General features: G+C 45.8%; 41 protein-coding genes, 1 tRNA gene and 1 pseudogene (1 of these 43 running past the window's edge). 27 read left to right on the top strand and 16 right to left on the bottom strand.

From position 1 onward, the window contains the following. The 9 genes and pseudogenes from ACR64J_RS09575 to ACR64J_RS09535 all read left to right on the top strand — a co-directional run. Nucleotides 1-1,569: the 3' portion of a hypothetical protein gene (locus ACR64J_RS09575; RefSeq protein ID WP_435949466.1), read on the top strand. It extends 255 nt beyond the left edge of the window; the window shows 1,569 of its 1,824 coding nt (coding positions 256-1,824); its start codon lies beyond the left edge, outside the window; its stop codon occupies nt 1,567-1,569. A 161-nt stretch (nt 1,570-1,730) separates the two neighbouring features. After that, nucleotides 1,731-3,827 carry an EAL domain-containing protein gene (locus ACR64J_RS09570; RefSeq protein WP_435949465.1) on the top strand — a complete coding sequence of 699 codons (2,097 nt, stop codon included), beginning with the start codon at nt 1,731-1,733 and terminating at the stop codon, nt 3,825-3,827. 171 nt (nt 3,828-3,998) lie between these two features. Continuing rightward, nucleotides 3,999-4,559 carry a c-type cytochrome gene (locus ACR64J_RS09565; RefSeq protein ID WP_435949463.1) on the top strand — a complete coding sequence of 187 codons (561 nt, stop codon included), beginning with the start codon at nt 3,999-4,001 and terminating at the stop codon, nt 4,557-4,559. 127 nt (nt 4,560-4,686) lie between these two features. Next, complete coding sequence (locus tag ACR64J_RS09560; RefSeq protein WP_435949462.1) at nt 4,687-5,718, top strand: AAA family ATPase; 1,032 nt, start codon at nt 4,687-4,689, stop codon at nt 5,716-5,718. 27 nt (nt 5,719-5,745) lie between these two features. Beyond that, complete coding sequence (locus ACR64J_RS09555) at nt 5,746-6,768, top strand: hypothetical protein (protein WP_435949460.1); 1,023 nt, start codon at nt 5,746-5,748, stop codon at nt 6,766-6,768. Further along, nucleotides 6,765-8,978, top strand: a complete 2,214-nt coding sequence (locus tag ACR64J_RS09550; RefSeq protein WP_435949459.1) for a transglutaminaseTgpA domain-containing protein — start codon at nt 6,765-6,767, stop codon at nt 8,976-8,978. The genes ACR64J_RS09555 and ACR64J_RS09550 overlap by 4 nt, the downstream gene beginning before the upstream one ends. A gap of 799 nt (nt 8,979-9,777) precedes the next feature. Next, nucleotides 9,778-18,285: pseudogene (locus tag ACR64J_RS09545) on the top strand (YadA-like family protein); the annotation flags it as partial. A 148-nt stretch (nt 18,286-18,433) separates the two neighbouring features. After that, complete coding sequence (locus tag ACR64J_RS09540; RefSeq protein WP_435949458.1) at nt 18,434-19,246, top strand: OmpA family protein; 813 nt, start codon at nt 18,434-18,436, stop codon at nt 19,244-19,246. A gap of 88 nt (nt 19,247-19,334) precedes the next feature. Beyond that, nucleotides 19,335-19,823, top strand: a complete 489-nt coding sequence (locus ACR64J_RS09535) for a M48 metallopeptidase family protein (protein ID WP_435949457.1) — start codon at nt 19,335-19,337, stop codon at nt 19,821-19,823. Between the two features lie 101 nt (nt 19,824-19,924). Here ACR64J_RS09535 and ACR64J_RS09530 read toward each other — a convergent pair whose 3' ends face one another. Next, nucleotides 19,925-21,553 (bottom strand): long-chain fatty acid--CoA ligase, encoded by a 1,629-nt coding sequence (locus ACR64J_RS09530; protein ID WP_435949456.1) that lies wholly within the window; start codon nt 21,551-21,553, stop codon nt 19,925-19,927. Nucleotides 21,554-21,809: 256 nt separating this feature from the next. Between ACR64J_RS09530 and ACR64J_RS09525 the strand changes: the two genes are divergently transcribed. After that, a complete protein-coding gene (locus tag ACR64J_RS09525; RefSeq protein ID WP_435949455.1) occupies nt 21,810-23,114 on the top strand; it encodes a Y-family DNA polymerase in 1,305 nt (434 codons plus the stop codon). 43 nt (nt 23,115-23,157) lie between these two features. Next, complete coding sequence (gene umuD / locus ACR64J_RS09520) at nt 23,158-23,583, top strand: translesion error-prone DNA polymerase V autoproteolytic subunit (RefSeq protein ID WP_435949454.1); 426 nt, start codon at nt 23,158-23,160, stop codon at nt 23,581-23,583. A 32-nt stretch (nt 23,584-23,615) separates the two neighbouring features. Here the strand turns inward: umuD and ACR64J_RS09515 are convergent, their stop codons facing one another. From ACR64J_RS09515 to ACR64J_RS09480, 8 genes are all read right to left on the bottom strand, one after another. Beyond that, entirely contained in the window at nt 23,616-24,356 is a 741-nt protein-coding gene (locus tag ACR64J_RS09515; protein ID WP_435949453.1) for a MauE/DoxX family redox-associated membrane protein, read from the bottom strand. A gap of 70 nt (nt 24,357-24,426) precedes the next feature. Then, entirely contained in the window at nt 24,427-24,894 is a 468-nt protein-coding gene (locus ACR64J_RS09510; protein ID WP_435949451.1) for a DUF305 domain-containing protein, read from the bottom strand. Between the two features lie 26 nt (nt 24,895-24,920). Beyond that, entirely contained in the window at nt 24,921-26,054 is a 1,134-nt protein-coding gene (locus tag ACR64J_RS09505; protein ID WP_435949449.1) for a copper resistance protein B, read from the bottom strand. A 25-nt stretch (nt 26,055-26,079) separates the two neighbouring features. Continuing rightward, nucleotides 26,080-27,777, bottom strand: a complete 1,698-nt coding sequence (locus tag ACR64J_RS09500; RefSeq protein ID WP_435949448.1) for a copper resistance system multicopper oxidase — start codon at nt 27,775-27,777, stop codon at nt 26,080-26,082. A gap of 127 nt (nt 27,778-27,904) precedes the next feature. Further along, complete coding sequence (locus tag ACR64J_RS09495; protein WP_435951063.1) at nt 27,905-28,537, bottom strand: DUF411 domain-containing protein; 633 nt, start codon at nt 28,535-28,537, stop codon at nt 27,905-27,907. A 23-nt stretch (nt 28,538-28,560) separates the two neighbouring features. Further along, the gene (locus ACR64J_RS09490) at nt 28,561-29,178 is read right to left on the bottom strand and encodes a c-type cytochrome (protein ID WP_435949446.1); all 618 of its coding nucleotides are present in this window, start codon (nt 29,176-29,178) and stop codon (nt 28,561-28,563) included. Nucleotides 29,179-29,364: 186 nt separating this feature from the next. After that, nucleotides 29,365-29,637: a hypothetical protein gene (locus ACR64J_RS09485; RefSeq protein ID WP_435949444.1), complete on the bottom strand. Its 273-nt coding sequence runs from the start codon at nt 29,635-29,637 to the stop codon at nt 29,365-29,367. Between the two features lie 180 nt (nt 29,638-29,817). Then, entirely contained in the window at nt 29,818-30,144 is a 327-nt protein-coding gene (locus tag ACR64J_RS09480; protein WP_435949443.1) for a hypothetical protein, read from the bottom strand. A gap of 226 nt (nt 30,145-30,370) precedes the next feature. On the opposite strand from ACR64J_RS09480, the gene ACR64J_RS09475 reads away from it, so the two are divergent. Both ACR64J_RS09475 and ACR64J_RS09470 read left to right on the top strand, forming a co-directional pair. Next, a complete protein-coding gene (locus ACR64J_RS09475) occupies nt 30,371-31,069 on the top strand; it encodes a heavy metal response regulator transcription factor (RefSeq protein WP_435949442.1) in 699 nt (232 codons plus the stop codon). A gap of 1 nt (nt 31,070) precedes the next feature. After that, nucleotides 31,071-32,534 carry an ATP-binding protein gene (locus ACR64J_RS09470; RefSeq protein ID WP_435949441.1) on the top strand — a complete coding sequence of 488 codons (1,464 nt, stop codon included), beginning with the start codon at nt 31,071-31,073 and terminating at the stop codon, nt 32,532-32,534. A gap of 50 nt (nt 32,535-32,584) precedes the next feature. Here the strand turns inward: ACR64J_RS09470 and ACR64J_RS09465 are convergent, their stop codons facing one another. From ACR64J_RS09465 to ACR64J_RS09450, 4 genes are all read right to left on the bottom strand, one after another. Then, nucleotides 32,585-33,253 carry a c-type cytochrome gene (locus ACR64J_RS09465; RefSeq protein ID WP_435949440.1) on the bottom strand — a complete coding sequence of 223 codons (669 nt, stop codon included), beginning with the start codon at nt 33,251-33,253 and terminating at the stop codon, nt 32,585-32,587. Nucleotides 33,254-33,308: 55 nt separating this feature from the next. After that, nucleotides 33,309-34,910 (bottom strand): NAD(P)/FAD-dependent oxidoreductase, encoded by a 1,602-nt coding sequence (locus ACR64J_RS09460; protein ID WP_317198742.1) that lies wholly within the window; start codon nt 34,908-34,910, stop codon nt 33,309-33,311. 80 nt (nt 34,911-34,990) lie between these two features. Further along, the gene (locus ACR64J_RS09455) at nt 34,991-36,349 is read right to left on the bottom strand and encodes a c-type cytochrome (protein ID WP_435949439.1); all 1,359 of its coding nucleotides are present in this window, start codon (nt 36,347-36,349) and stop codon (nt 34,991-34,993) included. Between the two features lie 57 nt (nt 36,350-36,406). Beyond that, the gene (locus tag ACR64J_RS09450) at nt 36,407-37,009 is read right to left on the bottom strand and encodes a YceI family protein (RefSeq protein WP_435949438.1); all 603 of its coding nucleotides are present in this window, start codon (nt 37,007-37,009) and stop codon (nt 36,407-36,409) included. 370 nt (nt 37,010-37,379) lie between these two features. Between ACR64J_RS09450 and ACR64J_RS09445 the strand changes: the two genes are divergently transcribed. The 3 genes from ACR64J_RS09445 to ACR64J_RS09435 all read left to right on the top strand — a co-directional run bounded on the left by ACR64J_RS09445 (nt 37,380) and on the right by ACR64J_RS09435 (nt 40,102). Then, nucleotides 37,380-38,153 (top strand): class II aldolase/adducin family protein, encoded by a 774-nt coding sequence (locus tag ACR64J_RS09445; RefSeq protein WP_317198738.1) that lies wholly within the window; start codon nt 37,380-37,382, stop codon nt 38,151-38,153. Nucleotides 38,154-38,157: 4 nt separating this feature from the next. After that, a complete protein-coding gene (locus ACR64J_RS09440) occupies nt 38,158-39,033 on the top strand; it encodes an alpha/beta fold hydrolase (protein ID WP_435949437.1) in 876 nt (291 codons plus the stop codon). A gap of 217 nt (nt 39,034-39,250) precedes the next feature. Then, entirely contained in the window at nt 39,251-40,102 is an 852-nt protein-coding gene (locus ACR64J_RS09435; RefSeq protein ID WP_435949436.1) for a sterol desaturase family protein, read from the top strand. A gap of 197 nt (nt 40,103-40,299) precedes the next feature. Here ACR64J_RS09435 and ACR64J_RS09430 read toward each other — a convergent pair whose 3' ends face one another. The 3 genes from ACR64J_RS09430 to ACR64J_RS09420 all read right to left on the bottom strand — a co-directional run bounded on the left by ACR64J_RS09430 (nt 40,300) and on the right by ACR64J_RS09420 (nt 42,997). Further along, entirely contained in the window at nt 40,300-41,196 is an 897-nt protein-coding gene (locus ACR64J_RS09430) for a 3-hydroxyacyl-CoA dehydrogenase (protein WP_317198735.1), read from the bottom strand. Nucleotides 41,197-41,582: 386 nt separating this feature from the next. Then, nucleotides 41,583-42,362 carry a transglutaminase-like domain-containing protein gene (locus ACR64J_RS09425; RefSeq protein WP_435949435.1) on the bottom strand — a complete coding sequence of 260 codons (780 nt, stop codon included), beginning with the start codon at nt 42,360-42,362 and terminating at the stop codon, nt 41,583-41,585. Between the two features lie 558 nt (nt 42,363-42,920). Further along, a tRNA-Val gene (locus ACR64J_RS09420) sits at nt 42,921-42,997 on the bottom strand. 178 nt (nt 42,998-43,175) lie between these two features. Here ACR64J_RS09420 and ACR64J_RS09415 point away from each other — a divergent pair. The 11 genes from ACR64J_RS09415 to moaA all read left to right on the top strand — a co-directional run bounded on the left by ACR64J_RS09415 (nt 43,176) and on the right by moaA (nt 57,628). Continuing rightward, a complete protein-coding gene (locus tag ACR64J_RS09415; protein WP_435951062.1) occupies nt 43,176-44,018 on the top strand; it encodes a HesA/MoeB/ThiF family protein in 843 nt (280 codons plus the stop codon). A gap of 244 nt (nt 44,019-44,262) precedes the next feature. Then, entirely contained in the window at nt 44,263-46,632 is a 2,370-nt protein-coding gene (locus tag ACR64J_RS09410; RefSeq protein ID WP_435949434.1) for an FdhF/YdeP family oxidoreductase, read from the top strand. Between the two features lie 60 nt (nt 46,633-46,692). After that, nucleotides 46,693-47,679: a formate dehydrogenase accessory sulfurtransferase FdhD gene (gene fdhD, locus ACR64J_RS09405; protein ID WP_435949433.1), complete on the top strand. Its 987-nt coding sequence runs from the start codon at nt 46,693-46,695 to the stop codon at nt 47,677-47,679. A gap of 22 nt (nt 47,680-47,701) precedes the next feature. Beyond that, the gene (gene nfsB / locus ACR64J_RS09400; RefSeq protein ID WP_435949432.1) at nt 47,702-48,370 is read left to right on the top strand and encodes an oxygen-insensitive NAD(P)H nitroreductase; all 669 of its coding nucleotides are present in this window, start codon (nt 47,702-47,704) and stop codon (nt 48,368-48,370) included. 221 nt (nt 48,371-48,591) lie between these two features. Next, a complete protein-coding gene (locus tag ACR64J_RS09395; protein WP_317198729.1) occupies nt 48,592-49,230 on the top strand; it encodes a 2Fe-2S iron-sulfur cluster-binding protein in 639 nt (212 codons plus the stop codon). Then, nucleotides 49,227-50,219, top strand: coding sequence for an FAD binding domain-containing protein (locus ACR64J_RS09390; RefSeq protein ID WP_435949431.1), 993 nt, complete (start codon nt 49,227-49,229; stop codon nt 50,217-50,219). The genes ACR64J_RS09395 and ACR64J_RS09390 overlap by 4 nt, the downstream gene beginning before the upstream one ends. Before the next feature lie 2 nt (nt 50,220-50,221). Then, the gene (locus tag ACR64J_RS09385; RefSeq protein WP_435949430.1) at nt 50,222-52,735 is read left to right on the top strand and encodes a molybdopterin cofactor-binding domain-containing protein; all 2,514 of its coding nucleotides are present in this window, start codon (nt 50,222-50,224) and stop codon (nt 52,733-52,735) included. 102 nt (nt 52,736-52,837) lie between these two features. Beyond that, nucleotides 52,838-54,157 (top strand): XdhC family protein, encoded by a 1,320-nt coding sequence (locus ACR64J_RS09380; RefSeq protein ID WP_435949429.1) that lies wholly within the window; start codon nt 52,838-52,840, stop codon nt 54,155-54,157. Continuing rightward, the gene (locus tag ACR64J_RS09375; protein WP_435949428.1) at nt 54,154-54,864 is read left to right on the top strand and encodes a nucleotidyltransferase family protein; all 711 of its coding nucleotides are present in this window, start codon (nt 54,154-54,156) and stop codon (nt 54,862-54,864) included. Before ACR64J_RS09380 ends, ACR64J_RS09375 begins: the two co-directional genes overlap by 4 nt. A 225-nt stretch (nt 54,865-55,089) precedes the next feature. Next, complete coding sequence (locus ACR64J_RS09370) at nt 55,090-56,385, top strand: molybdopterin molybdotransferase MoeA (protein ID WP_435949427.1); 1,296 nt, start codon at nt 55,090-55,092, stop codon at nt 56,383-56,385. 142 nt (nt 56,386-56,527) lie between these two features. Further along, nucleotides 56,528-57,628: a GTP 3',8-cyclase MoaA gene (gene moaA / locus ACR64J_RS09365; protein WP_435949426.1), complete on the top strand. Its 1,101-nt coding sequence runs from the start codon at nt 56,528-56,530 to the stop codon at nt 57,626-57,628. Nucleotides 57,629-57,671: the final 43 nt, after the last annotated feature.

The raw sequence follows: 57,671 nt of genomic DNA, 5'->3' as shown, positions 1-57,671 counted from the left end.
CTGCGCAAATATTATATCTATGAAACAGGGGCTCTCAAAGCGCACCAAATGAGATATGTCTCTCAAGTTGAGTCGCTGTATTATGCAGCCATACTAGTATATGACGGTATCATACAGCGCTACCTAGAGCGTGATAGTCAGGCGATTATCAGACCTAAGAATGGCTGGATACGCTATTTCACACATACTAAAGCCCCTACAATCTCGCCTCTATCTATAGCGATCTATGAATCACTGAGCCTTTATCAAAAACTATTGGCACAAAAGGCGATTTGCTATCAGTACCTGCCTTCTAACATTTGGCTGGGTATCAATCAGCTGTATTATATTGCTGATCAGTACAATCTAGCTCATGTTGATCTAAGCAGCGAGGTTGTTATCCGTCATGCTGATACCATTCATAAACTATATGTACAGATATGTTTGCACAGCTTATTAAATGTACGCTCTTTGGCGCGCGCTGATATTTTATTGCTACAACGCTTATTACCTGAGTGGGCCAGTCACATCGATGCGACGACTAATCCTGAGACCAACACTCGAGTATTTGTCGATTTGCACAGCGATTATCCACCAACTTATTTTACGGGGCACTCTAGGATTAATCCTTATAAAAAAGAGTACGATTGCGTGTTTATTGAGCTTGCGCCGCTGGCAAGTTATCTACAGGCGCGTCGTCCTGCTTTAGCCGCTGACGGAAGTGATATGGCTATTCAGTTTTTGATGGGCAAAATATGGTCGATGCTCTCATATCGCTCGTATCGCTATATTCAGCAGCAGCAGAGCTCTATTAGTAAACCCAATACCAAGCAGCGCGCTACTATTATTACAGGTTTTAATAACATTCATTACCAAGCGGCTGGCGAAAAAAGCTTGATGAGCTTGATTGCGCTACAAAAGATTCCACTTGAGTGGCGACCTCGTTATGATACGCAGCCGGTAGAAGCGAGCTATAAGCGCAGCATAGCTGCTGACGTTTTTTCTACTACCGATTCGGCCTCACCCTTTAGAACCTTGCACTTACTACCAGATCTAGCTGATTTTTCCAGTCAGCCCTCAGATGAGTCTTGGCTCAACATAGAAGACGCCATCAAACCTGAGGCTACGAGTTTTTCTAATGCGATTTATGGCGGCGTTAATAGTACAGCGCCGCCATCTCTCAAGCTTATGAATCTCTTTTTGGTCTGCTCATCCGACAAAAAAGGCGATCATACCGATCGCGCTATAGGCGTGGTACGCTGGGTGAACATCGAGCAGCAAAACCAACAAGGTGGTAGTCTATCTGGCACAAACGAAGAGATAGAGTGGCAGATACTCGGCCACAAGTTTAGTGCTTGTGCGTTACGCTTAATCGATAGAGGCGCGCGTAACCAGCACCTTATCCCAGCGATAATCATCGGTAGTGACGCCAAGCTTCAGACTAAATTTAGCTTGCTTATGCCAACGCACAATTGGAGGGTCAATGATAGAGTTATGATCTGTATTAATGACAAGCAGCAATCTTTGCGTCTGCAACGCAAACTATTAACCACTGAAGAGTTTAGTCAGTTTGAGGCCGTTTATATCTAAATGGTATGGCCCCCTTAATAGTTAGTCTTAGTAGAGTGTTAGAGGTGTCAGTCAAATTTTATTATGATGTCAAGTCATGTGGTCGCTGACTAAATTATTGCTTAAATCTACAGATGCTTGTACTCTAGTTTTATGTTTTAAGACATCATAAAAGGCTATTTATGCGTACCCCATCTGTTTTGAACCTATTATTTATCGATGATGATCAACTATATGCTGAGCATGTAGTGCAGCGTTTGAGCGCCTATTACGATGAGATCAATTTAGGGTTTTTGGACGATAAAGAAGAGCTGCTAAAGTCCTTGCGTCAGCAGTGGGATGTCTTGGTATTTGGCAAAGCTTATGACATGAGCTTCACTGATGTTGTCGGTATTACTCAAGAGCGTAGTATCGATCTACCCACAATAGCATTACTCGGTAAAAGTGACTCTACTGCTCCTACCAAAGATAGCCAAGAGCTACCGACAGTTATTAATAGTACGATGGTAAAATCCTTGTACACGGATAATGATAGCTGCATCGTAATGGCAATATGTTTGCAGCACGATAGTTTGCGCAGTCGCCGTCAACTCAAAACCCTGCGCCATGTCCTATCAGAGGCCGAGCAGCGCGCCAATATCTTGATCAAAAATTCCAAAAGCGCTGTCGCTTATTTAGATCAAGGCATACATATTTTTGCCAATGAGCCTTATCTAAAGTTGTTTGGCTTTAATGCTATGGACGATATCATTGGTGTTCCGGTCATCGATCTTATTGCAGGCACTGATAACGTCAAAGGCTTTAAGCAGTTTTTAAAACAGTTTGATAAAGGTAATCGCTCGCAAGTTGAGTTTAACTTTGACAGCTTACGTGTCGATGGCACAACCTTTAAAGCAAAATTGCAACTGGCAACTGCAACATTAGACGGCGAACCTGTCACTCAAATTATCATTCAACAAAACAGTCACAATAGCGCTGAGATAGCCAAACGTTTGGCTATGGCAGAACGTAAAGATAGCTTGACGGGGCTGAATAATCGCCGCGGTTTTGAAGAGCAGCTCGACTCGGTACGTAAGCTGGCCATACAGAACAAGTCAACAGCAGGACTGCTGTATATTCAACTCGATAATATAGGTAAAATCAGAAGCAGTTTAGGGCTACAAGGCGTCGATGTAACCGTCCAGCAGGTGGCAGGTGCTTTGAGTAAACTTGCGCCGCAAGACTATATTAGCCGCTTTAGTGACACCTCATTTGCCCTATTAACAACTGATACCTCCACTCAAAAGCTAAGTGCCCTTGCTGAGCGTATTGGGGCACATATTAGTGAGATGCTAATCGAGGTGGACAACCATACGACGCATACTACCGTGAGCATAGGGGCTGTCAAGATTGAGCAAGGGGCTGCCCAGCCGCAAGTACTGCTAGAGCGCGCGATAGATGCGATCACGCACATTATGATAAAAACCACCAATCAAGGTAATACCTATCATCTGTACGATCCAAGTGAGCATGCCAACAGCGATGATAGTGCGCTAGCTGAAGCACTCGTTGACGCTATCGCTAACAACCGCTTTGAGCTCCTGTTTCAGCCAATCTATGATATCAATTATGATCGCAGTGACTTTTTTGAGGTGTATCTGCGCTTGCCGTTACTCGATGCTGACAATACGATATTGAGCCCCGATCAGTTTATGAGTGTTGCCAAAACTCATGGACTACGTGAAAAAATAGATCGCTGGGTACTGATCAATGCCTGTAAAAAAATCAGCACCGTGCGCAAAACGCATCCCCAAGCACGTCTGCTTGTGCAGCTCACTAGCGCCTCACTGATTGACAAAAAGCTGCCTAATGTCGCAAGTCAATTGATCAATGCAGTCGGTGGCAAAGCTGGCGTATTAACTCTGCAATTTAATGAAAAAGACGTTGTTGACCACCTTATTATTGCCAAGTCACAATTTGCAGCGCTGAGTCAGGCCAGCTGTGATGTCGGTATGCATAACTTTGGCTCCTCCGCTAAGTCTCTGGAGGTGCTCAAGATGGTTGAGCCTGACATGATACGTCTGGCACATAACTATGTACAAGATATCGATAAGACGGAAAATTTTGAGACTCTCAAAGCTTTGGTAAACAATACCAATCAGCTCAATGTAGAGGTGTTAATGCCTTATATCGAGGACGCAGCAACGATGTCAGTGGCTTGGAGTGTGGGCGCGCGCTATCTACAAGGCTATTATCTACAAGAACCCAAAGAAACTATCGAGATGACGAGTTCGTCATAATAATATGTTTTGCTCGCTCTTTTGTGACCATATTCTAAAAGCGTTTACCATTTGCATCGGTGGACGCTTATTGTTTTAAGTATAACTCGTAGTTTTAGGTATAATATATCAGACCCGTAAATCTGCTGGGTCAATCCCCTTTATTTTGTTTGCCAATCAAAGACGATAAAAATGCCTTTTGTTATACGCGCAATGAGCGCGGCTACGCTTGCCCTATTATTCCTCATCGGTTGTCAGCCTGCGCCGCCTGCAGATTCGCGCGCGCCTGTGACTTTGCCACTGTATACTCAAGGGGACGCGGTTGCAGGCGCACTGATATATAAAGAGGCTTGTGCCCAGTGTCATCAGCTCACGCCAGGTCTTAACAAAAAAGGCCCGCAGCTTATGAATGTTTATGGCGCAAAAGCGGCAATGCTAGCGGATTATGACTATAGCGAAGCTTTGAGAAAATCAGATTGGGTATGGGATGCGGATACTTTAGATCCTTATATCGCTGATGCTGAAAAAGCAATGCCTGGCTCCAAAATGCTAGCCGATCCAATGCCAGATAGCAAAGAGCGCGCGGATGTGATCGCTTATGTGTCGACGCTGCGTGCCAGTGCGACTAGTAGCAATGCGACTGATGCCGATGCAACTGAATCGGTAGATACTGATAACGTTGAGCAGTCAGCTGATGACGGAGTCGACGTGCTAGAGGGCGCGCAGCATAAACCTGCCGCAGATTTTGGATAGCTTGTATACATGGCCCAGTTATTGCTACAAAATTGAATAAGTGTATGATAAAAATATAGGACACTTGTTTTATTATGATAGCTAAAGTGCTATAAAAATATCCTTATAACAAAGCTGATTACCTCTTATGTCTCAAAGCCATGCTCGTCACCTGTCTGCTACTGCTCACTTGACTACTTTTGATACAGCTACTGATAGTACCAGTAGAACCACACCTGACTATGCCAGCAATCAGCAGCGTATCGCGCACCTACTTAGTCAGCTTAATAAAGTGGTACTGGACAAGCCGCAAGTGGTTAAGCTTGCGCTTAGTTGCGTGCTGGCAGGTGGTCATTTGTTGCTGCAAGATTTGCCCGGTATGGGCAAAACGACCCTCGCTCAGGGCCTTGCGCAATTGCTCGGTTTGAGCTTTAGCCGCGTGCAGTTTACCAATGATATGCTGCCTGCCGATATTTTGGGCATGAGTATTTATGATCAAAGCAAGCTTAGCTTTGAGTTTCGACCTGGTCCTATCTTTACCCAACTGCTACTCGCTGATGAGATCAACCGCTCTAGCCCCAAGACCCAAAGCGCGCTACTTGAGGCCATGGAGGAGCGCCAAGTCACCCAAGATGGTCAAACTTATACTTTGCCCAAGCCGTTTTTTGTGATTGCTACGCAAAACCCATTACAACAAGCGGGCGTCTATCCGCTGCCAGAGTCACAGCTGGATCGGTTTTTGATGTGCTTATCTTTGGGCTATCCGTCGCCTGCAGCAGAGCGTGCATTACTGCAAGGTCAAGATCGCCGCGCGCTGCTTAATAGCTTAGCCGCCGTACTTGATACCGAAGCGGTGCTACTGGCTATCGAGGGCGTAGAGCAAGTGTTTGTCGCAGATGTGGTACTCGATTATTTGCAGCGTTTGGTCGCAAAAACCCGTAGCAGTCAAGACTATCATGGTCTCTCACCGCGCGGCGTGTTATCCCTTAAGCGCGCCGCCCAAGCGTATGCTTATGTGTCTGGTCATAGCGAGACCACGCCTGAGGATATTCAAGCGGTATTTGCCGCAGTCACCGATCATAGGCTCGGCCAGCGCTTTATCCCAGCGCATATCATCAGTGGACAAGCGCCGCAAACTATGGCTGAGCGTATTATGGCGGCAGTGCCAGTCATCGTTTAACATGCTTACTTTTAGATAAAGGTGGTTATGAGTCTTTTGCCGCGCGCCTTAACTTCACCAATCAAAACCGCATCCACCCGCTGGTTTGCTAAGCGCGCGCCAAGAAGTGATAACGCCACTCTTAATCTGCGTAATGTCTATATTTTTTTTAGTCGTGAAGGGATGCTGTTTGCGGTGCTATTGCTCATTACCTTTATCGCCGGTATCAACTACGGCAACAATTTGGTGCTGGGGCTGTGTTTTTATTTGATTAGCGTCTGGCTCATCAGCTTTCATGTCACCTTTGCTCATATATCAGGATTGCAGATACGCTTGCTTGACGTCACGACCGCCGAGGTAGGCGAGCCTGTATGGGTCACTTTGCAACTGCGTAGCGAGAGCCGCCAGCCTAGACGCCAACTGGCCTTTGAGTTTGAGCAAAAGCGCGCCGCAACAAAAGCGTCGCAACCAGCAGAGCCATTGCTTATCGCTAGAGTAGACGGTGAGCAAATCATACGCCTACCTATTTATACCGATACTCGTGGTCAGCTTGAGCTACCAAGGCTTGTGATCAAGACCACTTATCCTTTGGGTATTATGCGCGCTTGGTCTTACGTCTATTTTGCGCGTCATGCTTGGGTGTATCCCAAGCCACAAGCCTTTGATTGGCAAGCAAAGTATCTAGCACTTAGCCAAGATGATGTGCAAGCAGGCGGGCAATATGTGCAAGGGCAAGATGACTTTGATCGCCTAGATACTTATATCGCAGGTGAGTCGCTAGCACGGGTCTCTTGGGGTCATGTAGCGCGTGGGCAGGGTATGTTTACCAAACATTTTGCTGATCCCGTTGGCGCTGAGCAAACGCTAGATTATGCCGATATGCCAGCAGCTAACCATGAGCAAAAACTGGCGCAACTGGCGTACGGTGCGCTGACTTTAGGTCAGCTTGGTGTACCGTTTGAGATGCAACTGCCCAATGAAATCTCTATCGATGTCAATCAGCAAACGGGCACTGGAGCAGGCAACGCTTTTGCACAAGCGTGCTTGCTTCGGTTGGCAAAAGCGCCATGACCAATACCATCATCAATAAGTCATTAGCTCAGCAAGATAGCTCAAGTAAAAGCGCGAGCTTTGAGCAATTGGCATTGGGTCAAAGGCATAGCCAAGCTGTTAAAAGTGACAAGCCAGATATAAGCAACAAATGGCATCATAAAATCCTCGCGCAACCGTCCTACTATTGGGTGCTCATCACCCAAGTCTTTGTTATCTTGCCGCATGCCGCGCATCTGCCACTCTGGCTTATCGGTTTTGCCGCTGTAAGTATCATCGCTCAATTACCGCGCGTCAAAGCCAAATTTAGTAGCACTCGTTATTTTAAGCGCCTCTATCAAGGGGTGCAAATGCTTGGCTTCTTATTAGGGCTGGTAGGATTGTGGCTGACTTATAACACCGCCTTTGGTCTTGACATGGGCGTGGCATTTTTGGTGCTATGTTTGGTCAGTAAATTGTGGGAGCTGTACAAGCGCCGTGATGCTTATGTAGTGCTCAATTTATCGCTGTTTGTGTTAGCTGCGCTGTTTTTGATGGATCAAGGACTGCTGACAACCCTACAAGTTGTCCTAGGCACTCTCGCTGTCCTGCTAGCGTTTATTGCGCTAAACGACGATGGCAATCTGCGCGGTGATGGTCGTATGCGTACGCTTGGCGTACTAGGTGTTGGCGCGCTGCCGCTGCTGGTGGTGCTATTTTTATTCTTTCCCCGTCTGCCGCCGCTGTGGTCGGTACAGCTCTCAGGACAACAAGCGACGACGGGTGTCTCTGACAGTATGTCGCCAGGCGACTTTGCCAATCTAAGTCAGTCAACGGCGCTGGCATTTCGCGTCGAGTTTGCGCAGGGACGTCCGCCGCAAGAAGAGCTGTACTGGCGCGGCCTTGTGTTTAGTGATTTTGATGGGATTACTTGGCGACCCAGTCCAAGCCGTCAGCAGTGGCAATGGGAGTCTGCTCGGCAGATGCCGCCGTGGCTAGTGAATGCGTTCGCTACCGCTGCCGATGCCACCAAATTAGCGCCTGTAAATTATGAGATCATCCTAGAACCCACCCAGCAGCGTTGGTTATTTGGTCTCGATTATCCTTTTACCCAGCAGCAAGATACGGCTGTTACCTCTGATTTCACTTTACTCAAAGATGAGCCTGTGACTCAGCAGCTACGCTATGATGTGCTGCGTTATGCGCCGATGCGTATCGACCCTGTATTGAGTGATAATGATCGGCGTATCAATCTTGCACTACCAAATGACGGCAATCCCAAATCACGCGCGCTTGCCCAGCAGCTCTTTGCGCAGGCAGGCTCAGACCCAGTGCGCTATATGGGCGCTATTGAGCGCTGGATCAATCAAACTGAGTTTCGCTATACGCTTGCGCCGCCACGCCTGAATCAAAACCGTATTGATGAGTTCTTATTCGATACCAAAGCTGGATTTTGTGAGCATTATTCCTCAAGCTTTACCTTTATGCTGCGCGCCGCGGGTATCCCCGCTAGAGTAGTGGCAGGCTATCAGGGCGGTGCGCCGAGTCGCAGCGGTAATGTCTGGGAGGTACGGCAAATGGACGCCCACGCGTGGACGGAGGTGTGGCTGGCAGGACAAGGCTGGGTGCGCGTGGATCCGACGGCCTTTGTTGCTCCTGAGCGCGTCGAGCAAGGTATGGATGCGCTGACACAATCTCGAGGCGCGGCAATGTTCGGAGACGGCGCGGGCGCTCAGCTGAGCTATCAGCAGTATCAAGTGCTCCAATCCTTACGGCGCTTATCCGATCAAGCAAGCTACTACTGGCAAAAGGACATCGTCGGCTACGATCAGGATAGTCAAGCCAGCTCACTGCTCAAATGGTTCAACATTACTTCTGTCATGCAACAAGTGATGTGGATGGCAGCAATTGCTATCTCAATTATGAGTATTATCATATTTATGATTTGGCAGCGTAGGCGTAAACACTGGCATCCTGCCGATCAGCCGCTCATTAAGTTATCTCAGCGTTTATCTAAAAGCGATAAAGCGTTTGCTCGCGATGACAATGAAGGGCAACTGGCGTGGCTTGAGCGCCTTGCAAACCATAAAGACAACTCTGGTAATAATAAAAAGCTCCCTGTAGATTTAACCCAGATCATGCAAAATTATCGACAACTGCGCTATGGACGTATAAGTACGCTGGCAATTAAAGACGATAGGTATAAACAGGCGTTAAGGGCGTTTAAAAAGCAGGTAAAAACGCTTTTTTAATAAATTTATATTGCACATATATTTATTTGCCAAAGGTAGATTTAATAATGTTATTAGCTACCTCCGTACCTTATTAAACCCCATCCAATTCTCAACATTATCTGTCATCTATCAAATCATAAACCTAATACCTCTTTGTATAGATTCCCTAAGCTAATTATATTCATAATTATGAATATATAGTTTGTCTTAAACAATATAGTAGGTTGTTTTTATCATTTTCGAACAATAATAATAGGTATCAGTTTTATCACATTTTTAAAAATATCATCACATCATCAAGTCATATAAGTCGGCAAGCACTTGTACTCTCAGTGTTTTGGACTCTTTACTATGGCTATCTTGAATCCCTAAACCCTAAAAATATATTTTTAATTATATGTGTAAATTTGAATACAGTAATTTTCATAGAAGTTTATATTTATTAAAACGAATTTATATATTAAAAAAAATGGATTTATATTGATTATTTCAACGTCTGTTTAGATGTACTAAAATATAGTTGTTTTTGGTTTACTTAGCGTAATTAAAAAGATAATAAAAGCTTACAACTAATAAATAATTGAATATAAGTGTTGCTAATTTGTTAATATCTAATAAAATCATTAATATCTTATTAATTATTCGCAGCCTTATGTTTCTAAACAAAATGTTTTAATTACTAAAAGCATTATTTTTTGTTTCGAGATTAATGGCTATAGACCTATATCGTCTCTATGGATTTCAAGGAAGAAGCGCTATGAATCGCAATTTTAAAGTAATTTGGAATAGATCATTAGGGTGCTTTATGGCTGTTGCAGAATATGCAAAGAGCCGTGGCAAGTCTTCAAGTTCTGCTGTCAGTTCTGGCGTTAGTCCTTCTACAGGCGCTATGGCAGGAAGCATACGACTAGTAAAATTAAGTGCGTTGTGTGTGGGGATGGCTGCTACTGGATTTAGTATGCAGGTAGTAGCAGGCTATGAGGCAGGCGGTGGGACAACGTTTAACAACTGTACAAGAGGTACTACTGGTTCTGGTACTGAATCTGCTTCGATAGCTATTGGAAATGATGTTTTAAATAATATTGCTTGTGCCTCAGGTCCAGAGGCAATCGCAATAGGTGCAAATCTTGCAGCATCAGGTTCACAGGCTACAGCAATCGGTAGTGATATTATTGCGAGTGGTGATCTATCAGTCATTATAGGTCAAAATTTCAATAGTAATCCTACGACATCTACTGGTGCAGGTGGGGTTGCTATTGGTAGTGGCTTATCTCCAAATTTAGATAGCCCAATTGCCAATGGAATTGGTTCTGTTGCTATCGGTTCAAGTGGAAATGCCACTACCAATGGCTTAAACGGTGCTATCGCTTCAGGAAACCATGCCTTAGCTCTCATGTCTGGTGCAGAGGCATCAGGTGTAAACTCTGTTGCTATTGGTGCAGGTTCTAAGGCTTCTGCCGCCAATGCTTATGCCCTTGGTGAAAGCGCTAATGCAGCAGCTCAAAACACCGTTGCACTTGGTGCGGACACTAGTAGTAATACACAATATGGGGTCAGCATCGGTCGTGCTGCAAGCTCAACAGGTCAATCCTCTGTTGCTATAGGCGGTGGCACAGCTGGTGGCGGCGCTGCTCAAACTAGTGGTCAGGGAGCTATCGCCATTGGTAGTGGCGGCAGCAACGCTGACGGTGCAAAAGCTACTAACATTCGTGCTATTGCCATTGGTCAAGGAGCTGTAGCCGATCAAAATTCTAGTATTAGTATCGGTGCCACTGCCAATGCAAGCATTGCTAACTCTGTTGCTTTGGGCGCAGGCTCAACAACAACTGCACCAGCGGGCGTTTCATTCTTGACTAATGTCGCCGCAGTACCTGCAAATGGTGTGGTGTCTGTTGGCACTGCTACAGCGACCAGACGTATTCAGAATGTCGCAGGCGGCTCGGCTGCGACTGATGCGGTAAACGTGGCTCAACTAACAGAACAAAACACGAGAACTAATAAACAAGGTGTCGATACTGCAGCTGCGCTTGGTGGTGGATCTACTTATACTGCAAATACTGGCGCGGTTAGCTTACCAACCTACAGTATAGGCGGTGCAAGCTTTAACAGTGTTGGTACTGCACTTGGAAATTTAGATGGTCGCACGACAACGAACACAGGTAATATCACTAATTTACAAAATCAGACGTTTAGACTACGTGCAAATGCTGATACGTCAACTGCGGTAGCCGCAAGCGATACGGTCACTTTCCTCGATGGCAATAATGTCAATATTACGCGCACAGGCAATAACGTCACTATCGGTACTTCAGCAACCCCAACCTTTACTAGCGTGACTACAGGTAACAGCTTACTGAACAATGCAGGTTTAACGATTACAGGTGGTCCAAGTGTCACAGCTGCGGGTATCAATGCAGCAGGCAACAAGATTACTAATGTTACTGCAGGTACAGCGAATACAGATGCTGCTAACGTTGCTCAAGTCACTGCAGCTAGAACGATTGTAGCAGCAGGGACTAACGTTGCTAGTGTAACGAAAACAACAAGCGTGGCAACAGGACAAGATACTTATACTGTTAATGCTAATGGGTCTAAAGTCACAGCAGGCTCTGGTGCAGTTACTATCACTGAGACCGCAATTGCTAACAATGTTACTCAATCTGCAGTCGATCTAAGCGCAGATAGTAAAGCAAGCTTAGTTAGAGCAGATAACTCAGTTCAGTATGACAATGCTGGTAAAACTAGCGTGACTCTAGGCGGTGGTGCAGATGGTACCACACTGACCAATCTCAAAGCGGGCGTCAATGCCAAAGATGCGGTAAACGTCACTCAGCTAAATACAGTGAGCACTGCTGCTAATAGAGGTATCAATGTTACAACGGCTCAAACGGGCACTGGTACGGTTACTGGCACCTCAGTGGCTCAAGTGGCCACTGGGGAGACGGCAACATTCACCGCAGGAAATAATATTGCAATCACTCAGGCAGGCAAAGAAGTACAAATTGCTGTCAGCGCAACGCCAACCTTTACTAGCGTGACTACAGGTAACAGTGTTCTTAATAATACTGGTCTAACCATTACAGGCGGTACTAACGGCACTGTTGCACTTACCAACACCGGTCTTGATAACGGCAACAACACCATCACCAACGTAGCAGATGGTACGGACAACACTGACGCTGTGAACCTAGGTCAACTAAACGCCGCCGCCAATACTACAACCAACACCGCACCCGTAGTCTATACCCAAGCGGACGGCACCCAAGTGTATAGACAAGCCAATGGTGACTTCAACACCGCAGTAGATGGTACAGGTACAGCAGTTGCGCCTGCGAACATCATCACAAGCATTCGTAGTGCAGATGGCAGCACCACCACAGCGACCAGATTGAGCAACGTTGCCCCAGGTACCATAGGTACAGGTAGCACTGATGCTGTGAATGGTAGTCAGCTCAATACGACGAATACAAGAGTGGCGAACAACACCACCGCTTTAGGTGGTAGCTACGATGCGACAACAGGAGACTACACAGCGCCTGAGTATAACGTTGTAGCTAACCCATCAAGCGCGACGACCACACCATTTAACACCGTCAAAGGTGCAGTAGAACAGCTTAGTGACGCTATCCAAACGCCGCTTACCTTTACTGGTAATACAGGCACCACCGATCGAAAACTGGGTGAGACTCTAGCAATAACAGGTAATGGCAACCTAAGCACTGTCAGTTCAGCGAGTGGCGTTGCCATCAGTCTAAGTGACACCCCAACCTTTACTAGCGTGACGACAGGAAATACTGTTGTCAATACAAATGGCGTGACGATCACGAACGGTGCTAATACCACTACACTGAGTACAAACGGTACCACTGTCTTTGATGGTAATAACACGACTAACTATGGTGCAAATGGATTCAACATAGCAGGCGGTCCAAGTGCAACGGTCAATGGTATTGATGCTGGTGGTAGTGTTATTAGACGTGTAGCTGATGGCAATTTAGGTCTCAATAGCAATCAAGCTGTAAACGGTAGTCAACTATTCAAGATTGCAGACTCTACTGCTAATAACTTTGGCGGTGGCTCATCTGTTAGACCTAACGGTACTATAAGTGCACCAAGATATGTTCTGGATGACGGTACTAACCAAGGACAGACGACTACAGTCCGTAATGTCGGTGACGCGCTTGGCAATCTTGACACCCGCACCACCACCAACACCGGTGACATCGCTAACATTCAAGAGCAGGCCAACCTGGGCTTTAACATCACCGCCAATGGCGTTGAGGCCGATGAGGACAACGTTCAATTGGGTGAAACCGTTGACTTTACCAGTGATGACAACCTAGTCACCACCGTCAGTGATAACGGTATCAACTACAGCTTAGCTGAGAACATCAACGTCACCAGCGTCACCGCAACCGATGGCGATGATCGCACCAGTCTGACGGCTACTGGCACTACTGTTACAGACGGCACCAACACCAGCACCTATGGCGCTGATGGCTTCACTGCAACCGATGGCACAGACTCAACCGTCTTTAACCAAGCGGGTGTCACCTTCTTAGATGACAACAATGATCCTATTGGTCCAAGTATCACTCGTAGCGGTATTGATGCTGGTAACACCGTGATCACAAGCGTCGCCCCAGGCAGCCTTGCTGATAACTCAACCGACGCCATCAATGGCGCTCAGTTGAACACCGCAGCAGACTCTATCGCAACTCGTCTTGGTGGCGACTCAACCTTCGATCCTGCTACGGGTACCTTTACCTCACCGAACTACGTACTTGATGACGGCACTAACAGTGGCACTAACGCGACAGCGTTTACCAACGTCGGTGACGCGCTTGGCAATCTTGACACCCGCACCACCACTAACACCGGTGACATCGCTAACATTCAAGAGCAGGCCAACCTGGGCTTTAACATCACCGCCAATGGCGTTGAGGCCGATGAGGACAACGTTCAATTGGGTGAAACCGTTGACTTTACCAGTGATGACAACCTAGTCACCACCGTCAGTGATAACGGTATCAACTACAGCTTAGCTGAGAACATCAACGTCACCAGCGTCACCGCAACCGATGGCGATGATCGCACCAGTCTGACGGCTACTGGCACTACTGTTACAGACGGCACCAACACCAGCACCTATGGCGCTGATGGCTTCACCGCAACCGATGGCACAGACTCAACCGTCTTTAACCAAGCGGGTGTCACCTTCTTAGATGACAACAATGATCCTATTGGTCCAAGTATCACTCGTAGCGGTATTGATGCTGGTAACACCGTGATCACAAGCGTCGCCCCAGGCAGCCTTGCTGATAACTCAACCGACGCCATCAATGGCGCTCAGTTGAACACCGCAGCAGACTCTATCGCAACTCGTCTTGGTGGCGACTCAACCTTCGATCCTGCTACGGGTACCTTTACCTCACCGAACTACGTACTTGATGACGGCACTAACAGTGGCACTAACGCGACAGCGTTTACCAACGTCGGTGACGCGCTTGGCAATCTTGACACCCGCACCACCACTAACACCGGTGACATCGCTAACATTCAAGAGCAGGCCAACCTGGGCTTTAACATCACCGCCAATGGCGTTGAGGCCGATGAGGACAACGTTCAATTGGGTGAAACCGTTGACTTTACCAGTGATGACAACCTAGTCACCACCGTCAGTGATAACGGTATCAACTACAGCTTAGCTGAGAACATCAACGTCACCAGCGTCACCGCAACCGATGGCGATGATCGCACCAGTCTGACGGCTACTGGCACTACTGTTACAGACGGCACCAACACCAGCACCTATGGCGCTGATGGCTTCACCGCAACCGATGGCACAGACTCAACCGTCTTTAACCAAGCGGGTGTCACCTTCTTAGATGACAACAATGATCCTATTGGTCCAAGTATCACTCGTAGCGGTATTGATGCTGGTAACACCGTGATCACAAGCGTCGCCCCAGGCAGCCTTGCTGATAACTCAACCGACGCCATCAATGGCGCTCAGTTGAACACCGCAGCAGACTCTATCGCAACTCGTCTTGGTGGCGACTCAACCTTCGATCCTGCTACGGGTACCTTTACCTCACCGAACTACGTACTTGATGACGGCACTAACAGTGGCACTAACGCGACAGCGTTTACCAACGTCGGTGACGCGCTTGGCAATCTTGACACCCGCACCACCACTAACACCGGTGACATCGCTAACATTCAAGAGCAGGCCAACCTGGGCTTTAACATCACCGCCAATGGCGTTGAGGCCGATGAGGACAACGTTCAATTGGGTGAAACCGTTGACTTTACCAGTGATGACAACCTAGTCACCACCGTCAGTGATAACGGTATCAACTACAGCTTAGCTGAGAACATCAACGTCACCAGCGTCACCGCAACCGATGGCGATGATCGCACCAGTCTGACGGCTACTGGCACTACTGTTACAGACGGCACCAACACCAGCACCTATGGCGCTGATGGCTTCACCGCAACCGATGGTACAGACTCAACCGTCTTTAACCAAGCGGGTGTCACCTTCTTAGATGACAACAATGATCCTATTGGTCCAAGTATCACTCGTAGCGGTATTGATGCTGGTAACACCGTGATCACAAGCGTCGCCCCAGGCAGCCTTGCTGATAACTCAACCGACGCCATCAATGGCGCTCAGTTGAACACCGCAGCAGACTCTATCGCAACTCGTCTTGGTGGCGACTCAACCTTCGATCCTGCTACGGGTACCTTTACCTCACCGAACTACGTACTTGATGACGGCACTAACAGTGGCACTAACGCGACAGCGTTTACCAACGTCGGTGACGCGCTTGGCAATCTTGACACCCGCACCACCACTAACACCGGTGACATCGCTAACATTCAAGAGCAGGCCAACCTGGGCTTTAACATCACCGCCAATGGCGTTGAGGCCGATGAGGATAACGTTCAATTGGGTGAAACCGTTGACTTTACCAGTGATGACAACCTAGTCACCACCGTCAGTGATAACGGTATCAACTACAGCTTAGCTGAGAACATCAACGTCACCAGCGTCACCGCAACCGATGGCGATGATCGCACCAGTCTGACGGCTACTGGCACCAGTGTTACAGATGACACCAACACCAGCACCTATGGCGCTAATGGCTTCACCGCAACCGATGGTATGAATAGCACTATCTTAGACCAAGCAGGACTTAGGTTTACAAACGCTAATGGCGCAACGGGACCAAGTGTCACAGCGCAGGGTATCGATGCAAATGATACTAAAATCAGTAATCTTGCTGATGGGACATTAGCTAGCGATGCAGCAACCTTTGGTCAGCTATCTACTATTACTGACAACATAACCGCAGCCGGTGTTCAGTATGATCGTAATACCGATGATACAGTGAACTATGACCAAGTCAGCTTTGCTGGCACACCAGCAGTAATCGAGCAAGATGATAGCGGTAATAATATCGTCGTTAGTGGTGGTACGACACTTAGGAACGTCGCAAACGGTGTTATTGCGTCTGACGCAGTCAATAAAGGTCAGCTTGATAGTATCGTTGCCAATCAGATCACTGACGTGGAAATTAAAGATCAAAATGGCAATGTGATTGGTACTAAAAACGTTACCAATCAGGTAATCAATACCAATATCAATACAGATTCGCCAAATCAGAATTCCTTATTCTTAACCTACAATAAAGAAGGTCAAGAAGTCACTGATCGTCTAACTATTGGTCAAACGGTGCAGAAAATGAATACGGAAGGGGTTAAATTTGCTCATACCAATGCAAGTCCTCAAAGTAAGGGTGATATTGCTAGTGGTGTAACAAATGACTCAAGTGCAGGTGGTGAAAACTCAACCGCTATCGGAGTTAATGCCATTATTACTGAAAAGGGCAAATCTTCAGTTGCTTTGGGTCATAATACTTTAGTCGCTGGCGCATCTTCTGTAGCAATTGGTGATGGTGCTCAAGCCAACGGTAATCAGTCTATTAGTGTAGGCACAGGCAACATCGTCAACGGTAATAACTCTGGTGCCTTTGGTGATCCAAGCATTATTAATGGTAATAACAGTTACTCAGTGGGTAATAATAATACGATTAACAGTGACGATACTTTTGTACTAGGTAATGGTATTACAGCAAACCAAAACGGTTCGGTGGTATTAGGACTGGGTTCTGCAGCAATGACAGGTGCTGGAGTATTAGGCTTTGGGGCTGCTGGTAACTCTGCAATTACGGCGACTACGAGTACTACAGGAGCAGTTGCTGTAGGTAATGCGTCAAATGGTGTATATCGTCAAATTACAGGCGTTGCTGCTGGTACAGCTGACTCTGATGCCGTCAACGTCTCGCAGCTAAAAGCGGTCAGCGACGCGCTTGGTGATAGCAATACCTCGCTTAGCAATGCTGCGGTACAATATGACAAAAACCCAGATGACACTGTCAATAAAGGTAGCATTACGCTAGGTGGCGGCGCTGAAGGTACCACTATTACCAATGTAAAAGGTGGCGCTATAAACGCAACCAGCACTGATGCTATCAATGGTGGTCAGTTGCATAATCTAGGTAATGATGTTGCTGGTATTATCGGCGGTGATGCTAGCTATGATGCAGATGGTAACTTGACCGTTAATAACATTGGCGGTACAGGAAAAGGTAACATTAGTGATGCCATTGCTGCTGTCAATCAAGGTAATGCTCAAGCTAATGAGGACATCCAAGCCAATAGCGAAGATATTCAAGCTAATACAGATAGACTAGATTCTGGCTTAAGCTTTGGCGCTGATAGTGGTGATAACATTGATAAGCCGATAGGTGATGATACGGCCGTCAATTTCCAAGGCAGTAATAATATCAGTACAACTACGACTGATAATGGCATCAAGTTTGATCTCAACGGTAACATTAGTGTAGATAGTGTCACCGCTGCCACGATTACGACAGGCAATACTACTATTAACAGTAATGGCGTCACTATTGCAGATGGTCCGAGTATGACTGTGAACGGAATCAACGCAGGTAACCAAGTTATTAGTGGCGTTGCTGACGGTATCGAAGTTAATGATGCGGTTAACGTCGGTCAGCTCAATAACTTTGGTAATCGAGTCAACGGTGCTATTAACGAGCTTGGTTATAGAATAGATGACGTTGCAGATGATGCCAATGCAGGTATTTCAGCAGCTATGGCGATGTCATCAATTCCACAATCTTTCATCCCAGGTAAATCGATGATTGGTGGTGGTATCTCCAGCTATAACGGTGAAGGTGCGGTAGCAGTAGGACTCTCAAGGGTCTCTGATAATGGTCGCTGGGTTATCAAAGCGAATGGTACAGCAGATACGCAAGGGAATGCGGGCGGTGCAGTTGGTGCAGGTTTCCATTTTTAATGTAACCTCATTGTTTGATGACGGTGTTTATCTAGGCTAGATAGATGCCGTCAAACTACTCATAAAATATATTAAGGAATGGATAATGAAACAATCTGTATATGGCTACGGCGCTTTAGCCGTTGTTTTACTGCTCTCAGTAACGGGATGTACGCGAAGTATCAGTACTAATCTGACCGATGACGGCCGAGTGAGCGCCAGTGATTTGGTGTTTCCAGAGCAGGATACTGCTTGGCGAAAAGAAGGTAGAATCGTTGACGCGGATGACGTAGCTAAGATAAGACCTGGTGTGAACAAAGAGCAGCTCTACCAGCTTATTGGTCCGCCTCACTTTAGCGAAGGCTATAAAGCTCGTGAATGGGACTATATTCTTAACTTCTACGATAACAATCAACAAGTAAAGACTTGTCAATACAAAGTCATTTTTGATAAAGAGTACAAGGGTCAGGAGTTTTATTGGAGTCCTGCTGACTGTCCACCCCAGCAAGCGAACATTGTTGAGTCTACCCGTGAGAATATGACTATCAGTGCTGACACTTTATTTGAGTTTGATGGCTCTAGCACACAGAATATGATGCCACAAGGCAAGCGTGATCTTGATACTTTGGCACAAAAACTCAGACAGTCACAACAGATGGGTTATAGCAAAGTGATGATCACAGGTCATACAGATCGTAAGGGCGATGCCGCTTATAACATGAGATTATCTAATCAGCGCGCTCAAAGTGTTGCGAACTATTTAGTCTCTCAAGGCGTCAATCCTAACACTATAGTGGCAACGGGAGCAGGGGAGTCGCAGCCTATTGTACAGTGCTCAACTAACCTGCCGCGTCAGCAAGAGATCGATTGCTTGCAACCTAATCGCCGTGTTACGCTTGACGTCACAGTCAGTCAGTAACTTAAAAATATAAGTTAATTAAGAAAAAGGTGCTAATCATTGATTGGCACCTTTTTTGTTTCAACACGCGTAAGTAAGGACAACACCAGTGACCCCCTTAAAATACATTGCTCATTATCCTGAGCACATTCAAACGCAAGCTAGCGAGCTCATTAGCAGTGGTCGACTAGGCGCGTATATCGAGCAGCGCTATCCAGACACGCATCAGATTCAAAGTGACAAAGCGCTTTACCAGTATGTGAACGATATAAAAACCGAATACATGCGTAAAAGTGGCACTTTATCGCAGGTACGCTATGACAGTAAACTGAGTACCCTCAAAAACGCGCTAGGCATTCATACCTATCAGTCACGCGTGCAAGGCAACAAGCTCAAATCACACAATGGTATTACCGTAGCTAGCTTATTTAAAGAGGCGCCGCCTGAATTTTTACGGATGATTGTGGTTCATGAACTGGCACATTTTAAAGAAAAAGAGCACAGCAAGGCCTTTTACCAATTATGCTGTCATATGGAGCCCAACTATCATCAGTTTGAGTTGGATACTCGGTTGTGGTTGCAGTGGCTTGAGCTATGACTTTTGCCCACTCAAAGAATAAAAAGCCTGCAACGTTGCAGGCTTTTATGAGGTAAAAATAAGATAACTATTAAGGCAATGTCAAAGCAATTCGATAACGCTTACTGCTCAAGCAAGACATCACCATGCTCGTCACGCAGATTCTTTTTCATCATTTTACCTGCGCCGTTCAACACAATATTATCGACAAAGACAACCTTATCAGGGATTTGCCAGCTGGCAACTTTATCTTTATAAAAGTCTAAAATCTGCGCCTCATCGACGCTTGAGTCGTCTTCTTTAACCACAATCAATACAGGACGCTCGCCCCACTCTTTATGATTGGCGGCAATAGCGGCTGCCATTTTTACCTCTGGATGACCGGCGGCAATATTTTCAAGCTCGACTGAGGATATCCATTCACCGCCTGACTTAATCAAATCTTTTGAGCGATCGCGGATGTTCATATAGCCATCTTCATCAATGGTGGCGATATCACCAGTGTCAAACCAGCCGTCTTCGGTAATCGCATCTGGCTTGTGGGTGAAATAGTCATCGATGACCCAGTGCCCGCGAATTTGCAAGCGTCCTTGTGCCTCGCCGTCCTCGGCTACGGGCTGATCCTTTTGCTCAGTACCCATCAGACGTATCTGCACACCATAAGGCGGGCGACCTTGCGATTTGCGTAGCTCGTTGATCTCTTCCTTGCTCAGCGATTTATGCTTGGCTTTAATCTGATTCATCGTCCCAAGTGGGCTGGTTTCTGTCATGCCCCAACCATGGATGGCGTCACAATTGAAGTCTTCTCTGAACGTTTTGATAATCGACGGTGGACAAGCCGCGCCGCCAACGATAGTGCGCGTCATACTATCGAGTTTGCTGCCTTTATTCTTAGCAGCGGTCAGCAGGCTTTGCCAAATAGTCGGTACACCCAGCGCCACCGTTACTTTATAGTCATCAATCACAGAGACCAGACTATCGCCGTCTAGGTTCGGTCCTGGCAAAATAAGTGAGCAACCTGTGAGTGCTGCGGCATAAGGCGTACCCCAAGCATTGACATGGAACATCGGTACCACAGGCAGCAGGACATCTTGCGCTGATAGCGCAGACACATCAGGCATACATAGGGCGATGGCGTGTAGCACGGAGGAGCGATGCGAGTACAAGATACCTTTTGGATTACCTGTCGTCCCTGAGGTATAGCATAGGGAACTGGCTTGTTTTTCATCGAACTGCGGCCAGTCAAAATTAGTATTGTTCTCGGCCAATAACTCATCAAAAAATAGCGCGTCAGGTAATTGCTCTAAAACTTTCTCATCGCGATCGCCCAACAAGATAAAGTGCTTAATACCTTTGATATGCTCTTTGATAGCCGCGATAAGGGGCAAAAAGGTAATATCAAAAAACAGTACCTGATCTTCGGCGTCATTAATAATGTAGGCGAGCTGCTCGGGGAATAGACGCGGATTGATAGTGTGGCAAATCATACCGCTACCTGAGATGGCATACCATGCCTCCAAGTGACGGCGATTGTTCCAAGCGAGAGTCGCGATGCGGTCTGAGGACTTAAGTCCCAAAGCCTCCAAGGCATTCGCCAGACGTTTTGAGTTGTCTGAGACGCTCAGCCAATCACTCTGGGTCATGGTGCCATCGACTTCTTTTGAATAGACCGCCGTGTCGCCATGATATTGCGCGGCATGCTCAATTAGGCTACTAATCAGCAGCGGCTGGTACATCATTTTTCCTAACATTTACATATCCTTATTGTGGTGGTTAGCACTTATCCATAATCATCTTTAAAAGAGGGTGCGCATTTAGTATACGTCAATTTTTACGCCTAACACTATTATTTATATCACGTTTTTAAATGACTTTATTCAAAATATAACGACAACCACTGACGTGTCATTAATTTTTTGACTTGAAAAATTCCCTGCTATCTTCTTACAATCAAAGCCATTTCTTCTATCTTTTTTACAAAAATTTTTATCACCCAAAGAGTCCGCCATGTATGCGCTCGTCGATTGCAACAGCTTTTATGCCAACTGTGAGAAGCTGTTTCGCCCTGATTTAAAGGATAAACCCGTCGTCGTCTTATCGAATAACGATGGCTGCGTAGTCGCGCGCTCACCTGAGGCCAAGCGTCTGGGTATCAAGATGGGCGTGCCATATTTTCAGGTCAAAGAGTTCTGTAACGAGCACAAAGTGACGGTATTTAGCTCCAACTATGCGCTTTATGCGGATATGTCGCAGCGGGTAATGACGACGATAGAGACTTTGTGCCCGACAGTTGAGGTGTACTCTATCGATGAGGCGTTTTTGTATTTGGCAGATTATCCCGTCGCGATGCAAGATTTAAAGGCCTATGCGAGCAAGCTAAAAATGATTATCGAGAGTCATACCGGTATCGCGGTCAGCGTCGGTATCGGCAGTACCAAAACCATGGCAAAGCTTGCCAATCATGCTGCCAAAAAATACCCTGCAACAAATGGTATCTGCGTGCTTGAGAGTTTGAGGTGGATACGCCGTTTGATGCAAATTACAGATGTGGGCGAGTTATGGGGCGTCGGTCGGCGCTACAAGCTGAGGTTAAATGCTATGGGTATTCATACGGTTCATCAATTGGCGGTGTGCGAGCCTGGCAAGATTCGTCAGCACTTCGGCGTGGTATTAGAGCGTACCTGCTTGGAGCTGAATGGTCAGTCTTGTCTCGGCATTGAGAGCATAGAGCCTAAAAAACAAATCATCTCCTCGCGCTCTTTTTCGCGCCGCGTGACTTGCCTTGATGAGCTCAGCGAATCGATCTGTAGCCATGTAGCAAAAGCGGCGAGCAAACTGCGCAAACAAGACAGCGTTTGTCATTATCTCAGTGTGTTTTCTATGAATAGCCCATTTAATCAATCCGAGACTTATACTGCGATATCTGGTCAATATCAGTTTGTAACACCGACAGCGGACACGCGGGTAATGATATTGGCCGCGCGCCAAGTGCTCCAAATTATTTATAAAGAAAACGTTCGTTATGCCAAAGCTGGCGTCATACTACTAGATTTGTGCCCGCATGATGAGGTGCAGCTAGATTTATTCGCTAATAAAAGTGATTCAAAAGACGATCAGATATCAGATAAAAGTGAAGTAATTACTACTCTTATGGATGAGCTTAATAAGAAGTACGGACAGAACAGTCAGCAGCAAGCAGCGCTCTTTATCGCCAGTGAAGGCATCAAGGACAAACAAACGTGGCAGATGAGTCGCGAGATGCTATCGCCTTGCTACACCACTAATATCAATCAAATCCCAAAAGTACACTAGCTTAATAAAGAAAGGCTAGTGCTTTTAAATAACAGGCGCAACTATGACAGTAAAAATAATAGGTAAATTGACAGATGAAGGCAATCCCGTCCTTTTATCGCTCTATAGCGATAGGGTCAAAGCAGGGTTTCCGAGTCCAGCGACCGACTACGTACAAAATCGTATCGATCTCAATACTTTGCTCATTCGTCATCCGGCGACGACGTATCTGGTCGAAGTAGAAGGCGATAGCATGATCGATATCGGTATCTATCCCAACGATATTTTGGTGGTGGATAGATCACTGACCGCGAGCAATAAAGATATCGTGATTGCATTAGTCGATGATGGTTTTGCCGCCAAGCAATTGATATTAGGTGAGACGATTATTTTGCGCTCGTTAAATGAGGATTATACCGATATCGAAGTCAAAGGCTCGCTTGAGCTGTTTGGGGTGGTGGCGAGTGGTATTAGGCGCTTTAAGCGTTAAGAGGTTTTGTTAAGTAGTATAACTACTGAGCACTACAACACTCGAATCAACATATAAATGCCCATACCGACCATCATGATGTTCTCAGTCAAAGAGACAAAGCCAAGCGGTACGTTTGAATTACCACCCACGCAGGCGCATTTGAGCTCGCGCTTGTCTATATAGACCGCTTTGAACACGGATATACCATTGATACCGCCGATAAATATTGCAACGATAGCTGCTAAAATACTCAACCATGCGACATTTGCAAACATAGCAATACCGACAAATGCCTCAGCAAAGGGATAAACATACGCATAACGCACCACTTTGCGCGCTAGCAAATCATAGCCCAAAAACTGATTGGTAAAGCTTTCTAAATCTTGCAGCTTTTGAATGGCAAGTACTATCATTGACAAGGCAATAAACCAGATAATCGTTTGTATAGTAAATAGCGTACCGCTTATACCCCAAGTAAGTGAGAGACTAGCCAAAGCTGTGGTTGCAAATATTGCAATCACAGGCGTATAACTAAATTCATCCTCTTTAGCAACATCCTTACCAAAAAAAGCTTGCAGATCATCATAGCCACCTACGCGCGCGCCATCGATAAATATTTGCGGCGTGGTAGTGACATCGAATTTATCTTTGACCGCTTGCGTCTCAGCATCATTGGTTAAGGGTTTATCCTCAATCTCATAGCCTTTACGCTGCAAGAGATCAAGCGCTTTTAGACCAAAGGGACAGACATGATTGGGCTTTACCATACGGTAAACAGTTGCTGTTTTCATCGCCGATGCTCCTATTAATAAAATGATCTATGGGCGTTTTTTTCCAGCTTGTGTTTGGGTATACTTATCTTTATTCAAGCTCTTCAATGAGTGCTTGCATCTCACCAATTTCACGCTTTTGTGCTTCGATAATATCATCAGCCAATTGGCGCACGCGTGGATCGTCGATATCAGCGCGTGTACTGGTCAAGATAGCTATGGAGTGATGCGGTATCATTGCTTGCATCCAATCGACCTGATCGACTGTTTGTTGTGAGCGCACGCCCCACAATCCAAAAGCAAACAACACCACGCTCAAGCCGTAAACCATTAGATTAACTTTAGTTTTTTTGTACATATTGCCCATAAAGGCGAGCATGATAATCGCCATCATCGCGCCCATGTACAGCGCCATATAGGCACGAGTCTCGCTAAAATAAACGTGATCCCATTGATACGTATTAAAGTACATCATGATATACATGACGATGGTTGAGGTGAGTATCATCAAAAAGAATTTAAGATACGGGTTCATCTGCTTTTGATTAGCGTTATCCATCACAAACCTCCAAAGTAACTATCCAATTAAAACCAAAATTTTACGCCAGCGGTTACGCTACTAGAGTCAACGGCTTCATCTGACTGACGACGCAGATCTCGCGCATTACCTAGGGCAGACTCATAACTGACACCCACATAGGGCGCGAGCTGACGACTTAATGTCTCATAAGTGAGCCGAACATTCGTCTCCAGCTCATTAAAGCCTTTGGTTATGTTATTGTCAGTATCATCCTTGCTAAATGCTGTTAACTCAACCTCAGGTATTACCACCCAATGCTGATCTAATCGCCACTCGTACTCTGCGCCTAGATCTAGACGAACCTGCCCATCGGTGTACAGATAAGCCCTAGCATCGGTCTCAATGAAGTAGGGCGCAGTGCCAACAACGCCTGCCATAATGGCAGATTTATCATTCTCGGTATCATAAGCGACGCCCGCTTCCCCATTCCAAAAGATACCAAGCGGTTTCCAATAAGCCAGCGAGGTCAAGCTCTCGATGTCTTTGTTGTCTTTAGTTTGCGCGCTGCCTTCAGTACGCAATCTAAGACGAGTGCTATCATCACCGTACCAGCCCTCGATCTCAAAGTTAATTAGATCGTCATTGAACTGATAACCCAAATCATCTACTGATATGCCCCATAACGGCATGCTACCCATCATTACAGGCTTACCAAAGCGACCATAAGGAACGCCGTTTGAGTAGTCAGGGCTGCGAGCATCAGCTGGAGCATCCCCGCCTTGCATCCCTGACATGTCCATACTGCCATGATCCATGCCCGACATATACATGCCACTATGATCCATATCTGACATATCGCCTGACATGTCCATGCCACTATGATCCATTTCTAACATATCCATGCCCGACATATCCATTGCGCTGTGATCCATATCCGGCATATCGCCTGACATGTCCATGCCACTATGACCCATATCCATGCCGCTATGATCCATAGTGCTATGATCCATACCAGACATATCCATGCTGCTGTGATCCATACCTGACATATCGCCCGACATATCCATGCCACTATGGTCCATATCCATGCCGCTGTGATCCATTTCAGCAGCCGTTGCAAAGGATGATACCAATGCTGATGTTAATAATACTAGCGATGACACTCCAATGAATGGCAGACTGCTTTTAACTTTTTTCATAATAAGCCTCATATTCTACAATTCATTAAACAACGGCAACTTCTCTAAACATCCCAGCTTCCATGTGATAGAGCAGATGGCAATGCCACGCCCATCGTCCCGCTTCTCCTGTGACATCGAAGCTAATCTTTTGCGCAGGTTGCACGACGATAGTATGTTTGCGCACTTGAAAGTCGCCATTAGGGGTGCGCAGATCGCTCCACATACCATGCAAATGCATAGGATGATTCATCATAGTGTCATTCACTAAGGTAATGCGTACGCGCTCACCTGGCCTGATATTGACAGGGGCCGCGTCTTTGAACATGACGCCATCTAGCGCCCAAATATAGCGCTCCATATTACCTGTTAAATGAATTTCAATCTCTCGAGTGGGTTTGCGCTGCTCGGCAAGTACCTGATTATCAACAGAGCGTAACTGATCATAAGTCAAAACTTTACGATTAATCTCACGTAGATTAATACCCGGATCATCGAGATTGATACGTGGGCTATCGACGCGCATATCAGACTTAAAGTCATACTCGGTCCTGGCATGTTTTGCTTTATAACCCTTATTGCCCATAGCACCCATCATATCGGCCATGGTGAGCCATTCGATACCGTCCATCTTTGGAATAGCGGCGCGAGCGCCTTTTTTGGTTGCAAGGGTAGTGGCAACAAAACCTGACCGATCAATGTTTTGCGCGAATATCGTGTGCGCGTCCTGAGTGGGTGTGACGATGACATCATAAGTCTCAGCCACGCCAATACGAAAATCATCAACATCGACAGGGGATACATCATTACCATCGGTCGAGACAACTTTCATCTTCAGACCCGGTATGCGCACATCAAATATGGTTTGCGCAGAGCCATTGATAAAGCGTAATTTAACGGGCTGTCCTGCTTTGATGAGCTGCGTCCAGTTGGCCGCTGTCGTTTTACCATTCATCAGATAAGTAAAGGTATTCTCGCCAGATAAATCCGTAAAGTCAGTTGGCATCATGCGCATCTGATTCCACATTTTGCGCTTATCAAAAGCGGCCTCTAAATCCGTGGCGGCGATATCAGACAGCAGTTTTTTGAAGTCTGGCAGATGATAATTATCAAAGTCTGCGCGCTGCTTTAATAGTTTCAATAAGTTATGCGGATCACGGTGCGTCCAATCACTGAGCAAGATAACGTGATCTTCCGCTACAGGATAACGCTCCGCGCCTTTTGGCTCAATGACAATAGCGCCGCGCATACCCGTTTGCTCTTGAAAGCCTGAATGCGAGTGATACCAATAAGTACCTGATTGCACGAGTTTAAAGGTATAAGTAAAGGTGCTATTTGCAGGAATACCATCAAAGCTAATGCCGGGTACGCCGTCCATCTCATAGGGTACGAGCAAGCCATGCCAGTGAATAGAGGTCGACTCATTTAACTGATTATGGACGCGGATAACAACCGTATCACCCTCTTGCATTTTGAGCGTTGGCGCTGGCAGTGAGTCATTAATAAGCGTCGCCATGCTTGATTTACCATTGACGGTAATCATTTTTTCACTGACATATAGGTCGAACTCGTTACCCGTAAGTATAGGCAATTTATGATCAGGTTTATCACTGTTAACGACAACTTTCTGATTTTTGCTCAATGCACTATTAGCCATTGTCGGCAGCGTCGATAGCATGGACGCTCCGAGCAAGGTGGATGACCCTGTCAGAAAACGCCTACGGTTAAAAGTATTATTATTCATAATGTTGACCTAATTTATCTTGTTAAAAATCTACTAACTCTTATTTAACTTGGATAATTAATAGCTTATTACCAAAGAAGTACCTTTTTTGGCGTAGACTGAGACTTATTCACTACTTAAACCAAAGCTATAACTGCGCCTCAGGAGAGTCAATGTCAGCATAAACAGCTGTTGAGCCATCCTTGTTAAGTTGCATAACTTTATAAGGCATAAATTTATCTTGATATTCCATACCAGGACTACCCACTGGCATGCTCGGTACCGCAAGACCAATGGCGCCACTTGGCGGCTTAGCCAAAAACTGCGCCATATATTTGGCAGGGACGTGACCTTCAAACACATAACCGTCAGTGGTGACAGTGGTATGACAAGAGCGCATTTGCTGCGGGACGCTATAGCGGTCTTTAAATAGAGATAAATCATCGACATCGTGCGCGGTTGCGCTCAACCCATGACCTTCAGCATGACCTATCCACTCTTTACAGCAGCCACAATTGGCGTCTTTATAAACGGTCGCTGAGACGTTTTGTAAAATGCTGGACTGACTCGTTGAGGGTGCGCTGACAGGCATCATCTGAGCTTTTGGCTGCTGTGATTGCGCCAATTGGGTGACAGTAGATGGCTCAGTTGCCGATGTCACGTCAGTAGCATTTACATCAGGCTCGCTACAAGCAATTAACGTTGACGCTGCGACCAACAAGACCAGCGATCCAAACCACTTACTAGGATTCACAGATAATTTACGGTTATAGGGTGTCATCATTACCTCTCATCTTATGGTAGTTAGTGTTGCATCTCATCATCTGACATATCCATCATCTCGCTATTCATCTCGCCATCAACATCATTATCAAACGACATATCCATCATCTCATCATCGAATCTAGTAGTCAGCATCGTATATTGATTGGCATTTAGCTCAGGTAAGGATCTGATAAAAGCCATCATCGCCCACATTCTATCGTCATCGTGAGTGGCACCCCATGCTGGCATGCCAGATGCCATAATACCGTGCTTGATCGCCCAAAACCCTTGTCTGGCACCTGCCTGCGTCTGATAGTGAGCCACGACTTTGGCATCAGTAAAGTTAGGCGGCTTGGGGTACAACCCAGCGCTCAGGTCAGTTTGAGCCGCATCAGGAGATAAATGACAACCGGCACACATATCTTTGTAATCGGCGCCGCCTGAGCTGATCATCTCCACCTTGTCTAAATTTGGGACGACGATATCTCGACTGGCGTTCTCGATAGAGCGACTGCGAGCCGTCTCCAATATAGTATAGACCAGCTTACTGTGTGCTTGATCGGCACCGATGTTGATCACACCCGTATTAACAACGATAAAAATAGCAACGAGCGCTATGATAACGGACGCGAGCATACCGAGTAAAAACTTCATCATTAATCCTAAGGTTTGCGATTATTGATCCTCTTTATCGCTTGATAAGCACATTGTATTTATTCTATAAAAACACTTAATCTATAAAAACGGCTCTATCAAAACGGACATATCAAAACCAATACATTAGATAAATAGAGCCATGTCCATATCAAACGCAACTGTTTAAACGCAACTGTTTAAACGCAACTACGGTTTTGATGTCATGCTATTTTTATCATCACTACTGACGCAGTGTTTTTGATACATCTGCTTCATTTTGCCCATATTAGTCATCATCGCTTGCATAGCAGGATCACTCATATCCATCTTGCTATGATCCATTTTGCCCATCATCTGCATATGTTTGTCCATCTTTTCGCAATTCATCTGATCCTTTTGCGCATGCATTTTTGGATCGTGAGCCAGCGCTGACGTGGAGACGGCGATACCGATAGTAGCGGTAATAATAAGATGAGACATTGATTTAACTTTAAGTGTTGATTTAACTTTGGGCATTGATTTAAACAGTGACATGGTAAATCCTTATGTATTATTAAAAATAAAATTTGGGTGATGAGATCAGCTTAAAGCATAGCTGATCTATTCTGACAAAGAGATGACAGCAAGATGACAATATTGTCATGTTGCTGGGTTTTGATTTTAATCTTGCTCATATTCATTTAGCATAGATGGGGCTCTAGAGTTACTACCGCGTCCATACTTGTCTATAAAATACTTTTCAGACTGAAGATGTTGATCCTCATGTTCAACAGCACAAGCCACTCGTGCATCAATGTAACTTTTCATTTGGGCATTAGAGATTTGCGCGTTGTTATGATCTAAATTGCTAGCAAAGGTAGTGAGGTTATCGCAGTTATCGATAATGGAGGTGCTTAGAGTAGTCGTATGCGCGTTAGCTGCTGACATACCAATAAACATAGAAGCGGATAGGAGTAGTACTTTTTTGAATGACCCGTAATTTTTCATATAACACCTTTAATAGATTATTGAATACCGAATTAATTGCTGTTAAGAATAATGCATAGCCGCTACTCGTATCAGGAATGAGCCGCTATGTACTATGGGTATAGATTAGCAAACGCAGACTGACAATCTGATGACGAGCACGTGACATCTTTGTCAGATAGCAGTCAGTGTTGTCATTTTTGTTAACTTGAGCATTAAACAGCCAACGTTATGGTGAAGGATGGTTATGAAAGTACTACTAGTAGAAGATGAGCAAAAGCTTGGCGAGTATATAAAAAAGGGCTTGAGTGAAGCGGGGTTCATTGTTGAGCATCATACGACGGGGCTAGATGGTCACCATGCTTTGATGACGCAAAACTTTAGCGTTATTATCATGGATGTTATGTTGCCAGATATCAGCGGTTTTGAGCTGGTACGCAGTTACCGCGCGGCAGGCAAGCTCACGCCGGTGTTATTCTTGACCGCAAAAGACGATCTGAGCGATAAGATAAAGGGGATTGAAATCGGCGGTGATGATTATCTGACCAAGCCCTTTGCTTTTGCTGAACTCATCGTACGTATAAAAAGCCTACTGCGCCGCGCCAATCAAGCCGACTACCAAAATACTCAGTTACAAATTGCTGATTTGAAAATGGATATCGCCAAACGCAGCGTCAGCCGTAGTGACACCGTCATTAAGCTGACGGCAAAAGAATTTGCTCTGTTACAGTTCTTGCTTGAGCGCCGCAGTGAGGTGCTACCGCGCTCGGTCATTGCCTCACAAGTATGGGATATGAATTTTGATAGCGACACCAACGTCATCGATGTAGCCATAAGGCGGCTGCGCATCAAGATCGATGATGATTATGAGACCAAGCTGATTCATACAGTACGCGGTATGGGCTACAAATTAGAAGTGTTATCCCCTGTTAAAGTAGACGCCTAATATGATGGCTGATAAGGTAAAAAGTACTTTTGATAATCGACGTCTGCCGCTGTTATGGCGCACGGTACTGCTGCTAACGATATTCGTTGTCCTCTCGCAGGTTATCATTTATATCTGGGTTCAGCGCTCTGTAAAAGGTCACTTTGAGCAGATGGATGCGGAGATTATTACCCATGCCGCCTTTAATTTACGCAAACGCTTAAGCGACGCGCCAGAGCCAAACGTACTGTCCAACGCATTGCCAAACGCACAAATAGTATCGAATACAGCAAACTTGTCAGTGCCGATAGACGCGGATCACTTGCATTCCTCGCAGCTAGATTATGATTTAAAGACCCTCATTACCGACGCTAATGGGCGTTTGCTAACAAGCGTTCCAAATGGTTTTGCCGATGAGTTGCCTATTGAGGTGAATATTGCGTCACTGTGGCAACAGTATCGTGAGCAGCAGTTCGTCATAGAGATAAACGACAGGCGTTATCGCGCTTTGATTATCAAAGATAACGAGGTGCTCGCTTTTATTGCCTTACCCATTGATGTACATCATCAGTATCTAGTACAGTTCAATCGTCAGCTAAGTCTGATTTTGCTTGCGATTACTTTGCTACTGGTCTCTATTGCTGCGCTTAGCGTCTACTGGGGCTTTGCGCCATTAGCGACTATCGTGCAAAAGATGAAAGGCATCAATCCTGAGCGCTTGGATGAGCGGTTGACGGTCAGCGATATGCCGCTAGAGCTGCGTCCATTAGCCCAGTCGTATAACCTGATGCTGGCAAAGCTTGAGAGTAATTTTGACTCGTTATCAAGGTTCTCCGACAATATCGCCCACGAACTGCGTACGCCGCTTGCTACTTTGAGTACTCAGACTCAGGTCATGCTGAGTAAACCTAGAGCAAGCGAGGAATACATTGAGCAGCTTCATCATCAGCACGATACCCTCGAGCAGCTATCGAGTCTGATTAACAATATGCTATTGCTCGCCAAGACCCAAAAAGGTCTAAAGGACTCACAACTGAGTCCCGTTGACACCGAAGATTTGATGACCAAGCTGATAGAGTATTATGAATTGATCGCCGAGGATCGCAGGATTACCTTTGAGAAGTCTGGCGTATTTGCGTCGGTACTGGGGGACGCAGGCTTGCTTCAAAGACTATTTGCTAACCTAATATCCAATGCCATCTATTACGCGGCAAGTGATAGCGTCATTGGTATTAAAGCATCAAAGCTGACGCCTACCTCCCTTACTATAACTGTTAGCAATCGCTTGACGCATGCTTTGACGCAGACCGATGCCAATAAACTCTTTGAGCGCTTTTATCGTCATGACAAAACCAGCAGCGATCACTCAGGCTCAGGGCTAGGATTATCCATCGTGCAAGCAATTGCGCAGGCGCACAAAGGCAAAGTTGATATCAATATCAATGAAGATACCTTTGAGGTTAGGGTAGCGTTACTGCTCAGCTGATAAGGGAAGGAATGGTCGTAAATCTATTATTACTGTCATTATCGTTACAGCTACTCACTCGGATCAGGCCCTGGCGCAAACTCGTGGCGTAGTTGGGCGACATTGGCAGCAGTTACTTTATCAGTATAAGGATTTAATTCGCTGTGCACATACTGCGTCACTGCGGCTATTTGCTCATCATCCATCATGCTATGAAAGGCGGGCATACCGCGCAATCCATTCATCGTAACGCTGATAATATAGTATTTAGATTCCATCTTGCTGTTATCGGCAAGCGGCGGATAGTAGCCCGCGCCCTGTGCGCCTTTACCATCTACCATATGGCAGCCCGCGCACGAGTCATCATATAGCTTTTTGCCGTTCGTAGTAAAAAATCCCTTTTTACCTTGTGTGCTACCTTCAAATTTGACGAGCCACTTTTGCAAACCCGCATCATTACTCATCTTAGGAATTGAGCTGACATCGACGATATTCATAGGCGGGCGGGTTAGCTCGTCTTTGGACATGTAGACTGCGCCCCACGCACCGTTGTTGCGGCTGGCTTGATTGCTAAAATTGTCGCTAGAAACTATTGGCGTTTGTAAACTGGCAATAGTAGGGGCGCTTTGTTTATGGTATTGGCTACATCCTGATAAAAAAGCGCTGCCGCACATTATCAATAGAATGGGCAAACGATAGGATTTATGACCCTTTATCCGAGTAGGTTTTGCTTTTGTCATGTTTAATATCGCCTTTGTGTTCGTCGCTATTTACCAAAGATTAATGACTTCACTATTAACCGAGTTTTTTTGCCTTTTGATGTAAGCGGTTTGCCGAATCCATCCCTGATAATATCGCGCCTTCTTGCCAAGCGGGAATGTGTGAGCAGTGCTCACCTGCCAATACAATGCGGTGGTCAATAGCGCATAGGGTGTCGTAATATTGCTCGCGGCTTGATTCACTCCAAATGCCGTAGCAGCCAAGCGACCACGGAATACGGTGCCATGCTACTGAAGTGCCCGCGCGAAACTCTTTAGTGTACTGCGGATGAATGCGTTTGCCATACTCGAGCGCTGCGCTGATGCGCTCTTTTGGCGTAAGTGAGTTGAACTTATAAGACGCCTCGCCAAAACCGTAAGCGCCAAGGAGCACGCCAGATCCTGAACTAAACAGATCTTGCGAGGGGTAGGAGATTTGGGTTATCGGCAAGTCGGTATAAGTAATACCGCCGTAGATCCACTCATCCTCCTCCCAAAAGCGCCGCTTAAATTCCAAACCGACTTTATAGGAGCTGTCATAAGGCACCGCTGCCATTGCTTGCTTCATCGGCTCTGAGACATTGATGTCAATTTGGGTCAATATAGACAGTGGAATCGTACAAATACACCAATCGGCTCGAACGCTTTTGCCCATACCTTCAGGGTTGTCAGTATTGATATAATCAACAGTCACGCCCGTCTCATCCTGATTAATCTTGGTCACTTTGGCATTGAAAGTAATCATATCGCGGCACTCGCGGGTAAAGGCGTCGCCAATTTTGCCCATACCGCCTACGGGCTGAAACATCGCAGGCTGATGCACGTGTACCGTGTAATTGTTATAGATATCGGCCCACATCTCTGAATTGAGAAGTTTATCCCTTGGTATCGGCGTCGATGGCTGCGCGTCAGGCATCAAACCGCCGCCTGGATAGACGCTATAGCCGCGATGCTTGCTGGTGTCATGACTTTTGACATAACGATAATTATTGTCGAGCACGCCCCAGCCTTTGAGTCCGACGAGTAGCTTTTCTTTATCTTCTGTAGTGACCGCATCATCCAAGCTGCCTTTGTTCATCGCTTTGGATAATAGCTCGGAGACATAACCGCGAATATCGTTTTGCACATCGCCTAAACGCTGGGGTGCACCATTAAAATGATTGGTACGATGCAAATAAGCACGATCATTGGTTTGGATAAAGGGTTGCAAAGCGACATTGAATTTTTTGCAATAATGAAAAACGGCGTAGTGATGAATAGGCAGTCGCCACGGCCCACCGTTAAAGTAATTGCCTTTTTGAAAGTTGCAAGTGACTTGCTCGCCGCCAAGCTCGGTATATTTATCGCCGCTATTTAAGGTCCAGCTACGTCCGCCACCGCGGTTTTGGTATTCAAGAACCGTGACTTTATAGCCTGCTTTGCGTAACTCATAGGCTGCTGTAAGACCCGCCAAACCTGCACCAAGGATGACAATGCTAGCACCAGCAGGTGCGCCTTTTAAAGTCATCTCTTGTTTAAAGCTAGACTCTGATGCGAAACCTAAAGTCGTCATCGCCTGATACATAGCCGCCGCGCCCGCAGTCTTACCTATCATCGCGAGCAGTTGCCTGCGCGTAGGAGAGGGCAGCAAATCATTCATCTTATTATCCTTATCGTACTCAGTATTTATAATAGTCACTCAAGCAAATTTATAATCAGCGACTTTTTTTATTTAACAATTTAGCTTTTATTTTTAATGACGCGTTTGACTTCAGCCGCACTGACATCACTGCTTGGTAAGCCGCCAAAGGTAACGCGCACATAGTTGCTGATGCTCGCTATTTGCGCGTGGCTTAAATCTTCTTTGAACCCTGGCATTTTGGGAGCGGTATTGAACGCGCCTTTTGCCCCAAAGGCGATAACGCCAATCAGCGCATCAGGTTTGGCGCGGCGAATGCTACTCAGACCGACGATAGCGGCATAGCGTGCATCGGGCTGCGCATAGCCATCGACACCATGACAGCTGGCACAATGAGTCAGGTACAAGCCCTTTGGCGAATTGCTGTTATTGATAGTGCTAGTACTAATAGTAGGGGTCGTCTTAGCTTTGGCTAGATAGTCTTCTTGTTCTAACAAGTCATAGGTAATAGAGTCGCTAATAGGCGTGGGCAAACGAGCGATGTTGACGGGTATTAGGTAGTCATCGGTCTTGATAGCAGGGATGACTTTTAGATAATTCGCCATCGCTATCAAATCGTCATCCGTCAAATAACGGGTGCTATGAGCGACCGCTTCTGCCATTGGACCGCCCGCATAAGCTCGTTTATCAAGCTTGCCTGTACGTAGATAGGTGATGATATCGAGCTCGCTCCAGCGTCCAATACCCGTATCGTTATCAGGGGTGATGTTAGGCGCAAACCACTTACCGAGCGGCGCGCCAGAGAGATAGCGATCTTTATCTAGACCTTGAGTGAGATTACGCGGGGTGTGACAAGTACCGCAATGCTCTAGATTATTGACTAGATATTCACCGCGCTGCTCTACAGGCGTCAGACCTACGCGGTTCTCGGTTGAGGGCACATTGATGACATTCCACGCGAGCATCAGACTGCGTATATTTAACGGAAAAGGCAAGTGAGTGGTTTTGTCAGGCGCTTTTTCTACTGGCGGCACAGTTTGAAAGTAAGCAAACAAGGCGCTGATATCAGCATTGCTCATACCATGATAAGAAGGATAGGGCATAGCAGGATAAATTTGGTGATTAGGCGCGCGACCTTTACGCAATGCTTTTGCCAGATCAGCTTCGGTGTAATTACCGATACCATAAGTCTTGGACGAGGTAATATTGGTTGAGTAGATATTGCCAATAGGCGTCTCGATAGCAACGCCGCCGCTATAGTCCTCACGGTGACACGCCATGCAATCAGCAGTACGCGCCACATAAGCGCCGCGATTGGCTAGATCGCTATTGACTGGGCTGACGTGGGGCAGACTTATCCTAGGCGGCAAGGTCTTTTGGACACTTATACTGTCTGCTATAGCTGCATTGGCAACCAAAGGTGCAACCAGTGCCGCCATTATTATAAAAAGAGGCTTCATAATATCCTTATTATTCACTCTGACCAAAACTATTCTAACCTAGTAGCCAATTTTTAGTTACTTTCTAGCCGCTTCTACTTTGATATTTAGATTTAAATTTTTGGTGAGTCCAAACCAAGCATATTTATCTATATTCCATTTGGTTCTATCTATGGTCGCGGTAAAATTACCAGCGCAAATCTCACGGCTCAAAGTGGTATTCATACTACAGGTAAACTCAGTGGCCTTTAGGCTAATAGGGTGCGTCTGACCGTGCAAGGTTAAGTTGCCATCGACACGCGCCACCTCTGTTTGATTAAAATACCAGCGAGTCGATTTAAACTGAGCCAAAGGAAAGTTTTGCGCATCAAAAAAGTCAGGCCCTACTAGCTTACTATTAAAAGCTTGATTGCCAGTATTGAGTGATTTGATAGGAATAACTAATGAGATGTCGCCAGTCATGGCGCTGGAATCATATTGCAACTGACCTTTAACATTATAAAACCCGCCCGTTGTAGTATTGGTTTTAAAACGATCAATAGCGAAGCGTACATTGGTATTGGCAGGGTTGATGACGTAACTGGCAGCGTGACTGGTTTGCGCTGCGCTCATTATCACTATAGGCAGTATCAAAAAGGCAAAGAGGTGAGATGTCTTTTGGGCGAGACAGTGAGCGCTCATGAAGCTACATTCCTTTGTAAGCTTTGAAATCTAAATTTGAGAGCAGTCCATACTTTATATAACAAGTAAAACTCTATGAGCCAGTTATACATTGTTTTTCAAGAACTTAGTAGCTAGGTTTTGCATTTTTTTATAACTCTCTTCTATTGCTAGGGGGTTTCATATTTGCTAAAAAAGTGAGCATTAGCAATCAATAGACAGCTGTTAGTAAATCATCCTAAACACTCGAAAAACAACTGACTTTATTCGCCTATCACAAAAAGAGTTGACCGCTTCATACGCAGAACGTCATTGCCTTTATTCTATTTAAGGTATAAGTTTGAAATACACTATCTTTAACAACAAGACTAAAACCGTCAAGGACGACACCATGCAAAACGAGACAAATATAAAAGCCAGCATCAAAGATCAAGTCAGCGAGTCAGAATGGCAAATGCGAGTCGACCTTGCTGCCTGTTATCGACTCATCGCTATGTACGGCTGGGATGATTTGGTCTTCACTCATATCTCAGCGCGCGTGCCCGATACCGAAGACGAGTTTTTGATCAATCCTTACGGACTATTATTCGAAGAGATTACTGCTTCCAACCTCGTCAAAGTCAATCAAGCAGGCGAGAAAGTCGCACATTCAGACTACGATATCAATCCAGCAGGCTTCACTATCCATAGCGCGGTCCATAATGCTCGTCATGACGCTCATTGCGTGGTGCATTTGCATACCAGTGATGGCGTTGCAGTATCCGCGCAGACAGATGGCCTGCTGCCGTTGTCGCAGCAATCGCTATTTCCGTTATCTAATCTGGCCTATCACGACTACGAGGGAGTTGCTCTAAATCCTGAGGAAAAGGTGCGTTTAGTGGATGATTTAGGCGATGCTAATTTTATGATTTTGCGTAATCATGGCTTGCTCACCTGTGGTAGCAGCGTCGCCGATGCGTTCTTGTTTATGTATATCACCCAAAGAGCGTGCGAGGTACAAATCAAAGCCCAGAGTGGCGGCAATAAACTCACCCATATACCGCCGCAGATATTGGCAGGTATTCAAGCGGCGTCAAAAGAGGTCACCAAAGGCGCGGGTGGCGATATTGCATGGCCTGCACTACTACGTAAGCTGCGCCGTATTGATCCTTCATTTGAGGAGTAATCCTATGATGACAGTCAATGATTGGCAGCAGCAGGGACAGTTTGAGTCAATCAATGGTCAGCGAATATTTACGCGCCAAGGTGGTGATAAAGATGCGCCAGCGCTACTGCTCATTCATGGCTATCCGAGTGCCAGTTGGGACTGGGAGGGCATGTGGGAGGCGCTGACTGAGCACTATCATGTGATTACTCTCGATATGCTGGGTTTTGGGCTGTCAGATAAACCCAAAAACGCTAAATATCTCATCAGTGAACAGGCTGATATCTTTGAGGCGTTTTTGCGTCAATTGGGTGTCGATAACTATCATATCTTGGCGCATGATTACGGCGATACCGTAGCGCAAGAGCTGCTAGCAAGACAGGTGGATGTGAGTTGTGATTTGCATATCGCGAGCGTCTGCTTCTTAAATGGTGGGCTGTTCCCCGAGACCTATAGGCCGATTTTGATACAGAGACTATTGCTATCACCACTCGGATCTTTGGTATCCAAGCTCTTTACTAAGGCAAAATTTGCGACGAACTTGCAGCGCATATTTGGACCCAAAACCCCGCCAACCCCTGAGGTCATTGACGTGCTATGGCAGTTGCTCGTGCACAATGATGGTCTGTCGGTGATGCACAAACTCATTAATTATATTCCGCAGCGAAAGCGCTACCGTGAGCGCTGGGTCGGAGCGATTATCAATAGCCGCGTACCTGTCAAGCTGATCGCTGGCGCCAAAGACCCGATCTCAGGTCAGCACATGGTCAACCGCTATCGTGAGTTGATTCCTAACGCTGACATCACGGTAATGGCAGAGCTGGGTCACTATCCGCAGATTGAAGATAGCGCAGCTATCAGTGCAGCTTATTTGACGTTTAGAAGCAGCATTGGCGAGTAATCGCTTATGATCAAAACCTCGTTTGTATAGTCGATACTCAATTAAACAGATACGTCGCATTATAGCGCGAGGCTGAAAAATTTTTTCTTGCGTGCTGTGCCTATGCCGACAGATGCTACAAAAAAATATTTTAATCTCGCTGTATCGTTTTTATCTTAAACTGGCTATATCTGTAAACTTCGAAAACAAAAACAGTATTTAAGGTAATGGATAACCTATGGATGTGTTTTCATATTGGCAAGGGTTCTATAAAGATCCTTGGTTTTGGCAATTCCCGATGGCGACGCTTGCTATTAGTATGGGCGCATTTTTGTTAGTAGCGATTCCATGGACGATTATCGCTTGGCGTGATCCTATCTCCCTTCGCAAATATAAAATCCAATCCAAACCGTTTGAGATGAAAAAGTTTCTGTTACCCTCTATCGGTCGTATTGTCATCAATAATATCATTTTGGCGTCATTATTAATTCTCGTTTGGCCACTACTCAAGCTCACTGGCGTGCATAATGGCGAGTTGCCTGCTTGGTATTTTATCATCGCCCAACTGGTGTTTTTTGTGCTGCTCGATGATTTCTTATACTACTGGATGCATCGCTATATGCATGAGAATAAGTGGCTGCTCAAGCATATTCATAGCGTGCATCATCGCATTCACAACACCTGCGGCATCAATGGCAATTACATGCACTGGGTCGAGTATTCGCTTACAGCAACGCTTACCTTAGTCGGTCCGATTCTCTTGGGCGCGCACATTTATGTAGTGTGGCTATGGGTCATCTTACGTCAGGTAGAAGGCGCGGACGGTCATATCGGCTATGATATTCCGTGGAATCCTGCGCATCTATTACCCGTCTACGAAGGACCTGTGTATCACGATTTTCATCATGCCAAATTTAAAGGCAACTACGCAGGGTTCTTACCTTATCTAGACAAGTATATGGGCAAAACGCATATTCCTGCTTATCTAAGCTACCTAAAAGCAAAAGCCAAAGGGCTTACACCGCTGGAGATTGAACAAAATGAGCTACAAGCGATGAAGTTAAGAAAGCAAAGGAAAAGGGGGTCTTAAGGCAAGCTTCTAAAATATAGTGACATAGAGGTATCGTTGCGCCAGACTCGTTGTTTGTATTTATAATTATGAAACAAAAAAAGTCGCTACTGCTGTGTTAATACTAGCAGTAGCGACTTTTTTTGTATTCGATAGTAAAAGGAAGTTTCAGATGTTTTGAGCGTTTTAAGGACACTCAACATCGTTAAAGTGAGCGTTTACTTTAAAAAGTCAGGATTCATATAAGCAGGATTGGGATAGGTATAAAACCCTTCACCAGTTGCAGCGCCTAATTTATTTTGATCAATCAGCTGCTCTTTTAGATACTTGACCGCTTTAAACCTTACAGGGCTCTGCGTCTTTTCAGCAGTCATTTTAGTAATGTTGTATGCCGTATTAATCCCTATAGTATCCAAGATACCAAACGGCCCTACAGGCGCACCTGTCACTATCATCCAAGTCTTATCTATGGTATGCGGATCAGCAACTTCTTTGGCGAGTAGTTGCAAGCCTGCATCGATAAAAGGCGCCAATAAACTATTCATAATGTAGCCGGGTTGCTCTTTATACAGCGGCATTGGCACCATACCGATATTGGTGGCAAACGCCACTACCTCATCAAATACTTTAGGGTCGGTTCCAGGATGTCCCATAATTTCAGCGACATTATGCATCCAAATTTTATTAGCGAAATGTAGAGCCAAAAACTGTGCAGGTCGCCCCGTTGATTCAGCGAACTGACTTGGGAGTAGGGTAGAGGTATTGGTGGCAAAAATTGTTTTTTGCGGGGCAAGTTTAGCCAGTTTTTTATAAAATTCGATTTTGATCTCTGGAATCTCAGGAATGGCTTCAATCAATAAGTCAGCGTCTTTGACTGATTCTGCGAGATCACAGGTGTAGCTTAAATTATTAAACGCTGTATCCAACTGCTCTTGCGTCGCTCTCATATCTTTTTTAAAGGCTTTGCACATCCACTCAAACTTTGACTTTGCATGCTCCAAGACCTCATCATTGATATCATAGACGGTGACATTAAAACCATGATAAGCGGCCTGAAAGGCGATTTGATAGCCTAAAACGCCGCTTCCTGCGACAGTTACATTTTTATAAGTCATGATGAATTCCTAAGAATAAAGTAGTGATTTCTAAATCTAACTATAGTCAATTCAAAGTAAAATTGTCATAAATTTAAACGCGCTATTGATATACATTTTAATTGCGTGTTGTTATCTTTCGATGCTGCGTAACCTATGTTTTAAAAATTAGCATCGCAGCAGCGCTATATCATTTTTAGAGTGAATCTACTATATAGCAAACCCTAAAACCAGTTCTACACTTATTTTAGTTTATTATGGGCTATACCATAATCTTGCATACGTTATACAAGTAGCCTATGTCTTACGGATAAAAAAACCTCAGCTTAGGATTAAAGCTCTTAAGATTGGGCTGGACTAAATGGCAGAGGTCTTAAACGCAGGCCTGCACCTCTAGGGTCAAAACCCTAAGACTGTCTGGTCACAGATACCGATTGGTTGACCAAATCCATGGATCCGAACGCGGTTAAGAATGCGACGCTGGACGCGTCAGCTCCAACACCGATGCGTGCCATCGTGTCGGCACCTGCCATGCCAGTTGGATCAATGAGGTGCCAGCCCCCCTCAAGATAGACCTCAGCCACGGCATGAAAGTCTTGCGGCTTCACATCGGGCGCATAAACGCTCGCGAACCTAGCGGGTATCGACGACGCGCGCGCTAGGGTCACAAGAACATGCGCAAAATCGCGGCATACGCCCTGACGTTGAACAAAGCTATCGAGCGCGGTAGTTTGTGCATGGCTCGATCCGGACACATAGCTAAAATTTGATTCGATCCAATTGCGCATCGCGGCAATCCGTGCGCCGCCAGCAAGATCACCGAACTCAGCGTCCACAAAGGCTTGGAACTGGTCTGACGGGCAATAGCGCGACGGCATCAAATGCTTGATCGTCTCTCCGGGCAAACGATGGAGGGGCACTTGGTGTAGTGCTGATATATCCAAAGCAGGACGGTCAATGGCAATTTCTGCGAGGTAAGTGCAGCTAAAATCCCCGTCAGCACGGATCCAAATCCGCTCTCCTATGCCATCATCGGCGCCAACTCGTGAAAAATGCGCAACGTCTGATGTCCAAATCTCGACCGAACGTACCTGCTGATCCACAAGATCAGCGGCTTCGATCTGAAGCAAAAGGTCCATCGGCGCGGCGAGCCGATAATGGAGTTTGACATCAAGTTTGAGGATCATGTTTGAACTCCCTAAGGGTATTGTTCTAGTGAGCTAACGATCGCGTGAGGCTTTCTGATTGGCGCAAGCCAACAGCGCTGCTGCGCAGGCTAATCAAATGTTGCAAAGAGGCGCCCCGACTATAGCAGAGCCTGAGACAGGCAGCGATGCCTGACAGGGTTAAATGACTATCATACCGCTTTTCATAGTCAAAAGGTGAGACATCACCCATTGCACTATGTAGCCTGGATGCATTAAACCTGAGAAGCGTCAAAAGTCGATTAATGATCGATTTCGCTTTGCAAGACAAGAATAATTCTCCTTATTATAATGCTATAGCGTCGATGCTAGCTGCGAGGCCAGCACGTTTGTATTTTTTAATAAGTTTACAGTAAAGGTCGAAAATAGAGGTTTAATTTTAATAGTTTTTTAACGCTGGTCACCGTCATATTTTTAAATAATTTAAATCTGATTGCGTAATCATGACTATGAGTCGATGTAAGCAAGAATTTTCCCCCACAGCCCATATATAACAGACGAAAAAAAGCCCCAGTCGTTAAACTGGGGCCTTCTAAAATTTGGTAGGCATAAGCAGATTCGAACTGCTGACCTCTACCATGTCAAGGTAGCGCTCTAACCAACTGAGCTATACGCCTATTTAGGATGAGCATTTTAGCAAGTTTTAGCGACTTTGCAAGCGTTTATTTAACTATTCAGGCATTATCACAATAAAAGCGCATACTAATATCAATCATAAACTGCTACGCCTATTGTACAATGTCCTATGTACCTTAGAATAAAGAGAGTTCAATGTCAGATTTAACGCAGCGAATAATGCCGCAGACAGTGCTAGAGACAACGTCAGCAGAGCTTATGCTAACTGATAATGAACTCATGCGTTACGCCCGTCAAGTGTTACTCAGTGGTTGGGATATCAGTGCTCAGCTACGTCTCAAGTACAGTACGGCAATCATCGTTGGTGCAGGCGGCTTGGGGTGTCCGGCATCTGAGACCTTAGCGCGGGCAGGGGTTGGTCATATCCATCTGATTGATGATGATGTGATCGAGATGAGCAATTTACAGCGGCAAACGTTATTTACTGCCAAGGATATCGGACATAATAAGGCCAAGACCGCTTGTCAGGCACTACAGCAGATTAACCCTTTGATTGAGGTGAGCTATAGTACCGAGCGTATAAATGCGCAATCAACAGACAATTTGTTTGCCTTTATAGCGCAGAAAAAAACCCTCTTATCCTCTGCTAATATCGATAATCACTCAAATATTTTACTGCTTGATTGCACTGACAATTTTGCTATTCGTGAGCTGCTAAATGAGATTAGCGTAACACAGCGTTTGCCACTGCTCTCGGCCTCAGCGATTGCTATGACAGGGCAGCTTGCTCTGTATGAGCCGTACAAAGACACGGGATGCTATTACTGCGTGTTTGGTGAGACGTTATCGAATAATAGCACCGCGCAAAACTGTGCCAACTCGGGTGTGCTCGCTAGTACCACAACGGTGATGGGCAATATGCAAGCCAATCTTGCGTTGCAATATCTAGGACTAGGCGTTAATCCCTTATCAGGTCAACTGCTCAATTGGGATGGCAGACATCTGAGTCAACACAACATAAAATTTAAAAAGGACAGTCATTGTAGGGTATGCGCAGGTTAAATGAGACAAATTAATAATTAACAGACTATCACACGTTCCATGTTTTTAGGTTTAGCGCTTTATCTTTTTGCTTTAGGTTATTTATCTTACACATCACGTTTACTTTTGTGAAAAAGTAGCCAAATGACTAGATTTCTACTGGCTATTTTTAAGTTTACGTTGAATACTGGTTAGTACAGCTGTTTTTAGTTTCAGCGTTTACGTTTTATCATATTTTAATGACACAAATGACATGAGGTCTCCTATGCGCAAGATTCCTATTTATGCCCATCCTGCAGCCGGTTGGCCTGCGCTGGTCGCATCGACTCGTAAACTTATGGATTACAAAGCATTTTTGCGCGGGAGCATGAGCGTACTGATGAGTAATCAGCCAAACGGCGGCTTTGATTGCCCGGGTTGCGCGTGGCCTGATCACAAGACGCATAAAACTTTAGATGTCTGTGAGACAGGTTTTAAGGTGATTGCTAGTGAGACCATGTCTACTAAAGCCGACGCAGCCTTTTTTGCCAAGCATACGGTAACCGCACTACAAAGCTGGACAGGTTATGAGCTTGAGCATAGTGGACGCTTGTCAGAACCAATGGCGTACGATGCGGCGCAAGATCGTTACGTGCCAATCTCTTGGGACGCCGCTTTTGAGCGTATTGCAAGTCAGCTTAATCAATTGGACTCTCCTGATGAGGCGCTGTTTTACACCTCAGGGCGTGTAACCAATGAGCCCGCTTTTCTTTATCAGTTGTTTGTGCGTCTATATGGCACTAACAATATGCCCGATTGCTCCAATATGTGTCATGAGCCAACCTCAGTGATGCTTGGTCGTCAGCTGGGCGTAGGTAAGGCGACGGTAATGCTAGAGGATTTTGAGCGGGCGCGCCTGATCATTATGTTCGGTCAAAACCCTGCGACCAACCATCCGCGTATGCTTGAGATGCTCGCACACGCCCATAAGCAAGGCTGCAAGATACTCTCGGTCAATCCAATGCGTGAGCAGGGGCTAAGCGCCTTTAGAAATCCGCAGAAACCGACGCACATGGCAGCAGGTCAGAGTGATGATTTGGTCGATGATATGATCCAGATCCAGATCGGAGGGGATGCGGCGCTCTTGACAGGTATTGCAAAATGGTTACTTGAGAATGATAAGATAAATACTGATTTTATCGCTGAGCATACCTCAGGGTTTGAGGCACTACAGCAGTGGCTCATAGAGCAGTCATGGGCAGATATTGAGCGCGGTTCAGGTATTGATCAAGCGCAAATCATTGAGGTTGCACGCTTAGTTGCCGATAGTCCAGCGACTATCTGTACATGGGGTATGGGTATTACTCAGCACGTCCAAGGTGATGATAATGTAGCGATGATCACCAACTTGCTACTACTGATGGGTATGATAGGTATCGAAGGCGCTGGCGCGTCTCCGGTGCGTGGTCACTCCAATGTACAGGGCGATCGCACTATGGGTGTCCATGAACGCCCAGATAAAAAACTACTCGATAGTCTTGAGCGCGTGTTTAAGCAGCCGATGCCTCGTGAAGATGGTTTTGATGTCGTTGCAGGTGCCAAAGCTTTGATTGCAGGTAAGCTTAAAGCCTTTGTAAGTATGGGTGGTAACTATGCGGTAGCTGCGCCCGATATGAGTGCAATCCAGCAGGCATTGACCACCACTGAACTCAACGTCTTTGTCGCGACAAAGCTCAATGGCACTATGCTGCACCCTGGCGCTAACAATATTATCTTGCCTTGTATCAGCCGTACCGAAAAAATTATCACCAGTAAAGGCGAGCAGTTCGTTACAACAGAGGACTCGATGTGCCAGATTGCGCGCTCTAAGGGTAACCTCAAGCCGATCAGTGATACACTTAAATCTGAGGTGCAGATTGTCGCTGACATGGCAACTCATGTACTGGGCGGTAAGTTCGACATTCCTTGGCAAAAGATGGGTGAGGACTTCGATATCATTCGTGATTACGTCGCCCAAGCTATCGACGGTTTTGAGAATTTTAACTACCGTGTACGCGCCGCTGATCGTGGTTTTCATCTGTATCATCCTGCGCGTCATCGTGTTTGGAATACCGACAGTAAAAAAGCGCAGTTTGAAGTGCCCAAGTATCCAATAACCTTTGTCGCAGAACAGATGCAATCGAAAACCTCTGCCCTTAATAAAGGTGCCAACAGCATTATCGATAGTCAAAACCGCAAGCAGCAGGTTTGGCAATTAACCAGCGTACGCAGTCATGATCAGTTTAATACCATGATATTTGGCTACAAAGATCGCTATCGTCAAACTGATCGCCGTGATGTGCTGTTTATGCATCCTGATGAGATAAGCCGATTAGGCTGGAGCAAAGGCGATAAAGTTCAGATTACTCGTGAGACCAGTAGCGGCGAGAAGCGCGTATTGGGACCACTGGTATTGACAGAGATGGACATCGCCGCCAATGCAGTCGCTACCTATTATCCTGAGTGCAATGATCTATTTGATCTAGACACTCAAGCACCAGACTCGCATATACCAGCGTATAAATCGGCAACGGTTGTCTTAGAAAAAATGGCTATGATACAGCAGACTAGTAAAGACAAAACTGCTGAAGATATGAGTTTGGCAGTACCCGCGTAATGAGATAAACAGTGATCAGGGCGCTATTTTATAATGTCGTTTATATGTGCATGAGTAGTTATGAGTATTGATACAGACCTTGAGACAGCGCGCGCATTGACATCAGTATCGCCTTTGTCACGTCATCATTTAACGCATAAACACTATTACTCAAAGACTAAGAACACAAAGAATAATTTTGACGAATCGCTCAGTGCAGGGTCGATAAGTGCAATAGATGAATTCGATATCGATAGTCAGCAGGCAAGCTTAGCTGTCGAAGCTGCTGTCTCTATTGTGATTAATGGTATTCACTACGCTGTGTTGATGGCAAGTCCCCAACAGTTAGAGTATCTGGCTGTTGGGTTTTTGTTTAGTGAAGGGCTGATCGATCACAGTCGAGACTTACTCGATTGGGACGTTACGCAACTGACCGACAGCGCCAGTTTTGCAGCCTTTAGCGACAGTACACAGTCATTAGAGCATTTGTTAGATTATGATATTTACGTGGTAGAGCTGGTACTCAACCAGCGCTGTCATCAGCGTATTCAAGCACAAAAGCGCCAACTGGCAGGTCGAACGGGCTGCGGTATGTGCGGTATCACAGGACTCGCTCAAGCACTGCCTGATCTGAGTGCTTATCAGGGCTCAGTAACCTCTCATTCCAAGCCAAGCTTACGCCCAGAGTTAGATACTTTGCTGGCGATACGAGCGAAGATCGATATGGCCCAACACACTCATCAACTGACAGGCGCTGTGCATGCGGCGGCGACAGTTTATGAGGGTCAATTGTATCTATTTGAAGATGTTGGACGTCATAATGCTCTTGATAAACTGATTGGCTGGCAACTTCGGCAAAAGGCCGACATCGATTGTGTGGTGATGACCTCGCGCTTATCTATTGAGCTGGTACAAAAATCTATCCGTATGCGCCTGCCTTGGTTAGTAGGTATGTCAGCGCCAACCAGTACAGCGGTGCGCGTTGCAGAGCGTTACGGATTGGGACTGGCGGGATTTTTGCGCCAGGACAGAGTAACTTACTACGCAGGCTATGATACGAGTAAATAATAACTAAAAAGGTCATAAAACGATGGCGCATGAGTTAACAGATTTATCTGAGGTTATGACTTGGCGTTATAGCGTTAAGGACTATGATACAAACAAAAAATTATCAGCGGCTGATTTTCAGAGCTTAAAAGACGTGTTACGTCTAAGCCCGTCGGCGACCAACATTCAACCTTGGCATTATGTCATCGCTGATGATAACGCGGGTAAAGAGCGCATTGCTAAAGCGACTGATGGTCATCATGAGGCTAACTCGCATAAGATAAGAGATGCCTCACACGTTATTGTCTTTTGCAGTTTGGCGCATGCAGACAATGAATATCTGCAAAAAGTGCTAGACAAAGAAGATGCCGATGACCGCTTTACTAAACCCAAACACAAAGATCAAATGGACGCTAAGCGCAAAAAGTCTATCAATAACCATCGCTACGCAACTAAAGATGAAGCACACTGGTTAGCGCAGCAAGTACACATTGCGATGGGGTCGCTACTACTTGCGGCAGCTATGCTCGGTATCGATGCAACACCGATGGAAGGAGTAGATTTTGCAGTGCTAGATGAAGAGCTGGATTTAAATACTAAAGGATTTAGCTCAATTGGCGTTGTCAGTCTAGGTTATCGAAGCGGGGATGGCTATAACGCGACTTTGCCCAAATCACGCCTTAGTGAAGCTGACATCATGAGCAAAGCTTAGTTGCTTTTGTAATAAACACGAGTAAAGACTCTTTAACCTCAAGCGCTTATGGCGCTTTTTTTGTGAGTAGTCATTTACCTAAATATTTTAGTTTGCTCAAAAGTATTACAAAGGTAAAACACAGTAAGCGTATTGATAGGTCATAATACACTTACTAAATGTTTAGCTCACGTTTATGTCTTTACCCAAAAACAATAACCAACTGCCAGCGGGAAGCCAGCATGTCTAATTTGACGTTAACGATTAACAACCAAGAGCATCGATTCGATGACCTTGACCCTCGTACCACTCTTCTTGATTTATGTCGTCAGCACTTGCAAATAACGGGTCCCAAAAAGGGCTGCGATCACGGTCAATGCGGCGCTTGTACTATCCTCATCAATGGTGAGCGTATTAATGCTTGTTTGACTCTAGCCGTCATGCATGATGGTGATGAGATCACGACGATTGAAGGTATCGGTATGCCAGAGTCGCTGTCTGAGTTGCAACAAGCCTTTAAAGATCATGATGCGTTTCAGTGCGGTTACTGTACGCCTGGGCAGATCTGTTCTGCGACAGCGCTTATAGATGAGGTCAAACAAAACTGGCCAAGCTATGTCAGTGAAGACTTGCAAAATCCTGATGGGCAGCTTATACAAGAAATCGCTGAGCGTATGAGCGGTAATATTTGTCGCTGCTCCGCTTATCCCAATATCGTAAGCGCCATCTCACAGGTATTGCAAAACCAAGCTGGTGACTCATCGAAGAATGACACAAGCAAAAAGGCAGTCACTGGCATCTGGTCACCGCCGCCAAGTCAGACCCAGCTAGGTAAGCCAAATAATACAACGCCAAGTCGTACATCAGGAGACCGCTCATGAAACGCTTTGAATATATTCGCGCCCTTGAGCCGCAGCAAGCGGTTATGTTTGCTACTCCCAAAGACGCTTCCTTTATCGCAGGCGGCACCAATCTACTTGATTTAATGAAGCTTGAAGTTGAAACTCCGACTAAACTGGTTGATGTTACGCGTTTAGAGCTTACGCAAGTAGAAGACACAGAAGATGGCGGTTTACGTATCGGTACCCTCGTTAGTAATAGTGACTTGGCTGCGCATCCTAAAGTGATTGCTCATTATCCTGTGTTGTCTCGCGCTATATTGGCAGGGGCGACCGGTCAGCTACGCAACAAAGCGACCACAGGCGGTAATTTTTTACAGCGGACGCGCTGCTATTATTTTTATCAGACTGATAGCGCCTGCAATAAGCGCAATCCAGGATCAGGTTGCCCTGCTATCAATGGCGAGAACCGCACTCTAGCGATTTTGGGCACGAGCGACTCTTGTATCGCGCAGCATCCCTCCGATATGGCTGTAGCCATGCGCTTATTAGATGCCACTATCGAGACGGTCAAAGCAGATGGCTCAACTCGCAAAATTGATGTCAAAGACTTTTATTGTCTGCCAAAAGATACGCCGCATATCGAAAACGTTTTGGAGTCAGGTGAGCTGATTACTCATGTCGTTCTGCCAGCACCTATTAAAGGTATGCACACTTATGACAAAGTGCGAGATCGCGCTTCTTATGCTTTTGCACTCGTCTCTTGCGCTGCAGTCGTAGATACTGATGACGATGGAAACTTGGCAACCGTACGCTTAGCCTTTGGTGGTATCGGTACTCAGCCATGGCGCAATGAGGACGTTGAAGCCTTGTTAACCAGCACTGATGGCAATGATGACATTATCGCGCAGGCTGCGGACTTATTACTAAAAAATGCCAAAGGTAGTGGTCAAAACGACTTTAAAATACCACTTACACGTCGTCTACTCAAACAAGTCATTGGCCGTGCATTAGCAGGCGAGGGAGCATAATCATGTCATTATTAGATACCGTATTACCGTCAGAACCGACCAATAAAGAGACGATGAACGAGTCTGTTGATACCCTATTCGACAACACGGCTAGCAATGTAGTAGGCAAGCCGATCAATAGAGTTGAAGGCTCACTAAAGGTGAGTGGTCAAGCCGCTTACAGTGCAGAGATTTCAGTAGATAACCAGGTGTATGGTGTCTTGGTAGGTGCCACTATTGCCAAGGGCGAAGTCGAGAACATCGATAGTGAGTCGATTGCTGATATTCCGGGTATTATCAAAGTCGTTACCGACCCTAAGCAGTTTTTGCGCAATGCCCAGCAAGGCGGTATGACCAAAGCGCCAACGCAAGGCGTCAGTGAAGTTTTTTATCACGGTCAGCCTATCGCAGTAGTCGTTGCCGAAACGTTTGAGGCGGCAAGAGAAGGGGCCAAAACGCTCAAAGTAACTTATAAAGATGAGACAGACAAGGCCGCTGTAGATTTTGAGCAAGAGCTGCCCAACGCTCATGATGTCGATGAAAAAAAGGGCTCAGACAAAAACGCTGAGCAAGGCGACCCTGAGCAAGGGCTTAGTGATTCTGAGGTCACCCTCGATCGCCTTTATCATACGCCAAGCCAAAACAGCGCCGCTATGGAGCCGCATGCGACGCTTGCGTTTTGGGAAGATGATAAGCTAACGCTGTATTCTTCAAACCAAATGATTGCTTCTTGTAAACAGCAGATTATGGATGCACTAGACTTAGATAAAGATCAGGTACATCTTATCTCCTATTATGTCGGTGGCGGCTTTGGGAGTAAGCTTGGCATTGCGCCTGAGTCTATTGCTGCTGCTATCGCTGCAAAAGAAGTTGGGCGTCCCGTACAGGTTGTAATGACACGCCCACAAGTGATGGAGGCGACGATCAGACGCTCAAACACGCGTCAGCGCATCGCTATTGGCTGTGATAATGAAGGCATTATTAATACCTTCATTCATGATACTACTACCAGCAATTTGCCAGGAGAGGCATTTTTTGAGCCGACGGCATTATCTACTCATTATCTATATCGTGGCGAAAACCGCCGCGTCCACTACCAGATGGTAGATATGAATCAAGTGCTATCAGGCTCTATGCGTGCTCCAGGCGAAGCCGTGGGTATGATCGCGGTTGAGTGTGCTATGGATGAGCTGGCCTCACAGCTAAAGATTGATCCAATCGAGCTGCGCCGCCGCAATGAGCCCGAAGAAGATCCTAGCGAAGAGATTCCATTCTCAACTCGTCAGCTAGTCGCTTGTATGGAAAAAGGTGCAGAGCAGTTTGGGTGGGATAAGCACAACCCTCAACCTGCCAGTCAACTACAAGGCGATTGGTGGATAGGGATGGGCATGTCGGCAACCTCTCGTGGTAATATGCTGCAACCTTCTCAAGCAAGAGCAATCTTGCAAGTAGATGATACCAAAGAGCTTGGCGTTCGAGCTATCATCGAGACGGACATGACCGACATCGGTACGGGTTCCTATACGGTGTTTTCTCAAATTGCAGCTGAGCTATTAGGACTGCCGATTGATCACGTTGAGATGAAGCTCGGCGATAGTGATTTGCCAGCCGCCTCTGGTTCTGGCGGTAGCTTTGGTGCTGCGAGTGCAGGTAGTGGTGTCTATTTAGCTTGCGAGCAGCTACGCGAAATGCTTGCAAAAAAAGTAGGACTTCATGCCGATACTATTCGCCTAGATAACGGTCAGATCAAAAAAGCAGGTGAGCATCAGCCTAGCAAGGCAGAAGCCGCTATTGGAGCAAGTAGAGAAAAAGTAGCAGACTTTGTCGATAAAAACTTGGTGGAGAAAGGAGTAGTCGATAAAAGCGTGGTAGATAAAGTATCAGGCTTGGTAAATAAGGCTGCAGACTTGGCAGATAAAGTGTCGGCAAAGACAGGTATGCCGCTTCCTGAATTAAAACCTGCAAATGAGCAATACGACTTTAGCAAAGCGCAATCGTACGCCTTAGCTGATATCATCGCTGAATATGAGGAGCGAGAAATCAGTGCTAAAGGTCAGATCAAACCGGGCAAAAACGGTAAAAACTACCGTCAAGCCTCTTTCGGTGCCAATTTCGCTGAAGTTGCCGTGCATAGATTTACCGGTGAGATTCGGGTTAAGCGCATGACTGGAGTATATGCTGCTGGACGTATTCTTAATCACAAAACGGCGACCTCGCAGTGCTATGGCGGTATGATATTTGGTATTGGTTCTGCTTTGATGGAAGAAGTCATCCATGATAAACGCGACGGCCGACTGTGCAATCATGACTTGGCGGAGTACCATGTTCCTGTCAATCTAGATGTACCGCAACTGGATGTTATTCTTTTAGAAGAGGACGATCCATACACCAACCCTATGCATATTAAGGGTATTGGCGAGACGGCAATCTCTGGATCAGCGGCAGCGGTTGCGAATGCGATTTATAATGCCGTTGGCGTGCGTGTATATGACTTTCCGATTACTCTAGATAAGCTTTTAGCAGATATGCCTGAGTAACCTCAAGTCCGAACTCGTCTTTGACCATCCTTTAAAACCTGCTCATTATTATCTTTAATATTAAGCAGGTTTTATTTGTTTTTTAAAAGAATGAATTAAACTATGAACCAAATCGCTGATATCCTCAAATTAGCAAGTGTTGCTCAAAGTCAAAATGTTGATGCTGTACTGGCAACGGTCGTACGCACCGAAGGCTCAGCGTATCGCCGTGCGGGCGCGATGATGCTTATTTGCGAGGATGGACGCTCTGTCGGCATGATTAGTGGTGGTTGCCTTGAGCCGCATATTATCAAACGCGCCTTTTGGCTTACTCGCAATGGCGCAAGCGTACAAGTCTATCAAACGGGCGATGATATTGAATATACGCAAAGCGGTGAAGCGCACGCTCCTGTCGATAAAACTGTAGCTAGTGAAACGATAGCGCCAGATGATTCTGTAGAAGCAGATTTAGATGACGACTATGATCTTGATTTAGATGAGCTAAATTTTGGCTTAGGGTGCAACGGACGGGTGCATGTGCTGTTTGAGCGCTTAAGGACAGCGACGGCGCTATTAGACATCATCAGGCAAGTTCGACATACCCAGCAGCCCGTTACGATAGCGACGTTGATTCGTACTGATAATGCTTCTGAGAGTCAGATGCAAATCGGTATGCGCCTTCATTTGGATGACGATACTCAGCCAAAGATAGCATCAGATCTTTTTATAAATGCTCACGATAGCTTTGAGCAAACTGATTTAAGCCTAATTAATAGTACTGCTTATAGTACTGCCAAAAAATTAGCTCAGCACAAACTAGGTAATAACCATACTAAATACCTGATTATAAAAAGTGAAGATAATAAACAGCCAACCACAGAGTGGCTCATGCAACGATTAGAGCCGCAAGTCCGTCTATTGATATGCGGCGCAGGCAATGATGTGATGCCACTGGTCACCATGGCAAAGTTGCAAGACTGGCATGTCACCGTCGTAGATAGTCGCGCGCAATATGCTACGCGGATACGTTTCCCGCAGGCAGATGAAGTGCTGCCGCTAGCGTTAGACGATACGGATACCTTGCTCAAACTCAGCGAAAACGCTGCCGTCGCTCTAATGTCGCATAGCCTTAGTCAAGACCGTGCTCGCCTTGCTGCATTATTGACAGGTGTCAACCATAAATATCTGGGACAATTGGGCCCGCGCTATCGTACCGAGCGTCTAATTGATGAGATTAAAGCTACAAAATCTGATGCTAGTGTTTTAAATGAGGGTATCGATAAGCTGCATTATCCTATTGGCTATAAGCTGGGTGGCGATGGGCCCGAAGCTTTAGCACTGGGTATCATGGCGCAGATTAACGCAGTTACGCATAATCAAGCACCGCCAGCTCAACATATAGATTTAGCAAATAACGATATAGCTATGATGAGCCACGCATGATGATGCAAAACCATGCTGTTATTATTTTGGCAAGTGGTCTTAGTCAGCGTTTAGGTCAAACAAAACAGCTACTTAAAAAAGAGGGCGAACCCTTAATCTGCTATATGACTCAGCTGGCCTTAGCGACTCAGCCGCAAGTTATTGTGATGGTTACCCCTCAAGGCAATCTGTCAATAGATACTGCTATTAAAGGTATGATCGATCAGCAGGATAATGTGCATAGGATTATAAACCCAACACCTGATACAGGTATGGCGCATAGTTTGTACTTAGGTATTGAGGCGTTAAATCATTTAGACAGCAATGATAGTTTATCAATCAATAGAGTATTGATTATGGGTATTGATCAAATCTTACTCGATAAAGAGCATTTGCAAGCCTTGCTGGTAGCATCGCAAAGAGTAGTTGCTAGCAGATACAGCAGTTTAAATAACTGGAGCGATGAGCAAAATTCAGATAGAACAGTGGCTCATAATACCGTCAAAAAAGATATCGTTGGACTGCCGTTAGTCATTGATTATGAGCTACTAAATCAATGGCAGGCATTACTAACAGGGGATAAAGGCCTACGTCACTTAATCAGAGGTCTACCAGCTGACCAAATTAGCAGCGTCGTTAATCCTCAGCTTAGCTATGATATTGACACCCCTTACCAACTCGCTCATGCTAGAGCGCAAAGATGGATTGATATAGTCGAATCCAAATAAATCAGATAGGTAGCTACCAAGTTGCTTGATAAAAATTTGTTTTTCGCAGCCTTTGTCGGCGTAGGCACAGCACGCAAGAAAAGCAAATTTTCATCTCGCTGTATCGTTTTTGTATTGAATTAACTATAGTTAGTACAAAGTAATTTTTATAGCGCAGTTTTTGACGTTTAATACTGTAAGTTCAATACTATAAGTTTAGTACTATAAATAAAAAAGAGTATTTTTATGATTACTATGGAAGCCTTGCAATCAGCGATAAAACAGCGCGTAGAGGATTATAATAATAACGATTTTTCTCTAAAGCAGAGAGCTATTAAAACGTGCGCTTTGCAAGACAGCCGCAATCAGATACTAGCGCAAGATATCGCCTCAAACTTTGATGTACCCCGGCAAAACCTATCGGCGATGGATGGTTATGCTATCGCTCAAGGCAGCACACTATCGGCAGATAGTTCTATCGAGATCATCGGTGAGTCACAAGCGGGCAGCGCTTATACAGGTCAGCTTGCAGCAGGGCAAGGTGTGCGTATTTTTACAGGGGCGGTGGTGCCTGATAGCTGTGATACTGTCATCATGCAAGAGAACACCAACTTTGCAGAAATAAAAGACACGCTTGATAAATCAAAGCCTTACGCCATTACGCTCACGCAAACGGCTCACATCGATAGCAATATTCGCAAGCAAGGCGAAGAAATAGAGCAAGGTGAAGCGGTCTTAAAAGTCGGTAAGCGCCTTAACCCTACGGATATCAGCCTACTTGCCAATTTAGGTGTGAGCCAAGTTAATGTCTTTGAGCCGCTTATCGTAGGGGTGCTCGCGACAGGGGACGAGCTCGTTGCTGTTGGCGATAAGCTGACAAGTCTTGCGCAAATATATAACTCCAACACCCCAACACTAAAGACTTTGCTGGCGGATTTGCCGATTACCATCCGCGATTATGGCATTATCCCTGATAATTTGGATAAGACTACGGCTGCTATCAATGAGGCTATGCAAGACTGTGATGTGCTAATCTCTACCGCTGGCGTGTCAGTGGGCGATTATGATTTTTTGACCACAGTGATCGAGCAATTGGGTCAGATTAACCACTATAAAGTGGCGATGAAGCCTGGTAAGCCCTTCATGTTTGGTGAATTAAACAAAGATTTAGATAAGCCTGTATTGTATTTTGGCTTGCCAGGTAACCCATTATCTACAGTCGTAGGCGCGCTACAGTTTGTGATTCCAGCGTTGTGGCAACTATCAGGCGCTAGCGTATCTGAGCAACCGATGCAAATAAATGTCAAAGCCATGCTAATAAATGACATCAAAAAATCAGTCGGTCGCAAGGACTTCCAGCGCGGTGTATTGTCGCAAAGCGCGGCAGGCGAGTATCAAGTGGAGTGTTTTTCAAGACAGCAATCACATAGAATCAAACAGCTTAGTCTTGCCAACTGTTTTGTCGTGTTGGACAAAGACAGCGGCGATGTCGCAGCAAATAGTGAGGTGATGGTGCAGCTTTTTCCTTGGCTACATCGCTAACTATTGATCGAATAGTTGATTATGTGTTTGCCAATTCACTTAAAGATCACTACAAGAAAAGTTGCGGATAAACGGTACAATAGGGTGATAGACGATAAGCGCAAGTAGCGTTTACAACTAGCAATACCGATGGTAGTAAATTATGAATGACGATACTCTTAACCTAAGCAGTGCTCAACTGTATTCGCCAGCCACGTCCGCTATAGCTGACAGCTTTGGGGCGTCGTCTTTCGCTGCGCCTGCCAGTTCTGCAGAGCATTTAGACACTAAGCCTTTAACGGACGGCTTTGCCCGTCGTTTGACTTACTTGCGGCTATCTATCACCGACTTTTGCAATTTTCGCTGTGAGTATTGCCTGCCCAATGGCTACCAAGGCAAGCGCCCTGATGACGAGCTAAGTATTCCTGAGATTGCTACGCTTATTCGCGGTTTTGCTCAAGTTGGCACCAAAAAGGTCAGAATCACTGGTGGTGAACCCTCCATTCGCCGTGACGTGGTCGAGATTATTCAAACCATTAAACAGACACTGGGCATAGAAACCGTTGCCATGACCAGTAACGGTTATAAGCTGGGTAAACATCTACCTAGTTGGCAAGCGGCTGGTCTTGATCAGCTTAATATCAGCATGGACAGCTTTGACGCCGCTACCTTTTATAAGATGACGGGTTTTAATACTTTGCCGCAGCTGCTCGCTGATATGGATACCTTGCTTACGACCACAGATATCAAACTTAAGATTAACAGTGTGTTAATGGCAGAAACCGCCTTTGAAAATCTGATAACCGCTATCGACTACGTCAAAGACCGACCCGTCACTTATCGTTTTATAGAATTTATGCAAACCAGTGATAACAGTGATCTGTTTTTTGCCCAGCATGCGCACTCCGATACCATCATCGATTACCTATTAGAGCACGGCTGGCAACCTCACGAGCGCGGTAGTAGCGATGGTCCAGCGGTTGAGTATAGTCATCCAGACTATGTTGGACGTATTGGTATGATTGCCCCTTATGCGGCGCACTTTTGTGATACTTGCAATCGTCTGCGAGTAAGCAGCCAAGGCAAAGTGCATCTGTGCTTGTTTGACCAAGGCAACTACGATATCCGTCAGCACTTACAAAGCAACGATGTACGAGGGTTGGTCGATACCTTACATAGCTTTATGCCGATCAAACCTGAGCATCATCATTTGCATGAGTCTAATAGTGGCATTATGCATAATCTATCGATTATCGGTGGGTAGGTTAGGGCGTGTTTGAGTATTCACAAGAAGGCACTGCTGATAG

Source organism: Psychrobacter sp. DM8 (assembly GCF_051307025.1).
GTDB lineage: Bacteria > Pseudomonadota > Gammaproteobacteria > Pseudomonadales > Moraxellaceae > Psychrobacter.
Note: the sequence above shows the minus strand (reverse complement) of the source record. Positions and strands in the feature narration are given on the sequence as shown.

Coding starts and splice junctions, on each gene's coding strand:
- ACR64J_RS09570 (WP_435949465.1), top strand. CDS start 1,731: ATGCGTACCCCATCTGTTTTGAACCTATTATTTATCGATGATGATCAA.
- ACR64J_RS09565 (WP_435949463.1), top strand. CDS start 3,999: ATGCCTTTTGTTATACGCGCAATGAGCGCGGCTACGCTTGCCCTATTA.
- ACR64J_RS09560 (WP_435949462.1), top strand. CDS start 4,687: ATGTCTCAAAGCCATGCTCGTCACCTGTCTGCTACTGCTCACTTGACT.
- ACR64J_RS09555 (WP_435949460.1), top strand. CDS start 5,746: ATGAGTCTTTTGCCGCGCGCCTTAACTTCACCAATCAAAACCGCATCC.
- ACR64J_RS09550 (WP_435949459.1), top strand. CDS start 6,765: ATGACCAATACCATCATCAATAAGTCATTAGCTCAGCAAGATAGCTCA.
- ACR64J_RS09540 (WP_435949458.1), top strand. CDS start 18,434: ATGAAACAATCTGTATATGGCTACGGCGCTTTAGCCGTTGTTTTACTG.
- ACR64J_RS09530 (WP_435949456.1), bottom strand. CDS start 21,553: ATGTTAGGAAAAATGATGTACCAGCCGCTGCTGATTAGTAGCCTAATT.
- ACR64J_RS09525 (WP_435949455.1), top strand. CDS start 21,810: ATGTATGCGCTCGTCGATTGCAACAGCTTTTATGCCAACTGTGAGAAG.
- umuD (WP_435949454.1), top strand. CDS start 23,158: ATGACAGTAAAAATAATAGGTAAATTGACAGATGAAGGCAATCCCGTC.
- ACR64J_RS09515 (WP_435949453.1), bottom strand. CDS start 24,356: ATGAAAACAGCAACTGTTTACCGTATGGTAAAGCCCAATCATGTCTGT.
- ACR64J_RS09510 (WP_435949451.1), bottom strand. CDS start 24,894: ATGGATAACGCTAATCAAAAGCAGATGAACCCGTATCTTAAATTCTTT.
- ACR64J_RS09505 (WP_435949449.1), bottom strand. CDS start 26,054: ATGAAAAAAGTTAAAAGCAGTCTGCCATTCATTGGAGTGTCATCGCTA.
- ACR64J_RS09500 (WP_435949448.1), bottom strand. CDS start 27,777: ATGAATAATAATACTTTTAACCGTAGGCGTTTTCTGACAGGGTCATCC.
- ACR64J_RS09495 (WP_435951063.1), bottom strand. CDS start 28,537: ATGACACCCTATAACCGTAAATTATCTGTGAATCCTAGTAAGTGGTTT.
- ACR64J_RS09490 (WP_435949446.1), bottom strand. CDS start 29,178: ATGATGAAGTTTTTACTCGGTATGCTCGCGTCCGTTATCATAGCGCTC.
- ACR64J_RS09485 (WP_435949444.1), bottom strand. CDS start 29,637: ATGTCTCATCTTATTATTACCGCTACTATCGGTATCGCCGTCTCCACG.
- ACR64J_RS09480 (WP_435949443.1), bottom strand. CDS start 30,144: ATGAAAAATTACGGGTCATTCAAAAAAGTACTACTCCTATCCGCTTCT.
- ACR64J_RS09475 (WP_435949442.1), top strand. CDS start 30,371: ATGAAAGTACTACTAGTAGAAGATGAGCAAAAGCTTGGCGAGTATATA.
- ACR64J_RS09470 (WP_435949441.1), top strand. CDS start 31,071: ATGATGGCTGATAAGGTAAAAAGTACTTTTGATAATCGACGTCTGCCG.
- ACR64J_RS09465 (WP_435949440.1), bottom strand. CDS start 33,253: ATGACAAAAGCAAAACCTACTCGGATAAAGGGTCATAAATCCTATCGT.
- ACR64J_RS09460 (WP_317198742.1), bottom strand. CDS start 34,910: ATGAATGATTTGCTGCCCTCTCCTACGCGCAGGCAACTGCTCGCGATG.
- ACR64J_RS09455 (WP_435949439.1), bottom strand. CDS start 36,349: ATGAAGCCTCTTTTTATAATAATGGCGGCACTGGTTGCACCTTTGGTT.
- ACR64J_RS09450 (WP_435949438.1), bottom strand. CDS start 37,009: ATGAGCGCTCACTGTCTCGCCCAAAAGACATCTCACCTCTTTGCCTTT.
- ACR64J_RS09445 (WP_317198738.1), top strand. CDS start 37,380: ATGCAAAACGAGACAAATATAAAAGCCAGCATCAAAGATCAAGTCAGC.
- ACR64J_RS09440 (WP_435949437.1), top strand. CDS start 38,158: ATGATGACAGTCAATGATTGGCAGCAGCAGGGACAGTTTGAGTCAATC.
- ACR64J_RS09435 (WP_435949436.1), top strand. CDS start 39,251: ATGGATGTGTTTTCATATTGGCAAGGGTTCTATAAAGATCCTTGGTTT.
- ACR64J_RS09430 (WP_317198735.1), bottom strand. CDS start 41,196: ATGACTTATAAAAATGTAACTGTCGCAGGAAGCGGCGTTTTAGGCTAT.
- ACR64J_RS09425 (WP_435949435.1), bottom strand. CDS start 42,362: ATGATCCTCAAACTTGATGTCAAACTCCATTATCGGCTCGCCGCGCCG.
- ACR64J_RS09415 (WP_435951062.1), top strand. CDS start 43,176: ATGCCGCAGACAGTGCTAGAGACAACGTCAGCAGAGCTTATGCTAACT.
- ACR64J_RS09410 (WP_435949434.1), top strand. CDS start 44,263: ATGCGCAAGATTCCTATTTATGCCCATCCTGCAGCCGGTTGGCCTGCG.
- fdhD (WP_435949433.1), top strand. CDS start 46,693: ATGAGTATTGATACAGACCTTGAGACAGCGCGCGCATTGACATCAGTA.
- nfsB (WP_435949432.1), top strand. CDS start 47,702: ATGGCGCATGAGTTAACAGATTTATCTGAGGTTATGACTTGGCGTTAT.
- ACR64J_RS09395 (WP_317198729.1), top strand. CDS start 48,592: ATGTCTAATTTGACGTTAACGATTAACAACCAAGAGCATCGATTCGAT.
- ACR64J_RS09390 (WP_435949431.1), top strand. CDS start 49,227: ATGAAACGCTTTGAATATATTCGCGCCCTTGAGCCGCAGCAAGCGGTT.
- ACR64J_RS09385 (WP_435949430.1), top strand. CDS start 50,222: ATGTCATTATTAGATACCGTATTACCGTCAGAACCGACCAATAAAGAG.
- ACR64J_RS09380 (WP_435949429.1), top strand. CDS start 52,838: ATGAACCAAATCGCTGATATCCTCAAATTAGCAAGTGTTGCTCAAAGT.
- ACR64J_RS09375 (WP_435949428.1), top strand. CDS start 54,154: ATGATGATGCAAAACCATGCTGTTATTATTTTGGCAAGTGGTCTTAGT.
- ACR64J_RS09370 (WP_435949427.1), top strand. CDS start 55,090: ATGATTACTATGGAAGCCTTGCAATCAGCGATAAAACAGCGCGTAGAG.
- moaA (WP_435949426.1), top strand. CDS start 56,528: ATGAATGACGATACTCTTAACCTAAGCAGTGCTCAACTGTATTCGCCA.